Origin of the sequence: Knoellia sp. Soil729, from assembly GCF_001427985.1 — a bacterium.
GTDB lineage: Bacteria > Actinomycetota > Actinomycetes > Actinomycetales > Dermatophilaceae > Knoellia.
The window spans coordinates 114,777-171,427 of the sequence record NZ_LMSA01000003.1 but is presented as its reverse complement, the minus strand read 5'-3'; the positions used below and the strand labels follow the sequence as shown (position 1 = coordinate 171,427).

The window sequence follows — 56,651 nt, the reverse complement described above, 5'->3', positions numbered from 1 at the left end:
GATGGAGGTGACCATGAGCACCGCGGGCACGAAGCTCACGATGACCGGCACGACCAGCGAGGTGTCGTAGCCGCCCGCCTCGGGCTGGTTGAGGGCGAAGATCGTCGCCATGACGACGGCGGCCGCCGCCGGGCTCGGCAGGCCGACGAAGTACCGCTTGTCGGCCGTGGGGTCGATGGTGACGTTGAAGCGCGCCAGCCGGAAGGCCGCGCAGCCCAGCCAGAAGAAGGCTGCCAGCCAGGACAGGATGGGGTAGTCCGGCAGGGCCCACGTGTGCACGAGGATCGCCGGCGCGAAGCCGAAGGCGATGAGGTCGGCGAGCGAGTCCATCTGCAGGCCGAAGGGCGAGGTGGCCCCGACGAGTCGCGCCACCCCGCCGTCGGCGATGTCCATGAGAATCGAGACGGCGATGAGGACCGCGGCGAAGGTGAACTCCCCGCGGAACGCGAGCAGCACGGACGACAGGCCGCTCATCATGTTGACGATGGTGAAGAACGTCGGCGCGGTGACCCGCAGCCGTTCGCGCTTGCTCAGCTGGCGCAGCGACACGACCTCGGCGCCGGTCGGCGAGATGAGCCGCCAGCGGTCGAAGCGTCGCCGACGGCCCACGTCCTCGCTCACGTCGCGTCGCTCTGGGACGGCCATCGTGCGATGACGGTCTCGCCGGCGACCACGCGCTGGCCCGACCGGACGAGGAGGTCGGCCTCCGGCGGGACGAAGACGTCCATGCGCGAGCCGAACTTCATGAGGCCGATGCGCTGACCGGTGGTGAGCTCCTCACCCACGGCGACGCGCGTGACCACGCGGCGCGCCATGAGCCCGACGATCTGGCGGAAGTGGACGACACGGGTGCCGCCGGGCACCTCACGCTCGATCACGAGGTCGGTGCGCTCGTTGAGGTGCGCGCTCTCGTGCTTGTATGCCGCGAGCCACCTGCCGGGCCGGTAGGTCACCTCGCGCAGCCGGCCGCCGTAGGGCGCGCGGTTGATGTGGACGTCAAAGGCCGACAGGAAGATGCTCACCTGCTGCCACTCCCCCTCGGGTGCGACGCCCTCCTGGCCCGGGCCGGCATACATGACCTTGCCGTCGGCAGGTGACACGACGGTGTCGGCGTCGAGCGGGTCGCGGTCCGAGGTGCGGTCGGGGTCGCGGAAGAACAGCGCCACGGCTGCCGGCAGCACAGCGAGGGTCAGGGCCGCTCCCCGCCTGCCGGCGAGGGCCGCCACGAGGGCGGGGACGGCTGCTACGGCGGTGGCCGGGGCAGCCTCGCGGTCGATGGTGACCATGGGACTCCTTGGGTCGAGTGGGGGCCAGCCTAGGATGTGCGCCGTGTCTGCAGTCGAGGTCGTCGGTCTGCGCCGTGATGTCGGCGCCGTGCGGGCCGTCGACGACGCCTCGTGGTCCGCACAGTCTGGCGCAGTGACGGCAGTCCTCGGTCCCAACGGTGCCGGGAAGACGACGACGATGGAGTGCCTCGAGGGGCTGCAACGGCCCACGGCCGGCACCGCCAGGGTTCTCGGCGTCGACCCGTGGCGCGCCCCGGCCGAGCACCGGGCGCGCATCGGCGTGATGCTCCAGGACGGCGGACTGCCCGTCTCCACGACGGCGCGGCGCCTGCTGCGCCACGTCGCCCGCCTCCACCGGTTCCCCGCCGATGTCACCACGCTGATGACCCGACTCGACCTCGAGCGGGTCGGTGACCGCTCGGTCCGTCGGCTGTCCGGCGGAGAACGGCAGCGTGTCGCACTCGCAGCGGCGCTGGTCGGTCGCCCCGAGGTCGCGTTCCTCGACGAGCCGACCGCGGGACTCGACCCGCACGCACGACTCGAGGTGTGGGACCTCGTGCGTGAGACGGCGCAGTCCGCAGCGGTCGTCGTGACGACACACTCCTTCGAGGAGGCCGAGCGCCTCGCCGACCACGTCGTCATCATGAACCTGGGGCGTGTCGTGGCCGAGGGCTCCCTCGCCGAGGTGTGCGACGGCCGCTCCCTCGAGGAGCGCTACTTCTCGCTCACGCGGGGGGTCCGGCGATGAGCACCTCGCCGAGCGAAGTGGCGGCTCCCGCGTCGCGCACGAGCCGGTGGCTCGCCCAGGCCCGGTTCGAGACGGCGACGACCCTGCGGCACGGCGAGCAGCTCCTCGTGGCCATCGTCCTCCCTGCGCTCGCACTGGTGGGGCTCACGCTCTCCGACTCCCCCGAGCTCGGCGCAGGACGCCGCATCGACCTCGCGACCGCCGGCGTCCTGGCCCTCGCCGTGGTGTCGACAGCCTTCACCGGTCAGGCGATCGCCACGGGCTTCGACCGCCGCCACGGCGTGCTGCGCTTCCTCGGCGCCACCCCGCTGGGCCGCGAAGGCCTCATCGCCGGCAAGCTGGGCGCCGTCGCGCTGGTGGTCGGCGTGCAGCTCCTCCTGCTGGGCCTGCTCGCGGCCTGCTTCGGGTGGCACCCGGAGCCCTCGGGTCTGGTGCCCGCGCTGGTGACGGTCGCGCTCGGGGCCGCCGCCTTCCTGTCCCTCGCCATGCTGCTGGCGGGCACGGTGCGGGCCGAAGCCGTCCTCGCGCTGGCCAACCTGGCCTGGGTGCTGCTGCTGGGTCTGGGGATTCTCCTGCCGACCGACCGGCTTCCCGGAGCCCTGGCGAGCATTGCCGGCCTGCTCCCCTCGGGCGCCCTGGGCGATGGCCTGCGCGCTGCCCTGGTCCACGGACAGTGGCCCCTCGCCCAGTGGCTCGTGCTCCTCGTGTGGACCGGAGTGGCCGGCAGCGCCGCCGCCCGGTGGTTCCACTGGTCGGACTGAGCAGAGTCACCAGGCGGCAGGAGCCAGTGGGTGGGCTCGCATGCTGGTCACCTACCCTGCGGGGGTGAGAATGCCGTCCTCCGCGAACTACTCGCGCATCCTGTTGGCGAACCTCGTGGCCCAGGTCGGGATCATCGTCTCGGGCGGCCTCGTCCGCCTCACCGGCAGCGGCCTCGGTTGCCCCACCTGGCCGCAGTGCGTGCCGGGCTCCTACGTCCCGGTCCGGGAGCAGGCCGAGGGGTTCCACAAGATCATCGAGTTCGGCAACCGCACCCTGACCGGTGTCCTCGGAGTCCTTGCCGTTCTCGCCGTCGCCGCGGTCTGGAAGTGGGCCCCCGTGCGGCGCCTCAAGATCGCGGCCGTCGTGGTTCTGGTCGGCGTCCTCGTCCAAGCGCTCCTCGGCGGACTGACCGTTCGCCTGGGTCTGCACCCCGCCACGGTGGCCGCCCACTTCCTCGTCTCCGCCTGCCTCGTCGCGGCCGCGTCCTACCTCTGGTTCGCACGCAACGAGCGAGAAGGGCGCCCCACGCCGCTGGTCCACGACCTGGTCCGCCGGGTGGCCTTCGTGACCTGCGGACTGGGCGCGGTCGTGCTCACCCTCGGCACGGTCGTCACCGGGTCCGGCCCACACTCCGGGGATGCCGACACCCCGGCCCGGTTCGGCTTCGACCCCCGCACGATCTCGTGGCTTCACGCCGACGCGGTGATGCTCTTCGTCGGGCTCGTGGTCGCGGTGTGGCTCGCGACCCGCCTCTCGTCCGCGCCGGCGTCGGTGAGCTCGGCGTGGCGGGTCGTCCTCTACGTGACCCTCGCCCAGGGAGTGATCGGCTACACGCAGTACCTCACCGACCTGCCCGAGGTGCTCGTGCTGACGCACATGCTCGGCGCTGCTGCGCTCGTCGTGGTGCTCACCAACGGCGTCGTCGCACTGAGGAGGATTGCACAAGAGTAGTTGCACAAGCGTTCTTGTGGGTTTATCGTTCCGGACATGACGTCCAGAGAACGGCCCTCGGACGGTGTCCGCACGATCACCGACGCCAAGGCCCTGTCGGCCATGGCGAACCCGTTCCGCTCGCGCATGATGGATGCCCTCACGGTCGACGGGCCCTCCACCGCCTCCGGGCTGGCGGCCCGAACCGGGCAGGCCGTCGGCTCGGCGAGCCACCACCTCAAGGTGCTGAGCGAGGCCGGCCTGGTGCAGGAGGCGCCCGAGCTCGCCAGGGACCGTCGCGAGAGGTGGTGGCGCCTCGTCGACCCCGGCACGCGGTGGTCTCGCGCCGACTTCGCGTCGGACACGGCCGCCGTCACAGCGGCGTATGCCGCGGAGGCGCTCACCGTGCAGCGCCAGTTCGAGCGGGTCCAGGAGTGGAACGCCAACGCTGCGACGGTCCCGGAGTGGGACGATGCAGCCTTCGCCACGCAGAACTGGATGCACCTGTCCCCCACCGAGCTGCGCGAGGTCGCGGACGAGCTGATCGAGATCCTCATGCGGTGGAGCCGGCGTGAGGTCCCGGATGACGGGGTGGAGCGTGAGTCGGTCTTCGTCTTCTCACGTGGCTTTCCCGCCCAGCCATGACCGCGCCCGCGTCGACGGCGCAGGCCATGGCCGCACCTCCTCCGCTGGGACGCAACCGCAATTTCCGGCTCCTCTGGGCCGGCGAGGGCATCAGCGTCCTGGGCTCGATGACGACGACCGTGATCTTCCCGCTTCTGGCGGTGACCCAGTTCCACGCCGGACCGTTCTGGATGGGGCTGCTCACGGGCGCCATCTGGCTTCCCTGGCTGCTCCTCGGCCTCGTCGCCGGAGCGTGGGTCGACCGCTCGGACCCCCGCCGGGTCATGATGCGTGCCGACCTCGTCGCCGCGGCCGCGGTCGCCAGCGTTCCGGTCGCCTGGGTCCTGGATGTGCTCACCCTCCCCCACCTCGTCGCCACCGCGCTGGCACTGGGCTGCTCGTCGGTCTTCTTCCGCACGGCATACGCCGCATTCGTCCCGCGCGTCATCCCCGGTGACGACCTGGAACGCGCCAACTCGCGCATCTACGGCACCGAGTCGGCGATGCAGGTCGGCGGACCGGGCGTGGGTGGCCTTCTCGTGCACGTCTTCTCTGGCGCGTATGCCGTCGCGATCGATGTCGTGAGCTATCTCGCCTCGTGGGTCTGCCTGGCTCGGATGCGGCCCGCGGAGCTCGGGCCGCCGCCGGCTCGAACCGAGAGCCAGCCGTTGCTGGTCCAGGTGCGCGAGGGCGTGGCCATCGTGGCGAGCGACCCCTACCTGCGCTTCATGACCCTGCTCGGCAGCGTCGGGAACTTCGCGCTCACCGGCTATGGCGCGCTGCTCGTGCTCTTCATGGTCCGGTACATCGGCCTGGCGCCGGGCACCGTCGGCTTCGTCATGGCGGGCGGCTCGGTCGGCGGCCTCCTCGGCGCCACCCTGGCCACGCGCACCACGCGATGGCTCGGCACCGCCGGCGCGCTGCGATGGCTCCAGGTCCTCGGCGGACCACCCGCGGTGCTCATCGGTCTCGCCCAGCCGGGCGCCGGGGCCGCCCTGGTCGTCCTCGGCTCGTTCTTCGTGGGCCTGGGCGTCGTGGGCGCGAACGTGGTGCGGGCGTCGTTCCGGGTCCGCTACACGCCGGCCGAGCTCCTGGGGCGCACGATGGCGACGTCGTCCGTGCTCAACTTCGGGACGATGCCGCTGGCCGCCCTGCTCGCCGGTGGGCTCGGGACGTGGATCGGGGTGCGCGAGACCATCATCCTCATGACCGTGGTCCACGCGCTCGGCTCGTTGGCCGTGTTCGTGGGTCCCTATGCGCGCGGGCGCGACCTGCCGGCTCAGCCGATGGTGAAGTGGACCAGCGGGTCGATCGCGACCGCCAGGAAGAGCAGCGTCACGTAGGTGATCGAGAAGTGGAAGAGGCGCATCGGCTTGAGCACCTTGGTGGCGGCACCCGTCCTGGCGAGGTGCAGGAGCCGGTGGGCCTCGCCGATGAAGACGGCACCGCTGACGACAGCGGCCACGAGGTAGATCCACCCCATGTCGGCGACCGGCACCAGGGCCAGCGAGACGGCGACCATGACCCAGCTGTAGGCGACGATCTGGCGGGCGACGGCCTTGGCACCGCGCTCCACCGGAAGCATCGGGACGTGGGCGTTGGCGTAGTCGTCCTTGAACGCCATCGACAACGGCCAGTAGTGCGGCGGGGTCCAGAAGAAGATGACGAGGAAGAGGATGGCGGCCGGCCACTGCACCGTGCCGGTCACCGCCGACCAGCCGATGAGCGTGGGCATGCACCCCGCGACACCCCCCCAGACGATGTTCTGCGGAGTGCGGCGCTTGAGAACCATCGTGTAGAGCACGGCATACAGGGCAATGGCGCCGAGCGACAGCAGGGCGGACGCGACGTTGACGAACGCGACGAACCACGCGGTCGACACGATGGTCAGGGCCGCACCGAAGAGCAGACCGGCCCGTGGGCTGATCTCGCCGGTCACCATCGGGCGGCTGCGTGTGCGATCCATGAGCGCGTCGATGTCGCGGTCGTAGACACAGTTGAAGGTGTTGGCCGCCCCCGCACTGAGGGTGCCCCCGATGAGGGTGGCCACGACGAGCCACAGGTTCGGGACGCCGCGCTCGGCGAGGAACATCACCGGAACCGTTGTCACGAGCAGCAGCTCGATGATGCGCGGCTTGGTCAGAGCGACATAGTTGCCCACCGATCGCTTCCAACCGGTCGTCGGCAGAGCCGTCGAGGTGGTGCTGATCGGGGCGGTGGCCACGGCGTCCTTCGGGGTAGATCACGATGCGGTGGGACGGTGAAGTCACCACGAGTCTAACCGGGCGGGACGGAGTCCCTCCCACCGGTTGGCTGCGGTCTAGGGTGGGTTCAACGGCTTGACCTGCATCACCTTCCGCTCGACGTCAGAGAGGCTCCACGTGACCACCACCCCGACGAAGGCAGGCAGGGCCACCACCCGCCGCCGCACCTCGACCGCGACCCCCGCTCGTTCCACCGCCCTGGCCCGTCCCACGGCGCGACGCGCGAAGTGGAACGACCTCGACGTGAGAGCCGTCGACACGGTGCGCGTCCTCGCCGCCGACGCGGTGCAGAAGGTCGGCAACGGCCACCCCGGTACGGCCATGAGCCTGGCCCCCGCGGCCTACCTGCTCTTCCAGAACGTCATGAGGCACGACCCGTCCGACCCCACGTGGCTGGGTCGTGACCGGTTCGTCCTCTCGTGCGGCCACACCAGCCTGACCCAGTACATCCAGCTCTACCTCTCGGGCTACGGCCTCGAGCTCTCGGACCTCAAGGCGCTGCGCACCTGGGGGTCCCTCACCCCGGGCCACCCGGAGGTGCACCACACCAAGGGCGTCGAGATCACCACCGGGCCGCTGGGCTCCGGCATGGCCTCCGCCGTCGGCATGGCCATGGCCCAGCGGCGCCAGCGTGGCCTGCTCGACCCCGACGCCAAGCCCGGCCAGAGCCCGTTCGACCACCACATCTGGGTCATCGCCTCCGACGGCGACCTCATGGAGGGCGTGTCCTCCGAGGCCAGCTCCCTCGCCGGCCACCAGGAGCTCGGCAACCTCACCGTCATCTACGACGCCAACTCGATCTCCATCGAGGACGACACCGACATCTCCTTCTCGGAGGACGTGGCCAAGCGCTACGAGGCCTACGGCTGGGAGGTCGCGGACGTCGACTGGCGCAAGACCGACGACCCGGCCGGGACCAGCAACTACGTCGAGGACGTGGACGCCCTCCTGGTTGCTCTGGAGAAGAGCAAGAAGTCCTCCAGGCCGACGCTCGTGCGGCTGCACACCGTCATCGCCTGGCCCAGCCCGACCAAGAAGGGCACGGGCAAGTCCCACGGCTCCGCCCTCGGTGAGGAAGAGGTCGCCGACCTCAAGACGCTCCTGGGCTTCGACCCCAAGAAGACCTTCGAGGTCGACAGGGCCGTCCTCGCCCACGCGCGCAAGGTCAAGGCCCGGGGCAAGGCCGCCCACAAGGAGTGGAACAAGGCCTACGCGGTCTGGCGCCGCCAGAACAAGGACGCCGCCACCCTCCTCGACCGGCTCGTGGCCACCCAGCTCCCCGAGGGGCTCGACGCAGCGCTGCCGACGTTCCCGGCGGACGAGAAGGGCATCGCGACCCGGGCCGCTTCCGGCAAGGTCCTCACCGCCCTCGCGCCGATCATGCCCGAGCTGTGGGGTGGCTCCGCAGACCTCGCCGAGTCCAACAACACGACGATGGAGGGTGAGCCCTCGTTCATCCCGAAGTCGAAGCAGACCGACGCGTGGAAGGGTGGCCCATACGGCCGCACCCTGCACTTCGGCATTCGCGAGAACGCGATGGGCATGATCCTCAACGGCATCGCCCTGGAGGGGCTGACCCTTCCCTACGGCGGCACCTTCCTCGTGTTCTCCGACTACATGCGTCCAGCGGTGCGCCTGGCGGCCATCCAGCAGCTCCCCGTGACCTATGTCTGGACCCACGACTCCATCGGTCTGGGCGAGGACGGTCCGACGCACCAGCCGATCGAGCACCTCGCGTCGCTGCGTGCCATGCCAGGGCTCGACGTCGTGCGTCCGGCCGACGCCAACGAGACGGCCGCCGCCTGGTCCGCGATCCTCCACAACCGCTCCACGGCGGCGCTGGCCCTCAGCCGGCAGGCGCTCCCGACGGTCGACCGGTCGACGCACGCCAAGGCGAGCAACGTGGCCAAGGGCGGCTACGTCCTCATCGACGGCGGCGCCGACGGCAAGGGCCGGCCCGACGTCATCCTCGTGGCGACCGGTTCCGAGGTCTCGGTGGCGCTCGACGCGCGACTGGCCCTCGAGAAGTCCGGCGTGAGCACCCGGGTCGTGTCCATGCCCTGCCGGGAGTGGTTCAACGCCCAGACCAAGGCCTACCAGGACAAGGTGCTGCCGCCCGACGTGCGGGCCCGCGTCAGCGTCGAGGCCGGAGTGGCCCAGGGCTGGCGCGAGATCGTCGGCGACGCCGGCCGCTGCATCAGCATCGAGCACTTCGGTGCCTCGGCCGACGCGAAGACCCTCTTCACCGAGTTCGGCTTCACCCCCGAAGCGGTGGTCAAGGCCGCCAAGGACTCGCTCAAGGCGGCCCGCGTGGGCACCGGCGTGGCCCCCGCCACCGTCACCGCACCCCGCAGCCGCAACGACACCGGGACCGACGTCCCCACCACCAAGAAGCCTGCCCGCAAGAGCGCGGCCAAGGCTGGGAAGTGAGTTCGCATGACTGACAACTCCGCACTACAGGCCCTCGCCGACAACGGCGTCTCCATCTGGCTCGACGACCTGAGCCGTGAGCGGCTCACCTCGGGCAACCTCCAGGAGGTCATGGACACCAAGGGCGTCGTCGGCGTGACGACGAACCCGTCGATCTTCCAGGTGGCCCTGTCCGACGGTGAGAGCTACAGCGCCCAGGTGGCCAAGCTCGCCGCGGACAAGACGAGCCTCGAGGACTCCGTCACCGCGATGACGACCCAGGACGTGCGCGACGCCTGCGACGTCATGATGCCGGTCTTCAAGGCCACCAACGGTCTCGACGGCCGGGTCTCGATCGAGGTGGATCCCGGCCACGCCCACGACACCGAGAAGACGGTTGCCCAGGCCAAGGAGCTGCGGGAGCTCGTCGACCGCCCCAACGTCCTCGTGAAGATCCCGGCGACCGTCGACGGCCTGCCGGCGATCACCAAGGTTCTCGCAGAGGGCATCTCGGTCAACGTCACCCTGATCTTCAGCCTCGACCGCTACCGCGCCGTGATGAACTCCTTCCTCACCGGACTCGAGCAGGCACGCGAGGCGGGCAAGGACATCAGCACGTTGCAGTCGGTGGCCTCGTTCTTCGTCTCGCGCGTCGACTCCGAGATCGACAAGCGACTCGACGCCATCGAGGGCGAGCACGCCGCGACCGCGCAGAGCCTCAAGGGCAAGGCGGGAATCGCCAACGCCCGACTGGCGTACCAGGCCTACGAAGAGGTCTTCTCCACTCCGCGCTGGAAGAACCTCGAGGCCGACGGAGCCAAGCCACAGCGTCCGCTGTGGGCGTCCACGGGCGTCAAGGACCCGGCATACCCCGACACCATGTACGTCACCGAGCTGGTCGCCCCGGGGACCGTCAACACGATGCCCGAGAAGACGCTCGACGCGGTGATGGACCACGGCGAGGTCACCGGCAACACGATCGAGGGCACCTACGAGGAGTCGAGCGAGGTGCTCGACGCGCTCGAGCGCCTCGGGATCTCCTACTCCGAGGTCACGGCCCTGCTCGAGAAGGAGGGAGTCGACAAGTTCGACAAGTCCTGGAACGAGCTGCTCGACGGGGTGCGGGCCGAGCTCGACAAGGCCGCTCAGTGAGCAGCCTCGAGGTCACGGCTCGCGGAGCCGCCGCGGACGCCATCTCCGCCCACGTACCAGAGCTGGTCAAGGACCGCGTCGCGAGCAAGATCTTCGCGCAGGACGCGACCCTCTGGGGCGAGGCGGCGCAGGAGGAGGCCAGCAAGCGCCTCTCCTGGGTGAACCTCCCCCGCACCTCCCGTCCGCTGCTCGGCGAGATCGCCGCGCTGCGCGAGGAGCTGCACGGCGACGGTGTGTCACGCATCGTCCTGTGCGGCATGGGCGGCTCCTCCCTCGCGCCGGAGGTCATCTGCGCCACCGCCGGGGTCGACATCGTCGTGCTCGACTCGTCCTCCCCTGACGTGGTGCGGCGTGCCGTCACCACCCACCTCGACAGGACGGCGGTCGTCGTGTCGTCCAAGTCGGGCTCCACGGTCGAGACCGACTCGCAGCGTCGGGCGTTCGAGCAGGCCTTCACCGACGCCGGCATCGACGCCACGCGTCGCATCATCGTGGTCACCGACCCCGGTAGCCCCCTCGACAGCGAGGCCCGCACGGCCGGCTTCCGCGTGATCAACGCCGACCCCGACGTGGGTGGCCGCTACTCCGCGCTCACCGCCTTCGGGCTCGTGCCCTCCGGACTGGCCGGCGCCGACATCGGGGCCCTGCTCGACGACGCCGAGGCCGTGGCCGACCTGCTCGCCGACGACGGTGAGGCCAACCCGGCTCTCCAGCTGGGCGCCGCGATCGGTGGCACCGACCCGCTGCGCGACAAGCTCGTCCTCGTCGACGCCGGCACCGAGAACGTCGGCTTCGGTGCGTGGGCCGAGCAGCTCCTCGCCGAGTCCACCGGCAAGGGAGGCACGGGCATCCTGCCCGTCGTCGCCGATGGCGAGGCCCCCGAGCACACCTACGCCGACGCCAACATCGTGCGGCTCGTGTCCTCCACCGACGAGCACGACAACGAGGCCGACCTCACCGTGGACTCGCACGGCCTGCCCCGGCACCCGGACTCGATCGCCGCCGAGCAGCCAGGACCGGGAGATGACGTCCCGGAGGCCAACCTCGGGGAATCCGGCTCGATCATCACCGTTGCGGGGACGCTCGGTGCACAGATGCTCCTGTGGGAGGTCGCCACCGCGGTCGCGGGTCGACTCCTGGGCATCAACCCCTTCGACCAGCCCGACGTCGAGAGCGCCAAGAAGGCCGCTCGTGGCCTGCTCGACCAGGCCGGCGCAACCGCGGAGGAGCCGGCATTCGTCGACGGCGCCGTCGAGGTGCGTGCGCTCGGGGGCGACTGGCTCGGCGACGCAGCGACCCTGCCCGCCGCGGTGGCGGCCCTGCTCGGTCAGCTCGACGACAAGAGCGGCTACGTCGCCGTCATGGCCTACCTCGACCGTGAGGAGGACGCCGACCTCGAGCACGTCGCACGCACCCTGTTCGACGTCACCGGTCGGCCCGTGACCTTCGGCTGGGGCCCGCGGTTCCTGCACTCCACTGGTCAGTACCACAAGGGTGGACCGGCCAACGGGGTCTTCATCCAGATCACCGCCGACCCCGAGGAGGACCTCGCCGTCCCCGGTCGCGAGTTCACCTTCGGGCAGTTCATCGCGGCGCAGTCCGGCGGTGACGCCCAGGTGCTCGCCGAGCACGGTCGCCCCGTCCTCCGCCTCCACCTCACCCAGCACGGGCGCGGGCTGAGCCAGGTGCGGTCGGCCCTCACCACACCAGGAGCCTGATGAGTCCGGCGCGCATCTCTGCCACCCACAACCCCCTGCGGGACCCACGCGACAAGAGGCTCCCCCGCATCGCCGGACCGTGCAGCCTCGTGCTGTTCGGTGTGACGGGTGACCTGGCCACCAAGAAGCTCATGCCGGCGATCTACGACCTCGCCAACCGCGGCCTGCTCCCCCCGGGCTTCTCGCTCATCGGGTTCGCGCGACGCGACTGGGCCGACCAGGACTTCGGCAAGATCGTGTACGAGTCGGTCAAGCAGCGCTCGCGCACGCCGTTCCGCGAGGACGTCTGGCGCGCGCTGAGCGAGGGGTTCCGGTTCGTCCCGGGCACGTTCGACGACCCCAAGGCCTTCGACCTCCTCGCGGAGACGGTGCGAGACCTCGACGAGCAGCGCGGGACGGGTGGCAACCACGCGTTCTACCTGTCCATCCCACCCTCGTTCTTCGCCACCGTCTGCGAGCAGCTGAAGCGCTCGGGCCTGTCCACGCCGCCGGGCGACGCCTGGCGACGGGTCGTCATCGAGAAGCCGTTCGGGCACGACCTGCAGAGCGCGCGTGAGCTCAACGCGATCGTCGAGGAGGTCTTCCCCCCTGACTCGGTGTTCCGCATCGACCACTACCTGGGCAAGGAGACCGTCCAGAACCTCCTGGCGCTGCGGTTCGCCAACCAGATGTTCGAGCCGGTCTGGAACAGCCACTACGTCGACCACGTCCAGATCACCATGGCCGAGGACATCGGGATCGGCGGGCGGGCCGGCTACTACGACGGCATCGGTGCCGCTCGCGACGTCATCCAGAACCACCTGCTGCAGCTGCTCGCGCTCACCGCGATGGAGGAGCCGGTCTCCTTCGCCGCGGACTACCTGCGCAGCGAGAAGGAGAAGGTCCTCTCCGCCGTCCGCCTGCCCAAGGACCTGGCCAAGGGCACCGCGCGCGGCCAGTACGCCCGCGGCTGGCAGGGCGGTGAGGAGGTCGCCGGCTACCTCGAGGAGGACGGCGTCGCCAACGGTTCCACGACCGAGACGTATGCCGCGGTGAAGCTCGAGATCGACACCCGCCGCTGGGCGGGTGTCCCGTTCTACCTGCGGACGGGCAAGCGTCTCGGCAAGCGCGTCACCGAGATCGCCGTCGTGTTCAAGAAGGCTCCGCACCTGCCCTTCAACGACACCGCGACCGAGGAGCTGGGCCAGAACGCCGTGGTGATCCGCGTGCAGCCGGACGAGGGTGTGACGATGCGCTTCGGCGCCAAGGTCCCCGGTGCGCAGATGGAGGTGCGCGACGTGACGATGGACTTCGGCTACGGACGTGCCTTCACCGAGAGCTCCCCGGAGGCCTACGAACGGCTCATCCTCGACGTGCTCCTCGGTGAGCCGCCGCTCTTCCCGCGGCACGAGGAGGTCGAGCTCTCCTGGGAGATCCTCGACCCCATCGAGGAGTTCTGGTCCAGGACCAACGACGGAATCGACCAGTACACCTCCGGCACCTGGGGTCCCGACAGTGCCGACGAGCTCATGCGCCGTGACGGCCGTGAATGGAGGCTCCCGTGATCGTCGACCTGCCCAGCACGACCACCGCCAACATCTCCAAGAGGCTGGTGCGGCTGCGCTCCGAGACCGGGTCGATGGCCCTGACGCGGGTGCTCACCCTCGTCGTCGTCGTGGACGAGAACGACGCCGACGCAGCCATCGAGACCGCCAACGACGCCAGCCGCCAGCACCCCTGCCGGATCATCGTGGTGGTCATCGCCAACCGCCGCGGCACCGCCCGGCTCGACGGCCAGATCCGCATCGGCGGTGACGCCGGCGCGAGCGAGGTCGTCGTGCTGCGGTTGTTCGGCCCCCTGGCATCGCACGGCCGCGCCGTCGTCACGCCGCTCCTGCTCGCGGACGCGCCCATCGTGGCCTGGTGGCCGGACGAGGCACCCAAGTCCCCTGCGGAGGACCCCATCGGGGAGATGGCCCAGCGCCGGATCACCGACGTCTCCCGTTCGGCCGGTGCGTCGAAGGCGCCCCTGACGCGGCTCGCGGCCCACTACAGCCCGGGTGACACCGACCTCGCGTGGTCGCGCATCACCCTGTGGCGCGCGCTGCTCACCGCAGCATTGGACCAGGCTCCCTTCGAGCCGGTGCACTCCGCGACCGTGACGGCCGCGTCCGACTCGCCGTCGGGCAAGCTGCTCGCCGGCTGGCTCGCGAAGCGGCTGGCGTGCCCGACCACCCTCGTGCCGTCACGGGCCGGCACGGGCGTCATCAGTGTCCGGCTCGAGCGGCCCAGCGGACCGCTCGACCTCGTCCGACCCCAGGACGGCACGACGGCCACGTTGTCGCAGCCGGACCAGCCCGAGCGCACCATCGCCCTGCCACCACGCAGCGACGCGGAGTGCCTGGCGGACGAGCTGCGCCGGCTCGACCCCGACGAGGTCTACGAGGATGCCCTGCGCCTGGGTCTCCCGGACGTGAGGTTCAGTCGACGCACCTCCACGGAGGCGCAGCGCGCCGGCATCACACCGTCCGTGGCCGAGTCCCGCGAGGACGCTGCCAGGCTGCGGCGCGAGGCCAAGGTCAACGCCAGCGACGCCATGGTCGAGGCACCGATGCCCGAGAACGTCGACGACGCGGACCAGGTCAAGAAGGCTTCGGCGCGCAGGCTCGACGAGGTGCGCGCCGAGCGCACGAAGAAGTCATCCTGACAGGAGCACAGCCATGACCGGAGCCAACGACCTCAGCCAGGTGCGCGATGTCGACGTGATCGTGCACCCCGGGAAGCAGCAGCTGAGCGACGCCATCGCCGCCCGGCTCCTCACGGCCATCGCCGACGCCCAGTCGCAGCAGGACGTCGTCCACATCTCGCTGACCGGTGGGTCGCTGGGCTCGGACCTGTGGGCGTCCATGGCCGCGCTCCCGGCCAGGTCGGCCGTGGACTGGTCACGGGTGGAGCTGTGGTGGGGTGACGAGCGCTACCTGCCCGCCGGGGACCAGGACCGCAACGACGTCCAGAACGATGGGGCCGGCCTCGCCTCGCTGCCCCTCGACCAGACGCGGGTCCACCGGGTTCCCGGCCCGGACGAGTCGCAGAGTGCGGAGTCCAGTGCAACGGCATACGGAGAAGCGGTGCGCGCGGCGGACGCGGGTGCCTTCGACGTGATGATCCTCGGTGTGGGCCCGGACGGGCACATCGCCTCGCTGTTCCCCGGGCACCCGGCCCAGCTGAGCACTGGCGCCATCGCGGTGGCCGTGCACGACTCCCCCAAGCCGCCCCCGGACCGGGTCAGCCTGACCTTCGAGGCGCTGCGCCGTTCGCGCGAGGTGTGGTTCATCGTGGCCGGCTCCGACAAGGCCAAGGCCGTGGCCAACGGCGTCGCCGGTGCGGGGCCGCAGGTCAGCTCGGCGGCACAGGTCAAGGGCGAGGAGCGCACGCTCTGGCTGGTCGACGCGGAGGCCGCGGAGCACCTCGAGTCCAGCTTTACTGGATGAGCCCGCGTTCGCGCAGCGAGCCCAGCGCCTCGTCGAGGATCGCCTCGCCGTCCTTGTCGGAACGGCGCTCCTTGACGTAGGCGAGGTGGGTCTTGTAGGGCTCGACCTTGGTCTGGGCCGGGGGGTTGTCCTTGTCCTGTCCGGCAGTGAAGCCGCACCGGGGGCAGTCCCAGGTCTCGGGGACCTCGAGGTCGGCCTCCTGGGAGAAGCTCGGTCGGGTCTCGTGACCGTTGGAGCACCAGAAGGAGACGTGAACCCGGGGGGCCGCGTCGCCGCGCTCGGCCTCTCCCATCGGTCCCGCACCGACACGGCTCCCGCGAATCGCGTTGCCACCAGCCATCGACATCAGCCTTCTCTCGGATCAGGAAACGACAGGAACCTTCAGCTGGCGAAGCGGTCGAGGACGCCGAGCCCGACCACGCACACGAACCACACGATGGCGACCGCGTAGGTGATGCGGTCGAGGTTGCGCTCGGCGACCGAGGAGCCTCCGAGGGAGGTGGACATCCCGCCGCCGAACATGTCGGACAGGCCACCACCCTTGCCCTTGTGCAGCAGGATGAGGAGGGTGAGGAAGAGCCCTCCCAGGACCAAGAGGACCTGGAGGCCGATTTTGACCGCTTCCACGGTGCTCCTTCAGTAGTGACGTTCAGTGGCACCCGATGGGGCGCCGCTACAGGATACCTGCCGGATCAGCTCGTCCTGAGGTGGTCGCGGTAGCGGCAGATCGCGGCGAACTCCGCGGGGTCGATCGAGGCCCCACCGACGAGCGCACCGTCGACGTCGTCCTGCGCCATGATCGCGGCGACGTTGCCGGACTTCACCGACCCTCCGTAGAGGATCCGCACGCGGTCGGCCAGGTCGCCGGAGTAGAGCTCGGCGAGGGCCGTGCGGATGGCGGCGCACACCTCCTGCGCGTCCTCGGGCGTCGCGACCTCGCCGGTGCCGATGGCCCACACGGGCTCGTAGGCGATGACGATGCTCGAGGCCTTGTCGGCCGGCAGGCCCTCGAGGCCGGCGCGCACCTGGGCGAGGACGTGCTCGACGTGGGTGCCCGCCTGACGCACCTCCAGTCCCTCACCGACACAGAAGATCGGCGTGAGGCCGTGCTCGTAGGCCGCGAGGACCTTGGCGTTGACGATCTCGTCGGTCTCACCGTGGTACTCGCGCCGCTCGCTGTGCCCGACCGCGACATAGGTGCAGCCGAGCTTGGCGAGGAAGGCGCCACTGATCTCGCCGGTGTAGGCACCGCTCTTGTGCTGCGACAGGTCCTGCGCGCCGTACTTGAGGTGGAGCCGGTCCCCGTCGACGAGGGTCTGCACGCTGCGCAGGTCCGTGAAGGGCGGAAGCACCGCGACCTCGACGGCTCCGTGGTCGTGCTTGGCGTCCTGCAACGTCCAGTCCAGCTTCTGGACGAGGTGGGTGGCCTGGAGGTGGTCGAGGTTCATCTTCCAATTGCCCGCCATGAGCGGGACGCGCTGGGAGGACGTGGCGGCAGAGGACATGGAAGGGGTCAGCTTTCTTCGAGGACGGTGAGGCCGGGGAGGTCCTTGCCCTCGAGGTACTCGAGGCTGGCACCGCCGCCGGTGGAGATGTGTCCGAACTGGTCGTCGGAGAACCCGAGCTGGCGCACCGCGGCCGCTGAGTCGCCACCACCGACGACGGTGAGGGCACCGTCGGTGGTGATGTCGGCCAGCGCCGTGGCGAGTACCTTGGTGCCCGCGGCGTAGGGCGCCATCTCGAACGCGCCCATGGGTCCGTTCCAGAAGACCGTGCGGCAGTCGGCGAGCCTGTCGGCGAACAGCTCGGCCGACTTCGGCCCGATGTCGAGCCCCATGCGGTCGGCGGGGATGGCGTCGATCCCGACCACCTCGTGGTCGGCCTCGGCCGAGAACTCGGTCGCCGCGACGACGTCCACGGGCAGGACGATCTCGACGCCACGCTCCTTGGCCTGGTCGAGGTACCCCTTGACCACGTCGACCTGGTCGGCCTCGAGCAGGCTCTTGCCGACCTCGTGGCCCTGCGCCTTGAGGAAGGTGAAGACCATCCCGCCCCCGACGAGGAGGCGGTCGGCGGTCTGGATGAGGTTGTCGATGACCGCGAGCTTGTCCGACACCTTCGCGCCGCCCAGCACCACGGCATACGGGCGTTCGGGGTCGGTCGTCAGGCGACGGAGCACGCCGACCTCGGTCTCGACGAGACCACCGACGGCGGATGGGAGGAGGCGGGCGACGTCGAAGACCGACGCCTGCTCGCGGTGCACGACACCAAAGCCGTCCGAGACGAAAACATCTGCGAGAGAGGCGAGCTGGCCTGCGAACCCGGCCCGCGCATCCGCCGACTTCGCGGTCTCCCCCGCGTTGAAGCGCAGGTTCTCGAGCAGCACGACGTCGCCGTCCTGTGCAGCCTCGACTGCGGACTGTGCGCTCTCACCGACGGTGTCGGTGGCGAACGTCACGTCCCTGCCGAGCAGCTCGCCGAGGCGTGCCGCGACCGGTGCCAGCGAGTACTTGTCCTCCGGGGTGCCCTTGGGCCGACCGAGGTGGGCGCACACGATGACGCGTGCGCCCGCCTCGGACAGGGCCTGGATCGTCGGCACCGACGCGCGGATGCGTCCGTCATCGGTGATCGACGAACCCTCGAGCGGCACGTTGAGGTCGGACCGGACGAGGACGCGCTTGCCCTGCAGGTCGCCGAGATCGGCGATCGACTTCATGCCGGCGCTCGTCAGAGGGAGGCGCCGACGAGCGTGACGAGGTCCGCGAGGCGGTTGGAGTAGCCCCACTCGTTGTCGTACCAGCCCACGACCTTGACCTGGTTGCCGATGACCTTGGTCAGGCCGGCGTCGAAGATGCACGAGGCCGGGTCGGTCTCGATGTCCTTGGAGACGATCTGGTCCTCGGTGTAAACGAGGATGCCCTTGAGCGGACCCTCCGCGGCCTTCTTGACCGCCGCGTTGACCTCCTCGACCGTGGTCTCGCGACCCGCCTCGAAGGTGAGGTCGGTGGCCGAGCCGGTGGGGACCGGGACGCGCAGGGCGTAGCCGTCGAGCTTGCCCTTGAGCTCGGGCAGGACGAGGGCCACGGCCTTGGCGGCGCCGGTCGTGGTCGGCACGATGTTGAGGGCGGCGGCGCGGGCGCGACGCAGGTCCTTGTGGGGTCCGTCGTGCAGGTTCTGGTCGCCGGTGTAGGCGTGGATGGTCGTCATGAGGCCCTTGACGATGCCGAACTCGTCGTTGAGGACCTTGGCCATCGGCGCGAGGCAGTTCGTCGTGCACGACGCGTTGGAGATGATGGTGTGCGTCGCGGGGTCGTACTCGCCGTCGTTGACGCCCATGACGATGGTGACGTCCTCGTTCTTGGCCGGGGCCGAGATGATGACCTTCTTGGCGCCGTTGTCGACGTGGACCTTGGCCTGGTTGGCGTCGGTGAAGAAACCGGTGGACTCGATGACGACGTCTGCGCCCAGGTCGCCCCACTTGAGGTTGCCGGGGTCGCGCTCGGCGAAGACCTTGAACGTCTTGCCGTTCGCGGTGATGTCGGTGTCGGTCGAGGTGACGTCACCCTCGAAGCGGCCGAGGATCGAGTCGTACTTGAGCAGGTGGGCGAGCGTGGCGTTGTCGGTGAGGTCGTTGACGGCGACGATCTCGATGTCGGCGCCGGATGCGACCACGGCGCGGTAGAAGTTGCGGCCGATGCGGCCAAAGCCATTGATGCCAACGCGGACAGTCACGAGCGGTCTGCCTTCCGGGAGGGAGGGTGCGTGGGTGTCGCCCACGTCACCGGGGTACGTCCCACAACCCTAGTGCCGCGCCCTGGCCCCGCCTCGGCCCGGTCCGGGGTACGGGCGGGTAACCCGTCAGCCGAGTGGCTTGACCACCGTCAGCAGGACCACGGCGTCCTCCAGTGCGGACAGGGTGTGTCGTGCGGGAGGGATGATCACGTGGTCGCCGGTGCCGCCGTCCCAGAGCTCGGGGCCACTGGTCAGGCGCACCCGTCCGGTGAGCACCTGGAGGGTGGCCTCGCCGGGGCTCTCGTGCTCGGACAGCTCGCGCCCGCTGACCAGGGCGATCACCGTCTCGCGCAGGGCGCGGTCGTGCCCTCCCTGGATGGTCACGGAGGAGCGGCCGCTCGAGGCGCCACGGGCAGCCTCGAGGCCGGCCTCGACGAGCGAGGACAGGGACGTGGACTGCATGGTCACCACTCCTAGGAATCGAGCATGTCGGGCGTGAGGTCTGCTTCAGTGCCGGGGATGCCCATGTCCTCGGCGCGCTTGTCGGCCATGGCGAGCAGTCTGCGGATGCGTCCGGCGACGGCGTCCTTGGTCATGGCCGGCTGGGCCAGCTGACCGAGCTCCTCGAGCGAGGCCTGCTTGTGCTGGAGCCGGAGCTGGCCGGCCTCGCGCAGGTGGTCCGGGATGTCCTCGCCGAGGATCTCAAGGGCACGGCCGACGCGCGAGCCCGCTGCGACTGCCGCCCGGGCCGACCGCCGCAGGTTGGCGTCGTCGAAGTTTGCGAGCCGGTTGGCGGTGGCACGCACCTCGCGGCGCATGCGACGCTCCTCCCACGCCAGGACGGCGTCGTGCGCGCCCAGACGGGTGAGCATGGCGCCGATGGCGTCACCGTCGCGGATGACGACGCGGTCGATGCCACGGACCTCGCGCGCCTTGGCCGAGATGCCGAGCCGCCGTGCGGCGCCGACGAGGGCCAGTGCCGCCTCGGGACCGGGGCAGGTCAGCTCGAGCGCGGAGGACCGGCCCGGCTCGGTGAGCGACCCGTGCGCGATGAAGGCACCGCGCCACGCGGCCTCGGCATCGCACACCGAGCCCGAGACCACCTTCGGAGGCAGACCACGCACCGGGCGGCCCCGACCGTCGATGAGCCCGGTCTGCCGGGCCAGCGCCTCGCCGTCCTGTACGACCCTCACGACATAGCGGCTGCCCTTGCGCAGTCCGCCGGCCGCCAGCACGAGCACCTCGGGCGTCTGCCCGTAGAGCTCGTGGATCTCGCGGCGCAGCCGTCGCGCGGCGTTTGCCGTGTCGAGCTCAGCCTCGACGACGATGCGTCCCCCGATGATGTGCAGTCCCCCCGCGAACCGCAGCGTCGCCGCCACCTCCGACTTGCGGCAGCAGGGCTTGGTCACCTCGTGGCGGCTGAGTTCGTCCTTCACCTTCGCCGTCATAGCCATGCCGGTCATCCTGCCACGCGCCATCAGGGGCGGCGTCCCGAGGCAAGGACGTCCTGCAGGGCAGCGGCCAGGCGCAGCCGGTCGTGGTGCGTCGGAGAGGTCGAGACGGCCACGCGGTGCAGGTGCAGCTGCGCCCCGAGGGCCCGGCAGGCGGCCGCCAGCTCGGCCTCGTCGTCGACGACCGACGGGTCCGCGAGGACGGCGTCGAGCCGCACCCGCGGCGCGTGCGCCGCGAACGACTCGAGGTGGTGGATGGCCCGGAACCCGGCCGTCTCGTTGGTCACCATCTCGAGGTTGAGCACCAGCAGCCTGCGGGCGCGGGTGACCGCGAGGGCATCGGCGAGGTCGGGCACCAGCAGGTGGGGCATGACGGAGGTGAACCAGGAGCCCGGCCCGAGGATCACCCAGTCCGCGGCCCGGATGGCCGCGATGGACTCCGGATAGGCCGGTGGGTCGGCCGGGACGAGCCGCAGGTCGCGGACCTTGCCGCGGGTCGTCGCGACCTGGGCCTGGCCGCGCACGAGCGAGACCTCGTCGGGCTCGGCCGGGTTGGCGCCCACCACGTCGGCCTCGATGTCGAGCGGCACCGCGGCCATGGGCAGGACGCGGCCCCGGGCGTTGAGGAGGCGGCCGACGAGCTCGAGTCCGGCCACCGGGTCCTCGTGCAGCTCCCAGAGGGCGACGATGAGCAGGTTGCCCAGGGCGTGACCGCCGAGCGGACCGGTGCCCTGGAAGCGGTGCTGCAGGACGTCACGCCAGGTGTGCCCCCACTCCGTCTCCTCACAGAGCGCCGAGAGCGCCATGCGCAGGTCACCCGGTGGCAGGACCCCGAACTCACCGCGCAACCGGCCCGACGACCCGCCGTTGTCGGCCACGGTGACGATCGCCGTGATCTCGTCGGTGACGAAGCGCAGCGCCGCGAGCGAGGCAGCGAGCCCGTGCCCACCGCCGAGAGCGGCGACGACGGGGCCGCTCACTCGCGTCCCAGGTCGCGGTGGACGAGGAAGGTCTCGGTGCGGTCGGTGCGCAGCCGCTCGGCGAGCGCCTCGGCCATGGCGACGGACCGGTGCTTGCCGCCGGTGCACCCGATCGCGAGGGTCACGTAGCGCCGCCCCTCCGAGTGGTAGCCCCTGATGACGGGCTGCATGAGGTCGACGACCCGGTCGAGGAACTCCCCCGCCCCGTCCTGCGTGAGCACGAAGCCCGAGACCTCGGGGTCGCGCCCGTCGAGCGGGCGGAGCTCGGGTACCCAGAAGGGGTTGGGCAGGAACCGCATGTCGAAGACGAAGTCCGCGTCCAGGGGCACGCCGTACTTGAAGCCGAAGGAGAGGAGCGCCAGTCGGAGCGACGGGCCGGCGTCGGTGCCGAAGAGTGGGGCGATCTTGCGCGACAGCTGGTGGACGTTGAGCCCGGAGGTGTCGACGACGATCTCGGCCCGCGACCTCAGGTCGCGCAGGATCTCGCGCTCGTGCTGGATCCCGTCGAGCAAGCGACCGTCGCCCTGCAGCGGGTGGGGCCGTCGCACCGACTCGAACCGCCGCACCAGCGCCTCGTCGGTGGCGTCGAGGAAGAGCAGCTGGGGAGTCCAGCCGGTGGCATGCAGGTGCTGGACGGCGCCCTCGAACTCCGTGAAGAAGTGCTGGCTGCGCACGTCGACCACCGCGGCGATCCTGATGTCGCGGCCCTCGCTGCGCGCCTGGTTGCCGAGCTCGGCCATGGACACGAGGAGCTGCGGCGGCAGGTTGTCGACGACGTACCAGCCCTGGTCCTCCATGACGTTGGCCGTGGTCGTGCGGCCGGCACCGCTCATGCCGGTGACGATGACGAAGTCCGCGCCGCTGGGCGTCGAGCTCCGGGGAGCCTCAGGGACGGGACCTTCAGGCATCGCTGCCCCTCTCGTCGTCGATGATCTCGCCGGTCATCAGGTTGACCGTGGGTGCTGCTTCGGCGGCGCCAGTCAGCTCGCGCTGGATGGTGCCTGCCAGCCTAGGGCCGATTCCGCTGACCTCACCCAGTTCGTCGAGGCTCGCGGCCCGGATGCGCTTGACCGACCCGAAGTGCCGCAGCAGCGCCTTGCGCTTGACGTCCCCCAGACCCGGTATGCCGTCCAGTGCGGAGTTCGTCATCGCCTTGCTCCGGCGTTGCCGGTGGAAGGTGATGGCGAAGCGGTGGGCCTCGTCGCGCAGTCGCTGCAGGAGGTAGAGGCCCTCGCTGGTGCGAGGAAGGATGACCGGGAAGTCCTGCCCCGGAACCCACACCTCCTCGAGGCGCTTGGCCAGTCCCACGATGGCCACGTCGACGATGCCGAGGTCCTCGATGGCGCGCGCCGCCGCGTTGACCTGGGGCAGCCCACCGTCGACGACGACGAGCTGCGGCGGGTACGCGAAGCGCGTCGGCCGGCCGGTCTCCTGGTCGAGCCCCTGTGGCTCGTCGCGGTCCTTGAGGTAGCGGCGGAAGCGGCGGGTGAGCACCTCGTGCATCGCAGCCGTGTCGTCGATGGGAGCCGCGGTCCCTCCCTCTTCCTCGTCCTGCTGTCCGCGCACGATGAACCGGCGGTACTCCCCCTTGCGCGCCAGCCCGTCCTCGAAGACGACCATCGAGCCGACGACCTGCGTGCCCTGGACGTGGCTGATGTCGTAGCACTCGATGCGCAGCGGCGACTCGTCGAGCTCGAGGAACTCCTGGAGCTGCTGGAGCGCCTGCGACCGGGCCGTGAGGTCGCCCGCGCGGGCCACCTTGTGGCGCGCCAGGCTCTGCGTGGCGTTGCGCTCGACGGTCTCCATGAGGGTTCTCTTGTCACCGCGCTGCGGAACCCGGAGATCCACCCTGCTGCCCCGGCGCTCCGACAGCCACTCGCCCAGGGTCCCGGCGTCCTCGGGCAGCACGGGGACGAGCACCTCGCGGGGGACGGACTCGCCCTCCTCCCCGCCGTAGAGCTGCTGGAGGAGGTGCCCCACGACCTCGGGAACGGTCTCGAACTCCTTCTCGGCGACCCACCCCCGTTGCCCCCGGATCCGTCCGCCGCGGACGTGGAAGACCTGCACGGCCACCTCGAGCTCGTCGTCGGACAGGGCGAAGACGTCGGCGTCGGTCCCGTCACCGAAGACGACGGCCGACTTCTCCAGGACCCGCTGGAGCGCTCCGATGTCGTCGCGCAGCCGGGCCGCCTGCTCGAACTCGAGCGCGTCCGAGGCGTCGCGCATCTGTCGCTCGAGCCGCTTGACGAACTTCGAGCTCTCCCCCGCCATGAAGTCGCAGAAGTCCTCGGCGATCTGGCGGTGCTCGTCGGCGTCGACCCGCTCCACGCACGGGGCCGAGCACTTGTCGATGTAGCCGAGCAGGCACGGGCGCCCCACCTGGCTCGCCCTCTTGAACACGCCTGCGGAGCAGGTGCGCATGGGGAAGACCCGCAGGGCCTGGTCGAGCGTCTCGCGGATGGCCCACGCGTGGGCGTAGGGCCCGAAGTAGCGCGTCCCCTTGCGCTTGGCACCACGCATCACCTGCGCGCGGGGGAACTCCTCCCCCATCGTCACCGCGAGGTAGGGATAGGACTTGTCGTCGCGGTACTTGACGTTGAAGCGCGGGTCGAACTCCTTGATCCACGAGTACTCGAGCTGGAGCGCCTCGACCTCGGTGGAGACCACGGTCCACTCGACGCTCGCGCCGGACATGACCATCGAGGCCGTGCGCGGGTGGAGCAGCCCCACGTCCTGGAAGTAGGAGGACAGGCGTGGACGCAGCGACTTCGCCTTGCCCACATAGATGACGCGGCCGTCCTTGTCGCGGAACCGGTAGACACCCGGGTCGGTCGGGATCTCTCCCGGCCGGGGACGGTAGGTCGACGGATGAGCCACGGCTCAACCCTAGGCTGCGGCACCGACGGGACTGCACGGCATACGGGCGTATGCCGTCCGCTCAGGTGATGCTGATGCCGTCGGCTCCCACGGTCACGGACTTCGACGGCAGTCCGGAGGTGGCCGGGCCGCTCTTCACGTCACCAGTCGCGATGTCGAACCGGCTGCCGTGGCAGTCGCAGTTGATCGTGCCGTCCTTGACGCTCGACACGAGGCAGCCCTGGTGGGTGCACACGGCGGAGAACGCCTTGAAGTCGCCGGCGGTGGGCTGCGTGACGACGACCTTGGCGGAGTCGAAGATCTTGCCGCCACCGACCGGGATGTCGGCCGCCTTCGCGAGGTCCTTGACGGCACTGACCGCGCCCGACGCCGCCTCCTTGGCCGACTGGCCGGTGTCGCTGCCACAGGCGGTCAGTGCAGCTCCCGCCACCGCGACCAGTCCGACGGCCCGCATCGCGTCACGGCGTCCACAGCAGGTGCGCGGCGACGTCGCGGTGTCCTCGGGGTCGGGCTGCAGGTCTGGGTGCGTGTCCATGCGGCTGATTATGCACATCTGGAATGAGGCTGACCTGAGCGCAATCCCAGAGATTTCTGTGCGAAACAGCCCTTGATAACGACTCGGCACAGAATTGCGGAAGAGCCGCAGGATTCCACCAACCCGTGGCATTGTTCGGGTGCTCGCACACCCGTTGCGAGCTCCTCGGCCGATCGCCGCAGGAGAAATAGTTTCAGGAGGAAACGTGGCTCAGCGTTCCGTCATGACCATGGGTGCATCGCTGCTGGTGGCCTCAATCGCCCTCGCCGGGTGTGGATCCCGCGGCGACAACTCGGGTGACACCAACAGTGGAGACACCGGCGGCAACGCCAAGGTCGCCAAGATCGGCGTCATCGCCCCTCTCTCGGGTGACCTGTCCGCCCTCGGCAAGGGCATCCAGCACTCCGTCGAGCTGGCCGTCAAGCAGGCCAACGACAACAAGACCATCCCGGGCTGGACCCTTGAGGTCGAGGCCGTGGACGACGAGGGCAAGGCCGACGTCGGCAAGAACGGTGCCACCAAGCTCGCGGGCGACGACAAGGTCGTCGGCGTCGTCGGCAACCTCAACTCGAGCGTCAGCCAGCAGACGCAGCCGGTCTTCTCCGCTGCCAACATCGTGCAGATCTCGCCGGCCAACACCGGTCCGTCGCTGACCCGCGGCGCCGACCCGAGCGCGCCCGCGCGTCCCTACAAGACGTACTTCCGCACCTGCACCACCGACATCGCACAGGGCGGGTTCGCGGCCCAGTTCCTCATCGACCAGGGCATCAAGACGGTTGCGACCATCCACGACAAGAAGACCTACGGCCAGGGCCTGGTCAAGTACTTCACCGACGCCTACAAGGCCGCCGGCGGGAAGGTGGTGGCTGCCGAGACGATCAACCCGGACGAGTCCAACTACGCCCCGGTCGTCTCCAAGGTCGCCCCGTCCAAGCCGGGCGCGGTCTACTACGGTGGCGAGTACCCTCAGGGTGGACCTCTCTCCAAGCAGATGAAGGCCGGTGGCCTCAACGTCCCGCTCATGGGCGGTGACGGCATCTTCGACCCCAAGTTCATCGAGCTCGCCGGTTCCACCTCGAACGGCGACCTCGCCACCTCCGTCGGTGAGCCGACCGAGAACAGCGAGGCCGGCAAGAAGTTCCTCGCCGACTACGAGACCGCCAAGTACTCCGAGCCGTCCGCGGCCTACGGCGGCTACTCCTACGACGCGGCGAACGCCATCATCGAGGCCCTCAAGGTCTCACTCAAGGACGCCAAGGACGCCAAGAGCGCCCGTCAGCCCACCGTCGACGCTGTCGGCAAGGTCTCCTTCGACGGTGTCACCGGCAAGGTCTCCTTCGACGAGTACGGCGACACGCTGGTCAAGGTCATCACCGGCTACAAGGTCGAGGGTGGCAAGTGGGTCAGCGTCAAGTCCGCGAACGTGAGCTGAACGGACTGACCTCGACACGCTGATGTCGTTCATTCGAGCAGGGGCGGGCTTGTGCCCGTCCCTGCTTGAATGTGCCAGCCCCCAATACAGGAAGGTGCCGGTTCTGCGATGACCGAGTTCCTGCAACAGATCGTGAACGGCTTGACCCTCGGGTCGCTGTACGCGCTGATCGCCGTCGGCTACACCGTCGTCTACGGCATCGTCCAGCTCATCAACTTCGCCCACGGCGAAGTCTTCATGATCGGGGCCTTCGGAGCCCTGGCCACGTGGAGCGTCCTCTTCAAGGGCCAGACCGGCCTGTGGGTGCTGCCGATCATGGTGATCGGCGCCGTGATCGTCTCGGTCGTCACCGCCGTCGTCATGGAGCGCATCGCCTACCGGCCGCTGCGCAACGCTCCCCGGCTCGCGCCCCTCATCACCGCCATCGGCATCTCGGTCTTCCTCCAGGAGGCCGTGCGCCTCTTCTACCCCGGCGCCAAGAGCAAGCTCAGCTTCCCCGAGATCGACGTCGTCACCGGCGCGGCCCTCAAGATCGGCGGCCTCAACATCCAGCGGGCGGCCGTCTTCACCGTCGGCTCGCTGCTGCTGTCGGCCGTCCTGCTCTGGTTCTTCGTCAACCGGACCCGGATGGGCCAGGGCATGCAGGCGGTGTCCGAGGATCCCGACACCGCGCAGCTCATGGGCATCAACGTCAACCGGATCATCGTCATCGCGTTCGCCCTCGGCGCGGCACTCGCCGCCGTCGGCGGTGTCGCGCAGGGCCTGCTCAACTCCAACATCGACTTCCGCATGGGCTTCCTCGCGGGGCTCAAGGCCTTCACTGCTGCCGTCCTCGGCGGCATCGGCAACATCCAGGGTGCCATCGTCGGCGGCCTGACCCTCGGCATCGCCGAGTCGATGGCCACCCAGTTCATCCCCGGCCAGTTCGGCGGGTCGGCATGGAAGGACGTGTGGGCGTTCGTGCTCCTCATTCTCGTGCTCGTCTTCAGACCACAAGGCCTCCTCGGCGCCCGGGTGGTGGACCGCGCATGAGCACCTCGACTGCTGACCTCGCGCACGACCACTCCCACGACGACGAGCTCGTCAAGGTCTCCCTGCTCGATCGCATGCCCGGTCGCGGCAGCTCCGCGGCCTGGCCGCTCGGGCTCGCCGGCGTCGCGCTCCTCGTGGCCGGCACGTTCCTCTCGTGGAGCTACACCGGCGACGTCCTCGGCGACCTCTCGATCAACTTCTACCCGGGCGGCGTCCAGATCTGCATGATCGCCCTGGGCCTGGTGGCGCTGTTGTTCCTGCTCGCCCACCGTGGCCCGCTGCACCGCCTCGGTGAGTGGCTCGACACTGCGGGCGCCGTGCGGGCTCTCGGGCTCGGCGCCGTCATCTACATGGTGATCGTCGTCGCCGTCATCTCGGTCCAGTCCGGCGGGCTGATCAACGTCAACCCCGGCGGCTGGATCTCGCTGCTCGGAGCGCTCGTCCTGGCCGCGTCGGGGCTCATGCTCGTCTCCCGCCAGCACCGCGACCCGCTCTTCGCCAAGACCTCGTCGTGGCTCGAGATCCTCACGATCATCGTGCTCATGGCCCTGCTCCTCTTCGGCGCGGCCTACGCCCTCGGCATCGGAGACGGTCCCAGCTTCTCGCTGTTCCTGATCTTCGTGGCCACGGTGGCGCTGGGCCTGACGAGGGCCGGAGTGTTCACGTGGGTCGGGCTCATCGCCCAGAAGAACCGGCCGGTGCTCATGCTCGGCGCCTTCACCGTTGCGTTCCTCTTCCCATTCACCCAGGGCGGGTCGGACGAGAACATGTCGATCGCGACCCAGGTGCTGATCTTCGCGGCGACCGCCCTCGGCCTCAACATCGTCGTCGGCCTGGCGGGCCTGCTCGACCTGGGCTACATCGCCTTCCTCGGCGCCGGCGCCTATGTCGGCGCGACGCTGTCGACGTCGGCGTTCGCCACGATCGGCTGGAAGCCGCCGTTCATCATCGTCGTCGTCGTCGGAGCCCTGTTCTCGGCCTGTCTCGGTCTCATCATCGGTTCGCCGACGCTGCGGGTCTCGGGTGACTACCTCGCCATCGTGACGTTGGCCTTCGGTGAGATCTTCCGGTTCACCATGGGCAACCTCGACGGCAACAACGGGCCCGACCTCACCAACGGCCCCAACGGCATACCGGCCATCCCCGACCTCGCGATCGGCTCGTTCGACTTCGGTCAACCGCACACCATCCTCGGAATCACCCTCGGCAGGTTCGCGAACTACTACTTCCTCCTGCTGGTCCTCGCGGCGTTCATCATCCTCGTGTTCAGCCGCCTCAACGACAGCCGCATCGGCCGTGGTTGGGTCGCCATCCGTGAGGACGAGAAGGCTGCGGAGGCCATGGGCGTCAACGTCTTCGGCCTCAAGCTGTTCGCCTTCGCCGGTGGTGCCTTCCTGGCCGGCATGGCGGGCACGGTCAAGGCTCACCACGACGTCTCGGTCACGCCCGACCAGTACATCTTCCTCGAGTCGGCCTTCCTCCTCGCAGCCATCGTCCTCGGCGGCATGGGCACCGTTGCCGGTGTCCTCGTCGGGGCGACGATCCTCAAGCTGCTTCCGGAGAAGCTGCGCTTCATCGCGGACTACCGCCTCATGATCTTCGGGCTCGTGCTCGTCCTGATGATGCGCTACCGCCCGGAGGGCATCATCGCGAGCCAGCGTCGCAAGCTCGAGTTCCACGAGGAAGACGAGGGTCTCGCAGAACGACTGGAAGAAGTCCACCTCGAGGAAGCGGAGGCCAAGGCATGACGGTCACGGAGACTCCCCCAGCACGCCAGCCCCACACCGTCGGCGCACCGATCCTCGAGGCGCGTGGTGTGACGATGCGCTTCGGCGGTCTCACGGCCGTCAAGGACGTCGACATGACGGTCAACGAGGGCGAGATCGTCGGCCTCATCGGCCCAAACGGGGCCGGCAAGACGACGTTCTTCAACTGCCTCACCGGTCTCTACAAGCCGACCGAGGGCCAAGTGACCCTGAGCGGTCAGGTGATCCCCCCGAAGCCTCGGGCTGTGGTCATCGCGGGCATGGCGCGCACGTTCCAGAACATCCGGCTCTTCGCCAACATGACGGCGCTGGAGAACGTCATGGTGGGGCGTTACTGCCGCACCAGCTCGCTGGCATTGACGTCGATCCTGCGCGGCCCGAAGTTCCGTCGCGAGGAGGAAGCCACTCGTGCACGTGCCCAGGAGCTGCTCGACTTCGTCGGGCTCGGTGACTCCGCCGAGAGCCTTGCGCGCAACATGCCCTACGGCGACCAGCGCCGGCTCGAGATCGCCCGCGCTCTCGCGACCGACCCCAAGCTCATCCTCCTGGACGAGCCGACGGCCGGCATGAACCCGCAGGAGACCAAGCAGGCAAGTGACCTGATCTTCCGCATCCGCGACAGCGGGCTCGCGGTCGTGGTCATCGAGCACGACATGCGGTTCATCTTCAACCTGTGCGACCGCGTGCTCTGCCTCGTGCGGGGCGAGGTGCTCGTGCAGGGCACTCCCGGTGAGGTCCAGTCCGACCCTCGCGTCATCGAGGCCTACATCGGTGGCGACGACGACGATGACGACGACGACGTTGTCGCTGGTGGTGCCACCGAGGTCCGGACGCCGCCCGCCGACACGGTGACGGACCCGACGGAGGAGAAGCAGTGAGCCCCATGCTCGAGGTCAAGGATCTCGTCGTCGCCTACGGCAAGATCAAGGCCGTCAAGGGCATCAGCTTCAGCGTCGACGAGGGTGAGGTCGTGACCCTCATCGGCACCAACGGTGCCGGCAAGACGACCACGCTGCGGACCATCTCGGGCCTGCTGCGAGCCGCGAGCGGGTCCATCCGCTTCCAGGGCAAGCGCATCGACGAGACCCCGGCTCACGAGATCGTGACGCTGGGGCTGGCGCACTCGCCCGAAGGCCGGCGGATCTTCCCGCGGCTGTCGGTGGAGCAGAACCTCCTGCTCGGCGCCTTCTCTCGACGCGACCACGAGGTCAAGAAGGACCTGCAGGCGGCCTACGACCTCTTCCCGATCCTCGGCGAACGCAGGGCGCAGGCAGCTGGGACCTTCTCCGGCGGGGAGCAGCAGATGCTGGCCATGGGCCGCGCGATGATGAGCCGGCCCAAGCTGCTCATGCTCGACGAGCCCTCGATGGGTCTGTCACCGCTCATGATGAAGACGGTCATGTCGACCGTGACCACGCTGCAGGAACAGGGCACGACGATCCTGCTGGTCGAGCAGAACGCCCAGGCGGCTCTGAAGCGGGCCACGAAGGGCTACGTGCTCGAGGTCGGTAGGATCGTGCTCTCGGGCACGGGGTCCGAGCTCCTCACCAGCGACGACGTGCGCAAGGCCTACCTCGGCGAGGACTGAGGCACCCGCGTCCCGCGCTGTCCGCGGGACCTGGCTGATGGTCCGTTGCCCCTCGGGCAGCGGACCATCAGCGTTCTCGGCGGGCGTCCAGCCTCACGCAGCGGCCCAGTAGTGGCCCTCGTGGGCGTGGTCGAGCCAGTCGCCGAACTGTTCGGCGAACCGCTCCTGCTCCTGCGTGAGCCCGAGGCCATAGCCGATGTCGGCGTCGCTTCCGGGCGCGGGTTCGTCGCACCGAGCCGGCTCGGACCAGCCCTCACCCAGGATCGGTGGTGCGGTCGAGTCGTGGCTGCGCCCGGTCGGGCTCTGGAGTCGTATGCCGTGTGCACCGGTGCCGTCGAGGCCGGTGGACTGCACCCGCACGTGCCACCCGTCGAGCTCCTTGATGAGGTTGTGTCGTTGGCACAGCCCTTGCCCGTTGCTGGCGTCCGTGGCGCCGCCCTCGGCGTGGGAGCGGGTGTGGTCGGACTGTGTCGCGGGGGCGTCACACCACGGCACGCGGCAGGTCGGGTCACGCAGCTCGAGGAAGCGCCGTAACCCACCCTCGAACCGGCGACGCACCGAGTCCAGGGCCACGAGGTTGCGCCCGGACGGGTCGGTGAACAGGCGCCGCAACCACACGAACGCCGCTGCGTCGCTGGCGCCGTCAGCGTCGCGGCCGCTGCCATTGTCAGCGGCGGCATCACTGGCGCGGTCCCCGGCGCGATCCAAAAGCGCGGCGATGTGGGCACGGGCCTCGGCACCGGGGATGACACCCCAGCCGGGGATGACCGCGACGTCATCGGCCGGCGCCTTGCCACCGAACGCGGCCGGAAGGAGCACCCGGTCGGTCATCCCCAGGTTCACTTCCACCGGTTGCGGTTGGTCCTTCGCCCTGCCGCTGAGCAGCTCCAAGGCCCGGTCCGCGAGCCACGCACCCTTGCTCCGGGTGTCGGCCCGCGCCGCCGCGGCGGCCGCCTCCCACTCCTTGGCGGGGAGGTCGGGGTCGAGGACGTGGCGGCGCTTCTCCTCCGCTGTGAGGGCGACGTGGGCTCCGATGATGTTCTTGACCGGGCCCAGGATCGACAACCACGCCATCCCATCCGCCGCCGGACGCACACTCATCCGCCGGCTTGCCACTGCTCGTCGGTTGCGCTCGGCAAGGCTTTCGGCGTCCAGTGCGGCACCGGCTCGCCGTGCCGCCCCGGCTAGCGCCTTGTCGCCCATCATCGCCAGCTTCGACGCCAGGCGCCGGTCCACCTCACCCCGGTGCTCCCGGCTCAGGCACGCGGTCTCCCGCACCAGGATCATCGCCCGACGCTCACTGATCTCCCCCCGCGTGAGCGCGCCCATCGTCTCCGGCATCTCCGACACCAGCGCCTTCGCCACCCCTACGTGCTGGTCGGCCACCGTCGGGGAGCACCGCCGCGCGAGAGCCACTTCCGCGCGCACGCTGCGCGAGTCCTCCCCCAAAGCCTTACGGTCCACCACCGCAGCCGCCGTCAACCGGGCCTGCGCAGCCGCAGCAGCACCCTTGAGTGCTNAGCACCCGCACGCCGTGCCGCCCCCGCCAACGCCTTGTCACCCATCATCGCCAGCTTCGACGCCAACCGTCGGTCCACCTCGCGCCGGTGCTCCACACTCAGGCACGCGGTCTCSCGCACCAGGATCATCGCCCGACGCTCACTGATCTCCCCMCGCGTGAGCGCGCCCATCGTCTGCGGCATCTCCGACACCAGCGTCTTCGCCACCCCCACGTGCTGGTCGGCCACCGTCGGGGAGCACCGCCGCGCCAGCGCGACCTCCGCGCGCACGCTGCGCGAGTCCTCCCCCAAAGCCTTACGGTCCACCACCGCAGCCGCCGTCAACCGGGCCTGCGCAGCCGCAGCAGCACCCTTGAGTGCCTCCAACGCCGCCACCGCCTCCAAACGCTGCCGCTCGCTCACACCCTCGGGTTCCACCGACGCCAACCACGACACCAAGGAGGCCACCTGCGCTGCAGGTACCCCGTCCCGGATCGCGATCTCGTCCATACCCTCAACCTATCGGCGACCACTGACAACGAGCCGTCGCAGCAAGCCGAACCCGTTGAGGCACAGGACATCTGCGGCCGAGGGGGCGTCACCGGACTCTGGGGATCGCGACGCACGGGAGGCCGCCTGCGCTGCAGGTACCCCATCCCGGATCGCGATCTCGTCCATACCCATCAACCTACCGACGACCACTGACAACGGGTCCCCGGCATGGCCCAGAACCGCTGCGACACAGGGCATCTGGGGCCGACGGGGCAGCGCAGCTCGCGGCCTCCCGCGAGCTGCGCTGTACCACGACCGTCAGGCTGTTTTGCGGGGAGTCGCCTTGGCCTTGGAGGCACCGAGCGCGGAGGACGTCGCCCTGCCCTTGCCTGCACCCTTTGCGGACGCCTTCGTGACAGACGAGGTCGTCCTGGCCGTGGCCGACGTGGCTGAGCTCGTCGCCGATCGGGCCGCAGCCGTGCGCTTGGCCGTCGCCTTCGAGGGCTTGGCTGACTTCGTCGCCGCGGTCGTCGTCGCCTTGGCCTTCACAGGCTTGGCGGCAGCGGAGGTCGTGGCGGCGGCTGACGTCTTCACGCCAGACTTCGGGCTCTTGCCCCTCGTCGGTGTGCGAGCCGTCTTGGCCAGGACCGGCGCGAGGAAGCGGCCCGTGTGGCTCTCGGGGTGGGTCGCGACCTCCTCGGGCGTGCCCGTCACCACGACGGACCCACCCTTGTTGCCGCCCTCGGGTCCGAGGTCGACGATGTAGTCCGCACTCTTGATGACGTCGAGGTTGTGCTCGATGACGATGACCGTGTTGCCCTTGTCGACGAGCCCCTGAAGCACACCGAGCAGCTTGCGGATGTCCTCGAAGTGCAGCCCGGTGGTGGGCTCGTCGAGGACGTAGACCGTCCGCCCGGTCGACCGCTTCTGGAGCTCGGTTGCCAGCTTGACGCGCTGCGCCTCACCACCTGAGAGCGTCGGCGCCGGCTGCCCGAGGCGGACGTAGCCGAGCCCCACCTCGGTGAGCGTGTTCATGTGACGGGCGATCGCCGGGACGGCGGCGAAGAACTCCGCAGCCTCCTCGATCGGCATGTCGAGCACGTCGGCGATGGTCTTGCCCTTGAAGTGCACCTCGAGCGTCTCGCGGTTGTAGCGGGCCCCGTGGCAGACCTCGCACGGGACGTAGACGTCCGGCAGGAAGTTCATCTCGATCTTGATGGTGCCGTCGCCCGAGCAGGCGTCACAGCGACCGCCCTTGACGTTGAACGAGAACCGCCCCGGCTGGTAGCCGCGGATCTTGGCCTCGGTCGTGGTGGCGAACAGCTTGCGGATCGCATCGAAGACCCCGGTGTAGGTCGCTGGGTTCGAGCGCGGAGTCCGGCCGATCGGGCCCTGGTCGACGTGGACGACCTTGTCGAGGTGCTCGAGTCCGGTGACCGACTTGTGCCGACCCGGGACGTGCCTGGCGCCGTTGAGCTTGTTGGCGAGCACGTGGTAGAGGATGTCGTTGACGAGGGTGGACTTGCCCGAGCCCGACACTCCGGTGACCGCGACGAGGTTGCCGAGCGGGAAGCTCGCCGTCACGTCGTGCAGGTTGTGCTCGCGCGCGCCGATGACCGTGAGCTCACGCCCACGCTCCTGGGGACGACGCACCTCGGGCAGCGGGATCTCGGCCCGCCCCGACAGGTACTTGCCGGTGATCGACGTCTCGTGGGTCAGCAGGTCCGCCACAGTGCCCGAGTGGACGACGTCTCCGCCGTGCTCGCCGGCGCCCGGTCCGATGTCGACGACCCAGTCGGCCATGGCGATGGTGTCCTCGTCGTGCTCGACGACGATGAGGGTGTTGCCGAGGTCGCGCAGCCGGGTCAGCGTCTCGATGAGCCGGTGGTTGTCGCGCTGGTGCAGCCCGATGCTCGGCTCGTCGAGGACGTAGAGGACGCCGACGAGGCCGGACCCGATCTGGGTGGCGAGGCGGATCCGCTGCGCCTCACCACCGGACAGGGTGCCTGCCGGCCGGTCGAGGCTGAGGTAGTCGAGGCCGACGTCGAGCAGGAACCCGAGCCGGGCGTTGATCTCCTTGATGACGCGCTCGGCGATCTGTGCCTCACGCACCGTGAAGTCGACCTGCTCGAGGAAGTCGGCGGAGTCCGAGATCGGCAGGGCGCAGACATCGGCGATGCTCTTGCCGCCGATGAGCACGGCGAGGGACTCGGGCTTGAGCCGGCTCCCGCGACAGGCCGGGCAGGGCACCTCGCGCATGTAGCCCTCATAGCGCTCACGGCTCCACTCGGAGTCGGTCTCGGCGTGGCGGCGCTTGACGAACGGGATCGCACCCTCGAAGCCGGTGGTGTAGGACCGCTCGCGTCCGAACCGGTTGCGGTACTTGACGTGGACCTTGTGGTTGCGACCGTGCAGCAGGGCCTGCCTGGCCCGCTCGGGAAGGGCTCGCCAAGGCACGTCGGTGCTGAACTTCAGCTCCTCGGCGAGAGCGCCCAGGACGCGCTGGAAGTACTCGGACGCCCCACTGCCCGAGGCCCAGGGAGCAATCGCGCCCTCGGCCAGCGACAGGTCGTCGTTGGGCACGACGAGCTCAGGGTCGACCTCGAGCTCGGTGCCGATGCCGGTGCAGACGGGGCAGGCACCGAACGGTGAGTTGAACGAGAAGGACCGCGGCTCGACCTCGTCGATGGCCAGCGGGTGGTTGTTGGGGCAGGCCATCTTCTCGGAGTAGCGCCGCTCGCGCGGCATGCCCTCGCCCGGCTCCGCGTCCTCGGGCACGTCGACGAACTCGATGAGCACGACGCCACCGGCGAGGCCGAGCGCCGTCTCGACCGAGTCCGTGAGGCGGCGCTTCGAGGAGGAGTCCCCACCCTTGGCGACGAGCCGGTCGACGACGACGTCGATCGTGTGCTTGACCTGCTTCTCGAGGACCGGGGGCTCGGTGAGCGACACGACGGCACCGTCCACCCGAGCACGCGCGAAGCCCTTGGACTGCAGCTCGGCGAACAGGTCGACGTACTCACCCTTGCGTGCGCGCACGACCGGAGCGAGCACCTGGAAGCGGGTCCCCTCGGGCAGCTGGAGGAGCTGGTCGACGATCTGCTGGGGGCTCTGCCGGGTGATGGGCTCGCCACACGTCGGGCAGTGCGGACGCCCCGCCCGTGCGAAGAGCAGGCGGAGGTAGTCGTAGACCTCGGTGATGGTGCCCACGGTCGAGCGCGGGTTGCGGTTCGTCGACTTCTGGTCGATCGAGACCGCCGGGGACAGGCCCTCGATGAAGTCGACGTCGGGCTTGTCCATCTGCCCGAGGAACTGCCGGGCGTAGGCAGACAGTGACTCGACGTAGCGACGCTGGCCCTCCGCGAAGATCGTGTCGAACGCCAGGGACGACTTGCCCGAGCCGGACAGGCCCGTGAAGACGACGAGGGAGTCGCGCGGCAGCTCGACCGAGACGTCCTTGAGGTTGTGCTCGCGCGCGCCACGCACGATGAGGTGGTCGTGGGTGGCGCTCCCGGAGCGGCGGGCGGGCGTTGGGGTCACAGCAGAAGTCACGTCCACCATGCTAGGTGCCACCACCGACAGCCCCCATTTCGTGAGGGTCCTGGGGCCTAGAGTGACGGATGTGAGCGTCCGGCCGCGCTTCCTCGTCCTCCTCCTGGCGTCCGCCCTGCTCGCGGCTGCCTGCACGACGCCCGTCCGCCCCGTCGCGCCCGCCGCCACGCTGGAGCTCGCCTGGCAGGAAGTCACCCTCCCTGGAGGCATCACCCCGGTCACCCTGGCCACCGACGGCTCCCGCCTCCTCGTCGGCGCCCACGGCCCGGGCCGACCCCACGCACGCCTGCTGTCGGTCGGCCCCTCCGGGACGCTCACCGACGTGCCACTCACCCCACGATCGCCCTACGCCTTCGAGGGCCTGTGGTTCCAGGTCGTCACCCGCGACGGCAGGGTCGACGCCATCGCCGGGGCCCGCGGTGGTGCCCACGGCAACTACCGATGGACCACCTGGAGCGGGACCGAGGACGGTGTCGCCGAGCAGGAGCAGCCCTTCGGGGTGTTCGGCAGCTATGGGGCGGGAGACCTCGCAGGCATGGCGTATGCCGGTGCGTCACCGGTCATTCTGGGCGCCTGGCAGAGCCAGCGCACCGGTCTCGACATCGCCGTGTGGACCCGCAGCGCCGAGCGCTGGACGCGCCACAGGTCGACGGACACTCCCTTGGGCAGCACGGCGCAGGAGGTCGTCAGCGCGACGTCCATCGCCTCACGGGGTCAAGGCGTCGTCCTGTCCGGCTCGGTCACCCACCTCGAGCCGGGCTCCGTGCGGGTCGAGCCCGCGATCTGGACCTCCCCGGGGCAGAACGGTCCCTGGACACGGACCGGACTGCCCTACGGGACGGCCACCAACGACACCGCCCCCGCCGAGGCACAGGGCGCCACCTGCGCAGGGCAGCGGTGCCTCGTCTCCGGAACGGCAGGAGGCAGGTTCAGCCTGTGGGTGGCTGACAAGGACACCGTCAGCCAGCCGGCCGGCATACCCGAGATCGTCCTGCCCGAGAACACAGCGGCACTGCCGCCCGTCCTCGTCGGCGAGGACGTCGTCGTGGTGGTCCCCTCAGGCGGGGGCAGCACCATCGTCAGGCGCAGCGGCTCGAGCTGGTCGGTCGGTGACGGACCACAGGGCACACCTGTCTCGGCGCTCCGGCACGGCGACGAGCTCTGGGTGGTCACCACGAGCGCCGACGGTTCCGGCTCGTTGGTCCGCTCGCGTCTCCACTGAGCCGCCGCGCCCGGCATACAGTGTCGTCATGGTCACTCCCATAGAGGACTACGCGGTCATCGGCGACACGGAGACGGCTGCACTGGTCAGCCGGGACGGGTCGATCGACTGGCTGTGTCTCCCCCGGTTCGACTCCCCCAGCTGCTTCGCCGCGCTGCTCGGCACGCCGGACAACGGCCGATGGCTGCTGCGCCCGAGCGGGAAGTCACGCACGACGAGGTCCTACCACGGCCACTCGTTCGTGCTCGAGACGATCCACGAGACCGACACCGGGACGGTCAAGGTCATCGACCTCCTGCCCCTCGGCGACGGGAGGGCAGACATCCTGCGCCGGGTCGAGGGTGTCTCGGGGACCGTGGAGATGGAGCACGAGTGGGTCGTGCGCTTCGGCTATGGCTCGATCGTGCCGTGGGTGTCGCACTCCACGGACGACAGCGACGAGGGCGAGCTCATCAGTGCCATCGCCGGTCCGGACCTGCTCGTCCTGCGAGGCACGCGGCTCCCCAAGCCCGAGGAGAGCCGCCACCGTGACGTGTTCGAGGTCAAGGAGGGTGAGCACTACGACTTCTCGATGACGTGGTTCCCCTCCTGGCAGAAGGTCCCCGACGCCCTCGACATCACCGGTCGCATCCAGTCGACCATCGAGACCTCCGAGGAGTGGGTCAGCGGGTGCACCTACGAGGGTCCGCACCGCGAGGCCGTCGTGCGCTCCCTGCTCGTGCTGCGCCTACTCACGGACACCAAGCGCGGTGGCATCGTCGCCGCGGCCACCACGAGCCTTCCCGAGGACCTCGGCGGGGAGCGCAACTGGGACTACCGCTACTGCTGGCTGCGCGACGCGTCCCTCACCCTGGAGTCCCTCATCCGTTCCGGCTTCGTCGGTGCGGCCGAGCCGTGGCGGGACTGGCTGGTGCGTGCCGTCGCCGGCGACCCGGAGGACCTGCAGATCATGTATGCCGTGGACGGCGGCCGCGACCTGCCCGAGCGAGAGCTGGACCACCTTCCCGGCTACGCCGACTCCCGGCCCGTCCGCATCGGCAACGGAGCGGTGGACCAGAGGCAGACGGACGTCCTCGGGGAGGTCATGATCGCCTTGCACGAGGCTCGCGAGGCCGGGCTGAAGGGCTCGAAGCAGGCATGGCGGGTGCAGGCGGCCCTCGTCAACAACCTCGCCAAGCACTGGGACGAGCCCGACCACGGCCTGTGGGAGATACGCGGGCCGATGCGTCACTTCACCCACTCGCGGGTCATGGTCTGGGCCGCCTTCGACCGGGCGATCAAGGCGGTCGAGCAGCATGGCGTCGACGGGCCCGTCGACCGGTGGCGCGAGCTGCGGCAGATGGTCCACGACGAGGTGTGCGCCAAGGGCTTTGACAGCGACAGGAACACGTTCACCCAGCACTACGAGACCGACGAGGTCGACGCCTCGCTCCTGCTCATCCCGCTCGTCGGCTTCCTCCCGCCCGACGACCCGCGCGTGCAGGGGACCATCGCGGCGATCGAGAAGGACCTGCTGCGCGACGGCTTCCTCATGCGCTACCGCACCCAGACGGGAGTGGACGGCCTCTCCGGCGACGAGCACCCGTTCCTCGCCTGCTCCTGGTGGCTCGTGAGTGCGTATGCCGTGACGGGCCAGCTCGACAAGGGGAACGAGCTCATGGAGCGCCTTGTGGGCCTGCTCAACGACGTCGGCCTCATCGCCGAGGAGTACGACCCCCACGCGAAGCGCCAGATGGGGAACTTCCCCCAGGCGTTCTCCCACCTCACGCTCATCGGCGCGGCCCACGCGCTGGCCGCTGCTGCCGAGGGTTCGACGAACCCCGGCCAGCAGGGTGAGTCCTCGGCGATAGCGTGACCGGATGACCGACCTCCTCACCGCCATCGACCACCACACGACCCGGCTCGTCGCCGACGCCCGGACGTGCGAGGACCTCGACGCTCCCAGCCTGTGCGAAGGGTGGACCCGGGACCACGTGCTCAACCACGTCGCGCGCAACGCTGAGGCGCTGTGCCGGCTGGTTGCCGCGGCCGTCGACGGCACCGGGGAGACCATGTATGCCACGCCCGAGCGTCGCAACGCCGAGATCGACGAGGGAGTCGGCCGAGCACCCGCCGAGGTCGTCGCCGACATCGCGGAGACCGCTGTGGCATTGGCGCCCGAGCTGGGTCGGCTCACCGCCGAGCACCGGGACATCGTCCTCGAGCGAACCCCCGGCGGGCCGACGTTCAAGGGCGGCATGCTCCCGTTCATGCGGCTGCGAGAGGTCGTCTACCACCACGTCGACCTGGACACCGGCTTCGACTTCGACGACCTCGAGGGCGACCTCCAGGTCCTCTTCATCGAGAACGAGCTCAAGCGCCAGCAGGGCGCGCCGACACCCCCGTCGATGACGATCCGCAGCGACGAGGGCGACGTCTGGTCGATCGGAGAGGGTGACTCCGACGTCACCGGCTCGCGCGCCGGCATCCTGCGCTGGTTGGCCCGCCAGGACCAGAGCGGTGTGCGGGGCGAGACCATCCCCGAGCTCACGGCGGGGCTGTGACGATGGGCGGCTACACCGGCGACGTCTCCCCCGGCGGCCCCACCCAGGTGCGCGAGCTGGAGCACCTCGTCATCCGCAAGGCTGCCGTGTCCGAGATGTCCAACAACACCTACCTCCTCACGTGCCGGGGCACCGGCGAGCAGCTCCTCATCGACGCCGCCGACGACTCCCCACGGCTGCGCGAGCTCGTGGCCGAGGGGACGGGAAGCCTCGAGCACCTCGTCACCACGCACCAGCACTGGGACCACGTGCGCGCCCTGCCCGACCTGGTCGAAGCGTTCCAGCCCCGGACCTACGCCGGGGCCGACGATGCCGACGCCCTGCCGACGCGCCCCGAGGTGCGCCTGGCCCAAGGCGACACCATCACCGTCGGCCGGTGCCGGCTCGACGTGCTCCACCTGCGCGGTCACACGCCGGGCTCCGTGGCGCTGGCCTATGCCGACCCGGCTGGCCACACCCACCTCTTCACCGGCGACTCGCTCTTCCCGGGTGGGGTTGGCAACACCAAGAACCCGGGCCAGAGCTTCGACGACCTCATCGAGGACGTCACCACCCGCGTCTTCGACGAGTTCGACGACGAGACGTGGGTCTACCCGGGCCACGGCGGCGACACGACCCTCGGCGCCGAGCGACCTCATCTCACGGAGTGGCGCGAGCGCGGCTGGTAGCAGCCCCGCTCAGCTGCTGCTCACGCGGGTGACCGTGGCTGTTCCGGCGTCGGGGTTGCTCGTCACTGTGACGGTTCCGGTGAGGAGCACGAGGTCTGCCTCGGGCACGACGACCACCGGAGTCGCGATGGCGTACAGCTCGTCGGCGACGATGGCGCCCAACGCGATGATCGGATCCGGGTGCGCGAGCACGATGGCACACGGCCCCTGCCCGGTGCGCAGGAGCTCGGCGATCACTGAGGACGAGCTGCTCGACCCGCGTCCGCTCACCATGGCGAGCACCCTGCCACTGAGTGAACGGCCCCGCAGTGGGTGGTGGGCGTCCACGACGACCCCGTCTGTTCCGACCCCTCCCCAGAACGAGATCGGGACCGCCGAGCGAAGGACCTCACCGGTCACCCGCCCGCGCGTCAGCGCCGTCGCGGCGAGCACGAGCTCACCCATCGAGGACGACCCTCCCCGCCACCGCCGAGGTCACGCACTCCCCCACCGTGCCGAGGACGACGTCGACACCGATGTTGCCCGGCGCGTAGTGCGCCCACTTGCCCGAGGTCGTCATGGCGACACGGACCGTCGGGGCCAGCACCGGGGTGACGTAGGTGCACGTGTCGACGACGAACCGGAACCCGCCGGCCTCGACAGTGGCGGCGAGCCCTGCCTCCCGCGCGAGGGCGAGGACGCCCCGGGACGTGGAGACCACCGCGTCGACGCCCGGGTGGACTGCCCCACCGGCTGACGCGAGGACCGCGGCCAGCCGCTGGATCTCGCCCAGCGACGCGTGTGGCGTGCCGAGGCTCACCGCCTCGAGGCGGGTGCCCTGCGCCGTGGTGAGCCGTCGCCGCACCACGTCCAGGTCGGCGTCGGTGACGACGGTCACCGGGGAGCCGGCACGACTGCACGAGGCCAGGTCCGGCGCCTCGGGCGTACGCCCCACGACATGGAACATCCCCACCGAGCCCGACGATGCCGCGGCGGCACCGAGCGCCTTGAGTGCGTCCTCCCCGGCGTTCTCACCCGCCCCGACGAGGACCGGGACACCGCCCGCGGCGACCTCACCGACGAGATGTCCGAGGACGCCCCACCACATCTCCTCGTGGAGCCGGGTCGGGGACACGGCCGACAGGTCGATGACCACGCTGCCCAGCCGTTCGGCGTCGAGGTGCAGTCCCGCCAGCGGTGCCCGGCCGGTGACGGCAGCACTGATGTCGAGGAAGTCGCCGTAGCGGTCCGTGCGCGCCCCGAGCACCGAGTTCGCGAAGACGATGGCGTTCGACTCGGCCCAGGCCACGTGCTCGCCCAGTCCCGGCCGCGCGCCCACCTGGTAGGGCGCACACGTCCACGTGGCACGGGCCCCGAGGGCGGCATACACGTCCATGAGCTCGCGGCCCCCGGTGAGGACACCCGGGTGCGACGCGTCCTCGTGCACGGTGCCGGGATGCAGGAGGTCGAGCGAGCCGACGTTGAGCGTCGTCGGAACCCGCACCGCCGCGCCGAGGTCGAGCAGCCGTCGGGCAAAGTCGAGCCCGGCGCGGCCGTGGTAGAGGCAGGAGTCGACGTGCGCGCCGGAGACCTCGACGAGACGGTCGGCGCCCCTCACTCGGGCGAGGGCCGTGACGACGCGCATCGCCATGGCCACGCCTTGGCCGGCACCCCCCGTGAGCAGGTCCTGTTCCTCGTCGGTGAGGACGAGCGGCGGCATCAGTGCTCTGTCCGTCCGGCCCAGACCGAACGGACATGACCGATGTGCCTGGCGACGACGGCGCGCATCCGGTCGCCGTCACCCGTGAGTGCCGCATCGACCATGTCCTGGTGCTCGTCGCACAGCGTCAGCATGAGGCCGGTGCCCGCGAGCTCCTCGAGCCCGTAGAGGCGCGAGCGCGAGCGGAGGTAGCGGACGACCTGGACGACGTGGTCGTTGCCGTGCAGCCCGAGGAAGCGCAGGTGGAACTCCGTGTCGGCCTCGATGTAGCGGACGAGGTCGCCCTCGGCCGCCGCCACGCGGATGGTCTCCGCCAACGGTCGTAGGGTCTCGACCTCGGGAGCGAGCCGGCTGTCGCACGCCTCGGCGACAAGCCCCATGACCGGAACCTCGATGAGGAGGCGCAGCTCGGCCATCGAGTCGAGCTCGGCGTCGGACAGCTCGGTCACGCGGAACCCCTTGTTGCGCACCACCTCGACCATGCCCTCGGAGACGAGGTCGAGCATCGCCTCACGCACCGGGGTCGCGGACACGCCGAACTGCGCGGCGAGCTTCGGCGCGGAGTAGACGACACCGGGACGCATCCGTCCCGACACGAGCTGGGCCCGCAGCGCGTCCCCCACCTGGGCACGCAGGCTGGACTGGTCCTCATAGCTCGGCAGGTCGAGGTGGGCGAGGTCGGATGAGGACCGGCCAGGTCCAGGTGCCGCCGCCATGGGGTCGTCCTCTCGTTCCGGCATGCTCAGCGAAGCACGAAGCCGGGGGTCATCGGGTCACGGACGTCGACGGTGAACTCGCTCGCACCGGTGCGGTATGCCGTCCCCGTCACCTCCGCCATGACGGCGGCCCGCCCCTTGTCGACACCATGATCGACCACACGGGCCAGAAAGACCGAACCCACGACGGACTCGTGTCGCAGCACCTGCCCGTCGGCGAGCTTCCCGGAGGCGGCCAGGAGCGCGACCCGGGCCGCCGTCCCCGACCCGCACGGCGACCGGTCCACCTCACCGTCGGCGAAGACGGTGCAGTTGCGCTGGTGGAGTGGGTCGCCCGAGTCGCCCGGCCCGGTGAAGATCGTGCCGTAGACACCGGAGAGTCGTTCGTCATCCGGGTGCTGGGCAGCCCCGGCGGCGTTGAGCGCGTCACGGATCTCGCGACCGACGGCGATGAGGCCGGTGACGTCCTGTGGACGGACCTCGAGCCCGACGTCGGAAGCCGCCAGGACGGCATACATCGCACCGCCGAAGGCGATGTCGACGGTGACCGGCCCGCGTGAGGTGACGACGTCCACACCGCGGGCATGCACCCATGACGGCACGCTGACGAAGGTGACGTCTGCCACCTCACCGGCCTGGAAGCGCACCCGGGCGCGCACTCGCCCGGACGGGACGTCGATGACGACGTCGGTCTCGCCGTCCTCGAGCCGTTCGACGAGACCTGTGTCGACCGCCCAGACACCGAGCGCGATCGTCCCGTGTCCGCACGCGGTGGAGAACCCGTCCTTGTGCCAGAAGAGCACCCCGAGGTCGGCGCCGTCGTCGTCCGGAGGGGTGATGAACCCGCCGTACATGTCGGCATGGCCGCGGGGCTCGCTGCACAGGATCGCCCGGATCCGCTGGCTCTGCGCGTCGTCGATGGCGAACGCCCTGCGGTCGGCGACCGTGTCTCCCGTCAGCGGCGGCAGCCCGTCCGCGACGATGCGGAAGGGCTCGCCACCGGTGTGGTAGTCGACCGTGCGGTAGGTCTCGATGTCGGCGGTGCTCATTTGCCGAGGTAGGCCTCGACGACCTGCGGGTCACGGGCCAGCTCGGCTGCAGTGCCGGTCAGGGTGACCCGTCCGGAGTCGAGGACGTAGCCGCGGTGGGCGACCTTGAGGGCCGCGCGTGCGTTCTGCTCGATGAGCAGCACGGAGGCGCCGGCGCTGTTGATCGCGGCGATGGTCTCCATGACCTGGGCCACGACGAGCGGAGCCAGGCCCATCGTCGGCTCGTCGAGCATGATGAGGCGGGGCCCGGCGATCATCGCCCGCCCGATCGCGAGCATCTGCTGCTCGCCACCGGAGAGGGTGCCACCCTGCTGCGCTCGTCGGTCGGCCAGGCGCGGCAGGAGGTCGTAGACCTCACGCACCCGGGACTCGATGAGGGAGTTGTCCTTGATCGTGTAGCCACCGAGGAGGAGGTTCTCGTGGACGGTGAGTCGCGAGAAGATCCGGCGCCCCTCGGGCACGTGGATGAGCCCTTGCTCGACGATGGACCACGGCGTCGCCCGGGTGATGTCGCGCCCGAAGGCCGTCACCGTCCCCTGCTGCGGACGCACGAGGCCTGAGATCGTCGACACCGTCGTCGACTTGCCCGCGCCGTTGTTGCCCAGGAGCGAGACGACCTCGCCCTCACCGACGGTGAGGCTCACCCCGGTGAGCGCCTGGACCTTGCCGTAGGCGACGTCGACGGCGTCCACCTCGAGGACGTTGGTCATCGTCCCTCCTCCTGTGCGCTGGAGCGTGCCCGGTTCTCGTGGGCGCGCAGCTCTTCGGCCTGCTCCGCCGCGATCTGCTCGGCCTCGCTGCGGGCTTCCGCGTCCTCGGCGCCGAGATAGGCCTCGATGACGGCGGGGTCGGTGCGGATCTGCGCCGGTGTGCCCTCGGCGATGGCCTTGCCGTAGCTGATGACGACGATCCGCTGGGACACCTCCATGACGAGGCCCATGTCGTGCTCGATGAGGACGACGGCGGTCCCGAGGTCGCTGATCCGGCGCAGAAGCGCGAGCAGCTCCTCCTTCTCGCCGTGGTTGAGGCCGGCGGCCGGCTCGTCGAGGAGCAGCATCTGCGGCTCGCGGGCGAGCGCCCGCGCGATCTCCACCCGGCGCTGCTCGCCGTAGGGCAGGTTGCGCACCTGCGTCGTCCGGTCGGACCGGACGCCGACGAAGTCGAGCCAGCGGTGCGACTCGTCGGTCGCGACCTGCTCCGAGCGGCGGTAGCGCGGCGTGCGGAGGATGGCGTCGAAGGCGTTCTGTCGCAACCGGACGTGCATCCCGGCGCGCACGTTGTCGAGGACGGTGAGGTCCCCGAAGAGCCGGAGGTTCTGGAACGTCCGGGCGATCCCGGCGGCGGCGATGTTCGCGGGCCGACCGCCGGTGATGTCTGCACCCCGGAACGAGACCGAGCCGGATGTCGGCTTGTAGAAGCCGGTGATGCAGTTGAACGCGCTCGTCTTGCCGGCACCGTTGGGCCCGATGACGGAGAGCACCTCGCCCTCGTGCACGTCGAAGCTCAGCCCGTCGACGGCACGCACGCCTCCGAAGGCGACGGCGAGGTCACGGCACTCGAGGACGGCGTTCACGCGGTCACCTCCGGTTGGGGGTCGGGCTCGCGGCGGGCGGCGCTCGCCGGTTCGGACGGTGTGTGCGGCCAGATGCCTTGAGGGCGGAAGATCATGACCACGATGAGCAGGACACCGAAGACGAGGTAGCGCCAGTTCTCGGCACCACGCAGCAGCTCGGGCAGCAGCGAGATGACGAGGGCGCCGACGACGACTCCTGGCGTCGAGCCCATCCCGCCGAGGACGACCGCCATGAGAATGAGCGCGGACCAGAGGAAGTTGAAGCTCGGTGGTGAGATCGCGGTCTGGTGGACGGCGAAGAGAACTCCTGCCAGCCCACCGAAGATCGCACCCGTGACGTATGCCGCGAACTTCACCTTGTACGTGTGGATACCCATGGCCTCGGCTGCGTCCTCGTCCTCGCGGACGAAGCGCCAGGCGCGGCCGAGCCGGCCGCGGCCGAGGCGTGAGGAGGCGATGACGGCCAGCGAGACGACGACTGCGGTGAACCAGTAGATCGTCACGTCGCTGCGGTAGCCGAAGTCACCGAAGTCCGGGATCCCGAAGAGCCCGTTGGGTCCGCCGGTGATGTCGAGGTTGTTGGCGGTGATCCGGATGATCTCACCGAAGCCGAGGGTGACGATGGCGAGGTAGTCGCTGCGGAGCCGCAGCGTCGGGGCGCCGATGACGAGGCCACCGACGACCGCCATGACCACGACCGCGGGAATCGTGGCGATGATCGGCCAGCCGAACGTCGTCGAGAGCAGGCCCGCGGTGTAGGCACCGATGGCGAAGAACGCGGCATACCCGAGGTCGAGCAGCCCGCAGTAGCCGACGACGACGTTGAGACCGACGGCGAGCATGACGAAGATCAACGCATCCGTCGCGATCCGCAGCGTGTAGGCACCCGAGTCGATGAAGGGCAACGCGATCGCGAGCACGACGATGGCCACGGCGAACCAGGGGCTCGACACCACGCGGGAGGCGGAGGTGGGGCCGTGCCCCTTCGCCGCGGGCGTCAGGCCCGTGCCGGCCGGAGCGACGTTGGCCGGCTGCTTCGTCTCCACGGCTCGGACGTAGGCGCTGCTCTCCTCCGGGGGCAGCTGGGTTCCCGCGGGGTCACGCGGCAGGGAGGGATCGGTCATCACACACGCTCCGTGACACGCTCGCCGAGGAGACCTGTGGGCCTGACGGTGAGGAAGAGGATGAGGAAGGCGAAGGCGAAGACGTCGCGCCACTGGCTGCCCAGCCACGCCGTCCCGAAGGACTCGAGCAGGCCGAGGACGATGGCGCCGAGCACCGCTCCCCGGATGTTGCCGATGCCGCCGATGACGGCCGCGGTGAACGCCTTGAGGCCGATGATGAAGCCCATGAGGAAGTCGATCTTCCCGTAGTACGCACCCGCCATGACCCCGGCGGCGCCGGCGAGGGCCGAGCCGATGAAGAACGTTCGGGAGATGACCTGGTCGACGTTGACGCCCATGAGCAGGCAGGCGCGGGGGTCCTGGGAGATCGCCCGCATGGCGCGCCCCGACCGGGTCCGGCGCACGAGGGTGTCGAGACCGAACATCAGGATGACGGCGATGGCCATCATCACGAGCTGGGCATACGTGATCCGTGCACCGAGGAGGTGGACGGCGCCGCCGCCCACGGTGACCGGGTAGGCGCGTGGGTTGGGGCCGTAGCCGACCGCGACGCCGTACTCGAGCGCGAAGCTGGCGCCGACGGCGGTGATGAGGACCGACAGTCGCGGGGCGCTGCGCAGCGGGCGGTAGGCCACGCGCTCGAGGACGAGGCCGACGAGCCCGGTCGCGACCATGGCCAAGGCCATGACGACCACGAGGGCGATGATGCCGCCGCCGCCGGCGAGGGCGCCAGATCCCACGGTGAGGAGGGTGAACCCGACGAAGCCCCCGAGCATGTAGATGTCGCCATGGGCGAAGTTGAGCAGCTTGATGATGCCGTAGACCATCGAGTAGCCGAGGGCGACAAGTGCATAGAACGTTCCGACGAACAGCCCGTTGAGGATGAGCTGCAGCACGTAGTCCATCTCGCTCCTTCCGTCGAGGGTGGGTCAGGGGGCGGGGCGGCGGCGCCTCGTCACGAGGACGCGGCGCCGCCGTCCCTGCGCTCGGGACCGAGCGCGGAGGAGAACAGCCTCAGGAGTTGAGCGCGAAATCGTCGCCCTTGACGACGAGGATGTCGAAGCCACCCTCGCTCAGCGTGTGCTCGGGCGTGAACTTCAGCTTGCCGGAGAAGATCTGGAAGCCGTCGATGCCCTCGAGCGCGGTGATGAGGTCCTCACCCTTGGTCGAGCCCTTGGCCTCCTTGACCGCCTCGGCGGCGATGCGGACGGCGTCATAGGCCTGCGGCGAGTACGGACCGGGGTCGCTGCCGAAGGCCTTCTTGTACTTCGCGATCCACGCGTCGCCACCGGGGATCGTTGCCGGCGTCTGCGTCATCGTGGCGTACGTGCCCTGGGCGTTGGCCTGACCAGCGATCTCGACCAGCTTCTTGTCGACGGCTCCGTCGGCGACCATGATGTCGCCCTTGTAGCCGGCGCTGCGGAGCTGCTTGATGAGCAGGCCGCCCTCCTGGTAGTAGCCGGTCCAGTAGACGAAGTCGGCCTTCGCGCGCATCACCGCGGTGACCGCGCCCGAGTAGTCGGACTCGCCGGCCGTGACCGACTGCTTGTTGGCGACCGCGACGCCGGCGTTCTTGAGGTTGTCGGCGGTGCGGGTGGTGATGTCCTTGGAGTAGGACGTGTTGTCGTCGAGGAGCGCGACGGCCTTCGAGCCCTTGCTCTTGATGAAGTCGCTCGCCGCCTGGGACTGCTGGATCCCGGTGCCGTTGACGAGGAAGACGTTCTTGAGCTTCGACTTCAGGAGGTCGGCGGAGTTCGCCGCCGGGATGAGCATGGGGATGTCGGCCTTGCCGAAGATGCTCAGTGTCGGCAGGGTGGCCGAGGAGCAGTAGCCCCCGACGGAGACGTTGATCCCGGCGGTGACGAGCTTGGCGGCACCTGCCGCGGCCGTCTTCGGGTCACAGGCCTCGTCCTCGACGGTCAGCGCCAGCTTGCGCCCGTCGACACCACCCGCGGCGTTGATCTCGTCGACCGCGAGCTGGGCGCCGTTCTTCATGTAGGGCCCGATCGCGGCCGAGCTGCCGCTCAGCGGCGTGAGCATGCCGAGCTTGATGTCGCCCTTGGCGTCCTCGCCGGAGTCGTTCGAGGACGAGCCCTCCTTGAGGCCGCCGCCGCAGGCACCGAGGGCCAGGGCGAGAGAGAGTGCGGCGGCGCCGACGGCCGCACGGCGGTGTGGTGTGCTCATGGTGTACGTCCCGCTTCCTGGCCGGTGACCGGCCGTCGTGTCGGCCCGGACTGCTGTCCGGACCGGTCGTGCCGCCGCGCCGTGTCATCCACGGAAGTCCCACGACGCTGTGTGACAGTTCCCAACCTGGGTTGAGGGCTTGGGCCGGTTGCGTCAGACGACGAACCCGGCGGGGTAGGGATCGGTGGGGTCGAGGAGGTACTGCGCCGTGCCCGTGATCCAGGCCCGGCCGGTCACCTCCGGAAGGATGCCCGGGAGGTCGCCGACCGTGGTGTCGCCGAGGATACGGCCGACGAAGCGGGATCCGATGAAGGACTCGTTGACGAAGTCCTCGCCGGCTGCGAGCAGCCCTCGCGCGTGGAGCTGGGCCATCCGGGCGCTCGTGCCGGTCCCGCACGGGGACCGGTCGAACCAGCCGGGGTGGATGGCCATCGCGTGCCTCGAGTGCTGCGCCGTCGAGCCCGGCGCCTCGAGGTAGACGTGGTGGCACACGTTGATCGCCGGGTTCTCGGGGTGAGCCACCGGGTTCTGCTCGTTGATGGCGTCCATGACGGCGAGGCCGGCATCGAGCATCCGCTGGCCCTGCGCCCGCTCGAACGGGATCCCGAGGTCGTCGAGGGAGACGAAGGCGTAGAAGTTCCCGCCGTAGGCGATGTCGTAGCGCACCTCACCGAAGCCGGGTACGTCGACGACCTGATCGAGTGCGTGAGAGTAGGACGGGACGTTCTCGAGGCTGACCGACTCGGCGTGCCCGTCGCGCACCGCGACCCGGGCGGTGACGAGCCCGGCGGGGGTGTCGAGCCGGATCACCGTCTCCGGCTCGGTCACCTCCACCATGCCGGTCTCGACGAGCACCGTCGCGACGCCCATGGTGCCGTGGCCACACATCGGCAGGCAGCCCGAGACCTCGATGTAGAGGACACCGACGTCGGCGTCGGGTCGGGTCGGCGGCTGGAGGATCGCCCCGCTCATCGCGGAGTGGCCGCGCGGCTCGCGCATGAGCAGGGTCCGGACGTGGTCCCGCTCGGCGACGAACCGCTCCCGGCGCTCGAACATCGTCGCGCCCGGCAGGACCCCGACCCCTCCGGTGATCACCCGGGTGGGCATCCCCTCGGTGTGGGAGTCGACAGCGTGGTAGACGACGCTCGAACGCATCGGCTCACTTCACTCCGGCGTCGATGAGCGCCTGCGTCGCCTCGCGGACCGTGGCCTCCTGCTCGGCCGTGAGCGGCTGCCGCGGGGGACGGCATCCGCCGCCGTTGCGGCCGATCATGTCCTGGCCGAGCTTGATCGCCTGGATGAACTCGGTCTTGGAGTCCCAGCGCAGCACCGAGTGGAGCTGGCGGTAGAGCGGCACGGCGGTCGCGAGGTCCCCGGCGAGCGCGGCCTCGTAGAGCGCGAGAGTCGCCTGCGGGAAGACCTGCGGGTAGCCCGCGACCCAGCCCTTGGCTCCGGCGATCGCGACCTCGAGCACCGTGTCGTCGGTGCCGATCATGAGGTCGAGGCCCGGTGCGAGCTCGGAGATCTCGTAGCAGCGGCGGACGTCACCGCTGAACTCCTTGACGCCCACGACGAAGCCCTCCGAGTGCAGCTTTGCGAGGATCTGCGGCGTGAGGTCGGTCTTGGTGTCGATCGGGTTGTTGTATGCCGTCACGGGCAGTCCGACGGAGGCGATGAGCTCGAAGTGCTCGAGGATCGCCCGCTCGTCGGTGCGGTAGGCGTTCGGCGGGAGTGCCATGACCGCCTGGCACCCGGCGTCCTTGGCGAACTGGGCGTGGCGACGGGACTCACGGCCGCCGTAGGCACCGACACCCGGCATGACCGTGAAGCCCTCGGGCGCGTTGGCCACGGCCGTCTCGACGACCTTGTCGCGCTCCTCGACCGTGAGCGTCTGGTACTCCCCCAGCGACCCGTTCGGAGCCACGCCGTGCAGGCCCTGCTCGGCGAGCCACGCGACGTTCTCGCCGTAGGCCGCGTAGTCGATCTCGAGGTCGTCGGTGAACTGCAGGCTCGTCGCGACGAGCACTCCGTGCCAGGGCTTGCGGGACTCGGGCTGGGACATGAGGGCCTCCTCGGCCGGATGAACGTCGTTGTTGTCCGGGATGACGGTAGAGCGCATCGGCGACTCAGTGCAATATTACATTGCACTGCATCTCACATGGTGGTCATTCGACCTCATGACTCGGGAGACGGGCCAGTGCGCCCAGGGTCAGCGGGGCAGCGACGAGCCGTTCGCTGGCAGGGGCGGGCGCGGCCACCCCCGGTACCTCGCCACGGGCCAGGCACTCGACGGCGAAGCCGCAGATCCGCCCCTGGCACCAGCCCATGCCGGTCCGGGTCAGCTGCTTGACCTGCCGCCCGTCGCTCGCGCCCGACGCCACGGCCTCGCGCACGACGCGGTGACGAACCTCCTCGCAGCGGCAGATCGTCGTCTCGTCGTCGAGCCACGCGGGCCAGCCCGCGGGGACGGGGTGGGCCTCACGCATCGCCCGCGAGAAGGCGCGCTGGCGCGCCACAGCTCGGCGGACCGGCCGCAGGCGCACCGACGGCGCGCCGCAGCCCACCTCGCGCAGCAGTCCTTCAGCGGCAAGCCGGCCCTCGAGCCCGGCGAGCAGCGCCCCACCGATCCCGGTGGTCTCGCCCGCCGCGAGGACACCCGGCACGGAGGTGCGCTGCCAGGCATCTACGTCGACGACCGCGTTGCCGTCCTCGGAGCCGATCAGCTCACAGCCGAGGGACACGGCGAGTTCCAGCTGGGGCGTGAAGCCCCAGCCGACACCGACCGCGTCGACGGCGATGCGCTGCTGTGTCCCCTCGATCAGCCTGCCGTCGCGGTCGAGCCGGGCGACGGTGACGGCCTCCACCCGTTCGCGGCCGTGCGCTGCGACCACGGTCGACCGCACCCGGACCGGGATGCGGTGGCGCAGCAGGGCCGCGGCATACTCCACCCCCTCGACGGCCTTGCCGGGCAGGGCGGCCACCGCCCTGGCGTGGCGGAGCCAGCGCCGGGGGTCGTTCGCCTCGTGGACGCCGACGACCCGCACCCCGGCGTCGGCCAGGCCGACAGCGACAGGCAGCAGGAACGGGCCGGTGCCGGCGACAAGGACGCGGCGGCCGGCGGCGACACCACCGCCCTTGAGCAGAGCCTGGAGGGCACCCGCGGTGTAGACCCCGGGCAGGTCCCAGCCCGGGAACGGCAGCTGCCGGTCGTACGCGCCGGAGGCGACGAGCAGCCGGCGGCCCCTGAGGACGACCGCGCGGTCCGCACCGGGACGGCGCCGGTCGACGACGTGGAGCTCGATCCCGTCCTCGTCCCGGCGCACCGTCCACGCGTGGTGCCCCAGACGCAGGTCGACCAGCCCGGTTTCAGCGTGTCCCGAGATCGTGTCGACCAGCGAGCGGTATGCCGTGAGGTCATGGTGGAATCCGTCGGTTCCGCTCATCTGCGCACCAGCCGGGGGATGGCGCCAGTACTGCCCACCCAGGGCGTGCCCGGAGTCGACGAGGACGACCGAGAGGCCGCCCGAAGCGGCGGTCGCCGCGGCGGTGAGCCCAGCGGGGCCGCCCCCGGCGACGAGGAGGTCCGCGCGGGTGTGCGCGCGGGTGTGCGCGCGACGGTCCTCAGCGGTCATGTCCGCTCCCCTCCTGGGTGCTCACCTGCTGGCCGGCCTCGGCGAGGACGAGGCAGGCGCGCTCGTTGGGGAAGCCGTCGACGGTGACCAGACAGTCGAAGCAGACGCCGATCCCGCAGAACAGACCGCGGGGTGAGCCTTCGTGTCGGGTGGTCCGCCACGACGGCCGGCCGGCCGCGACCAGGGCGGCGCCGACGCTCTGTCCCGGGACGAACGCGATGTCGGTCCCGTCGAACCTGAAGGTGCTCGTGCTCACGAAGTCTCCTCGGGGATGCGCAGCAGGCGCTCGGGCAGGAAGGGTGCCGGGTCGACGCCCGCGACGAGCATCGGGTCGAGACCGGTGAGGTGCGCGGCGACGAGGTCTCCCGTCGCCGGCGCCAAGCCGATGCCCGCTCCCTCGTGCCCGCACGCGTGAAACAGGCCCGCGACGCGCGGGTCGGGGCCGATGACAGGAAGGTGGTCGGGGCAGTAGGGCCGGAAGCCGCGATAGACCCGCAGAAGCTGGACACCGGCGAGGAACGGGAAGAGCGCCACCGCCTGGGCGGCAAGGCGCTGCACGGTCAGGGGGCTCATCGAGCGGTCGAAGCCGACCCGTTCGCGGCTCGCCCCGATGAGGATGGTCCCGCCTCTCGTGCCCTCGACCACGCAGGACGTCTCGAGGCCCTCGGTGGACGCCGCGACGTTGGCGACGTAGTCCGCGGAGTAGACCTTGTGCCGCACAGACGGAGGCAGCGGCTCGGTGACGAGGACGAAGCCCTTGCGTGGGAGCACCGGCACCTCGCCGCCGAGGCGGCGACCCACCACGCCACCCCAGGTCCCGGCGCAGTTCACCACGGCGTCTGCCGCGATGACCTCGCCGGAGGTCGTCACGACGCCCCTGAGGCGGCCGTCCTGTCCGGTTCGGGCGGCCGCGACCTCCGTCCCCGGGCGGTACTGCACTCCCCGGCGGCGGGCGTCGGCGAGCACGGCGGCTGCGGCGAGAACCGGTTGCACCTGGGCGTCCTGCGGGTACCACTGGGCGCCGGCTGCCTCTGGCGTGAGGAACGGCTCCACGTGCGTGGGGTCAGTGACGGCCTCCACCTCGACGCCCACCTCGCGCTGGGCTGCGGCCAGGCGGGACAGCGGCTCGAGCGCGGCCTGGGAGGTGGCGACGACGAGTCCCCCCTTGGACTCGAGCTCCAGGGCATCGCGTCCGAGCTCGTCGCCGAGGTCCTGCCAGCGACGACGGCTCGCGAGGGCGAGGTCGAGCTCTGGCCCCGGCGGCTTGTCGGAGACGAGGACGTTGCCCTCGCCCCGGCTCGTCGTGCCTGAGCCCACCTGGTCGCGATCGAGCACGACCACCTCGCAGCCGGCGACGACGGCGGCCCGGGCCACGCAGGCCCCGATGATGCCGGCTCCGACGACGACGACCCTCATCGGTCCGCTCCACGCATAGTGCAATGTTACATGGCACTGTTAGCATCATGGCGTTCTCGGACCTCGCGACCCCATGGAGCCTGTCATGAATGTCACCGGAGCGACCCTCATCCGCGGCCAGTGGAGCCCCGGCACCGGCCCGGCCCTGCACGCCGTGAACCCGGCCACGGGGCAGTCCCTGCCCGGGGACTTCCACGAGTCCGGTCCGGAGCAGGTCGAGGTGGCCTGCCGGGCCGCCGCCGAGGCGGCACCGGCCTACCGCGCCGTCCCCCGCGAGCAGCGCGCGAGCTTCCTCGAGGCGATCGCGGACGAGATCGACGCCCTCGGCGACGTGCTCACCGAGCGTGTGGTTGCCGAGACCGCACTGCCGCAGGGACGCGCGGCCGGGGAGCGCGGCCGCACGGTGAACCAGCTCCGGCTCTTCGCCAGCGTCGTGCGCGACGGCGACTACCTCGGCCGCCGCCACGACACCGCCCTTCCCGACCGCCAGCCGCTGCCGCGTCCGGACCTACGCCTCACCCACGTGCCCGTCGGCCCGGTGGCTGTGTTCGGCGCGAGCAACTTCCCCCTGGCCTTCTCGGTCGCCGGCGGCGACACCGCATCCGCGCTGGCGGCCGGCTGCCCGGTCGTCGTCAAGGCCCACCCCGCGCACCCCGGCGTCTCCGAGCTCGTCGCCGGCGCGGTCCAGCGCGCCGCCGAGCGCACCGGCATGCCGGAGGGTGTCTTCTCGATGCTCCACGGCGGCGCCGAGGTCGGCCAGGCACTCGTCGTGGACCCGCGGATCCGCGCGGTCGGCTTCACCGGCTCCCGCGGGGGCGGCCTCGCACTCGTCGAGGCCGGTCAGCGCCGCGAGGTGCCCATTCCCGTCTATGCCGAGATGTCGTCGGTCAACCCGGTCGTCGTCCTACCCGGTGCGCTCGCCGACCCGGGCGCGCTCGCCCGGGAGTTCGCCGGCTCGCTCGTCAAGGAGGCCGGCCAGTACTGCACGAACCCCGGCCTCGTCTTCGTCCCGACAGGGGATGACGGCGACGCCTTCGTCGACGCCTCGGCCGCCGAGCTCGCGCAGTCCCCGGCCCAGGTCATGCTCACCCCTGCCATCGCGCAGGCCTGCGCGCAGGGAGTCCAGGCCTGGCGAGCCGTCGAGGGCGTCGAGGTCGTGGCGGCCGGAGAGGTCACCGACGCCACGGCGACCCCGACCCTCGTCACGACCGACCTCGACGTCTTCCGCCGCGAGCAGGGCCTGTCCGCGGAGGTCTTCGGACCGGCGGGGCTCGTCGTGCGCTACCCCTCAGTCGAGGAGCTCGTCGACGTCCTGGCCGGCATCGAGGGCCAGCTCACGGCAACGGTCCACGGGACCGTCCAGGACCACGACGCTGCCCAGCGCGTGCTCCCGGTCCTCGAGGACCGGGCCGGCCGCGTCCTCTGGGGCGGGTGGCCCACCGGGGTCGAGGTGGCGACCGCGATGGTCCACGGCGGCCCGTTCCCAGCGACCTCAGCCCCGGCGACGACCTCTGTCGGCACTCTCGCCATCGCTCGGTTCCTCCGTCCGGTGAGCTACCAGAACCTGCCCGAGGAGCTCCTGCCCGTCGAGCTACGCTGACGCGCGTGCCCCGAGCCTCGACTGTCCCGGCCCCGCTCCTCGTCCTCGGCGGCATCGTCTCGGTCCAGTTCGGAGCCACTCTCGCCGCCCTGCTCATCCCCCGGATCGGAGCCGGCGGGTCCGTGCTGCTGCGACTGCTCTTCGCTGCCGCCGTCATGCTCGTCGTCGCCCGCCCCACCCTGCGCGGGCACTCACGGGCCGCGGTGCGCACCGTGCTGACCTTCGGACTCATCCTCGGCGCGATGAACTTCTTCTTCTACAGCTCGCTGGCCCACCTGCCGATCGGCGTGGCCGTCACCGTCGAGTTCATCGGTCCGCTCACCCTCGCGGCCGTCCTCTCCCGCAGGCCGCGTGATGCCATCGCCGTGCTCTGCGCCGGCGCCGGGGTCGTCCTCGTGTCCCGGGCGTTCGAGGTGCCGTTCGCCGAGCTGGAGTGGCGTGGGCTGGGTCTTGGGCTCCTCACCGGAGCGTGCTGGGCGGCATACATCGTGTTCTCCCGACGCACGGGTGCGGCCTTTCCCCAGCTGCAGGGACTTGCCATCGCCCTGTGCGTCGCGTCGCTCGTCGTCCTCCCCCTCGGAGCCGGCTCGGCGCCGGAGTGGGACCGGACCGTCCTCCTCGAGGGGCTCGGCATCGCGGTCCTCTCCTCGGTCCTCCCCTACTCCTTGGAGCTCGTCGCCCTGCGCACCCTCGCGGCGAAGGTGTTCGGGATCCTGCTCTCGCTCGAGCCGGCGGTTGCCGCGCTTGCCGGTTTCCTCGTGCTGCGCCAGAGCCTGAGCACCCTGCAGCTCGTCGGTATGGCCCTCGTCGTGCTCGCCTCCGCGATCGTGCTCGGGGTGAGCGCACGCCAGGACCCCGCCGAGGCGACCGGGTCCTAGGCGGTGTCGAGCTGGGAGTGAGTAGCCTCAGAAGACGGCGAAGACCGA

The 56,651-nt window shown here is 70.3% G+C and carries 52 protein-coding genes and 2 pseudogenes (2 of these 54 cut by a window edge); 22 read left to right on the top strand and 32 right to left on the bottom strand.

What is annotated here, in order from left to right; translation table 11 throughout:
• Positions 1 to 621 carry the 5' portion of a CDP-diacylglycerol--serine O-phosphatidyltransferase gene (pssA, locus tag ASG74_RS12530; protein ID WP_235498939.1) on the bottom strand. 282 nt of this gene lie to the left of the window's left edge, so 621 of the gene's 903 nt are visible here — the first part of the coding sequence; its start codon is at positions 619 to 621; its stop codon lies off the left edge, out of view.
• A complete protein-coding gene (locus ASG74_RS12525; RefSeq protein ID WP_056143968.1) occupies positions 618 to 1,286 on the bottom strand; it encodes a phosphatidylserine decarboxylase in 669 nt (222 codons plus the stop codon). Before ASG74_RS12525 ends, pssA begins: the two co-directional genes overlap by 4 nt.
• A 34-nt stretch (positions 1,287 to 1,320) precedes the next feature.
• Between ASG74_RS12525 and ASG74_RS12520 the strand changes: the two genes are divergently transcribed.
• The 5 genes from ASG74_RS12520 (at position 1,321) to ASG74_RS12500 (ending at position 5,693) form a co-directional block, all read left to right on the top strand.
• Entirely contained in the window at positions 1,321 to 2,034 is a 714-nt protein-coding gene (locus ASG74_RS12520) for an ABC transporter ATP-binding protein (protein WP_056143965.1), read from the top strand.
• Positions 2,031 to 2,795 (top strand): ABC transporter permease, encoded by a 765-nt coding sequence (locus ASG74_RS12515; protein ID WP_056143962.1) that lies wholly within the window; start codon positions 2,031 to 2,033, stop codon positions 2,793 to 2,795. The genes ASG74_RS12520 and ASG74_RS12515 overlap by 4 nt, the downstream gene beginning before the upstream one ends.
• 70 nt (positions 2,796 to 2,865) lie before the next feature.
• The gene (locus ASG74_RS12510; protein WP_056144746.1) at positions 2,866 to 3,747 is read left to right on the top strand and encodes a COX15/CtaA family protein; all 882 of its coding nucleotides are present in this window, start codon (positions 2,866 to 2,868) and stop codon (positions 3,745 to 3,747) included.
• Positions 3,748 to 3,783: 36 nt separating this feature from the next.
• Positions 3,784 to 4,371, top strand: a complete 588-nt coding sequence (locus ASG74_RS12505) for an ArsR/SmtB family transcription factor (protein WP_056143953.1) — start codon at positions 3,784 to 3,786, stop codon at positions 4,369 to 4,371.
• A complete protein-coding gene (locus ASG74_RS12500) occupies positions 4,368 to 5,693 on the top strand; it encodes an MFS transporter (protein ID WP_056143950.1) in 1,326 nt (441 codons plus the stop codon). Before ASG74_RS12505 ends, ASG74_RS12500 begins: the two co-directional genes overlap by 4 nt.
• Here ASG74_RS12500 and ASG74_RS12495 read toward each other — a convergent pair.
• Positions 5,630 to 6,574: a heme o synthase gene (locus ASG74_RS12495; RefSeq protein WP_056143949.1), complete on the bottom strand. Its 945-nt coding sequence runs from the start codon at positions 6,572 to 6,574 to the stop codon at positions 5,630 to 5,632. The two genes, ASG74_RS12500 and ASG74_RS12495, sit on opposite strands and share 64 nt — an antisense overlap.
• A gap of 157 nt (positions 6,575 to 6,731) precedes the next feature.
• Between ASG74_RS12495 and tkt the strand changes: the two genes are divergently transcribed.
• The 6 genes from tkt to pgl are packed head-to-tail and all read left to right on the top strand — an operon-like array spanning position 6,732 to position 15,363.
• Complete coding sequence (tkt, locus tag ASG74_RS12490) at positions 6,732 to 9,044, top strand: transketolase (protein ID WP_056144742.1); 2,313 nt, start codon at positions 6,732 to 6,734, stop codon at positions 9,042 to 9,044.
• 6 nt (positions 9,045 to 9,050) lie between these two features.
• Positions 9,051 to 10,175, top strand: coding sequence for a transaldolase (gene tal / locus ASG74_RS12485; RefSeq protein WP_056143945.1), 1,125 nt, complete (start codon positions 9,051 to 9,053; stop codon positions 10,173 to 10,175).
• Entirely contained in the window at positions 10,172 to 11,893 is a 1,722-nt protein-coding gene (locus ASG74_RS12480; protein WP_056143943.1) for a glucose-6-phosphate isomerase, read from the top strand. Before tal ends, ASG74_RS12480 begins: the two co-directional genes overlap by 4 nt.
• Entirely contained in the window at positions 11,893 to 13,437 is a 1,545-nt protein-coding gene (gene zwf / locus ASG74_RS12475; protein WP_056143940.1) for a glucose-6-phosphate dehydrogenase, read from the top strand. The genes ASG74_RS12480 and zwf overlap by 1 nt, the downstream gene beginning before the upstream one ends.
• Complete coding sequence (locus ASG74_RS12470) at positions 13,434 to 14,579, top strand: glucose-6-phosphate dehydrogenase assembly protein OpcA (RefSeq protein WP_056144741.1); 1,146 nt, start codon at positions 13,434 to 13,436, stop codon at positions 14,577 to 14,579. The genes zwf and ASG74_RS12470 overlap by 4 nt, the downstream gene beginning before the upstream one ends.
• Positions 14,580 to 14,592: 13 nt before the next feature.
• A complete protein-coding gene (gene pgl / locus ASG74_RS12465; RefSeq protein ID WP_056143938.1) occupies positions 14,593 to 15,363 on the top strand; it encodes a 6-phosphogluconolactonase in 771 nt (256 codons plus the stop codon).
• Here pgl and ASG74_RS12460 read toward each other — a convergent pair.
• The 11 genes from ASG74_RS12460 to ASG74_RS12410 form a co-directional block, all read right to left on the bottom strand.
• Positions 15,353 to 15,703, bottom strand: a complete 351-nt coding sequence (locus ASG74_RS12460; RefSeq protein WP_056144738.1) for an RNA polymerase-binding protein RbpA — start codon at positions 15,701 to 15,703, stop codon at positions 15,353 to 15,355. The genes pgl and ASG74_RS12460 overlap by 11 nt on opposite strands.
• Before the next feature lie 41 nt (positions 15,704 to 15,744).
• On the bottom strand, positions 15,745 to 15,990 hold the full coding sequence (gene secG, locus ASG74_RS12455; RefSeq protein WP_056143935.1) for a preprotein translocase subunit SecG: 246 nt from the start codon (positions 15,988 to 15,990) through the stop codon (positions 15,745 to 15,747).
• Between the two features lie 65 nt (positions 15,991 to 16,055).
• Entirely contained in the window at positions 16,056 to 16,868 is an 813-nt protein-coding gene (gene tpiA / locus ASG74_RS12450; protein WP_056143933.1) for a triose-phosphate isomerase, read from the bottom strand.
• 8 nt (positions 16,869 to 16,876) lie between these two features.
• Positions 16,877 to 18,079, bottom strand: a complete 1,203-nt coding sequence (locus tag ASG74_RS12445) for a phosphoglycerate kinase (protein ID WP_056143929.1) — start codon at positions 18,077 to 18,079, stop codon at positions 16,877 to 16,879.
• An 11-nt stretch (positions 18,080 to 18,090) separates the two neighbouring features.
• Entirely contained in the window at positions 18,091 to 19,095 is a 1,005-nt protein-coding gene (gap, locus tag ASG74_RS12440) for a type I glyceraldehyde-3-phosphate dehydrogenase (RefSeq protein WP_056144735.1), read from the bottom strand.
• A gap of 126 nt (positions 19,096 to 19,221) precedes the next feature.
• Positions 19,222 to 19,557 (bottom strand): cupin domain-containing protein, encoded by a 336-nt coding sequence (locus tag ASG74_RS12435; RefSeq protein WP_056144731.1) that lies wholly within the window; start codon positions 19,555 to 19,557, stop codon positions 19,222 to 19,224.
• Between the two features lie 11 nt (positions 19,558 to 19,568).
• Positions 19,569 to 20,549: a DNA-binding protein WhiA gene (whiA, locus tag ASG74_RS12430; protein WP_056144729.1), complete on the bottom strand. Its 981-nt coding sequence runs from the start codon at positions 20,547 to 20,549 to the stop codon at positions 19,569 to 19,571.
• A 23-nt stretch (positions 20,550 to 20,572) separates the two neighbouring features.
• Positions 20,573 to 21,526 carry a gluconeogenesis factor YvcK family protein gene (locus ASG74_RS12425; RefSeq protein ID WP_056143926.1) on the bottom strand — a complete coding sequence of 318 codons (954 nt, stop codon included), beginning with the start codon at positions 21,524 to 21,526 and terminating at the stop codon, positions 20,573 to 20,575.
• Positions 21,523 to 22,434: an RNase adapter RapZ gene (gene rapZ / locus ASG74_RS12420; protein ID WP_056143923.1), complete on the bottom strand. Its 912-nt coding sequence runs from the start codon at positions 22,432 to 22,434 to the stop codon at positions 21,523 to 21,525. Before rapZ ends, ASG74_RS12425 begins: the two co-directional genes overlap by 4 nt.
• Positions 22,427 to 24,403 carry an excinuclease ABC subunit UvrC gene (uvrC, locus tag ASG74_RS12415; protein ID WP_056143920.1) on the bottom strand — a complete coding sequence of 659 codons (1,977 nt, stop codon included), beginning with the start codon at positions 24,401 to 24,403 and terminating at the stop codon, positions 22,427 to 22,429. Before uvrC ends, rapZ begins: the two co-directional genes overlap by 8 nt.
• 61 nt (positions 24,404 to 24,464) lie before the next feature.
• A complete protein-coding gene (locus ASG74_RS12410) occupies positions 24,465 to 24,938 on the bottom strand; it encodes a Rieske (2Fe-2S) protein (RefSeq protein WP_082569724.1) in 474 nt (157 codons plus the stop codon).
• Positions 24,939 to 25,161: 223 nt separating this feature from the next.
• Here ASG74_RS12410 and ASG74_RS12405 point away from each other — a divergent pair, with 223 nt between their 5' ends.
• The 5 genes from ASG74_RS12405 to ASG74_RS12385 all read left to right on the top strand — a co-directional run bounded on the left by ASG74_RS12405 (position 25,162) and on the right by ASG74_RS12385 (position 30,756).
• A complete protein-coding gene (locus tag ASG74_RS12405) occupies positions 25,162 to 26,370 on the top strand; it encodes a branched-chain amino acid ABC transporter substrate-binding protein (protein WP_056144723.1) in 1,209 nt (402 codons plus the stop codon).
• 108 nt (positions 26,371 to 26,478) lie between these two features.
• On the top strand, positions 26,479 to 27,402 hold the full coding sequence (locus ASG74_RS12400; RefSeq protein ID WP_056143917.1) for a branched-chain amino acid ABC transporter permease: 924 nt from the start codon (positions 26,479 to 26,481) through the stop codon (positions 27,400 to 27,402).
• Complete coding sequence (locus tag ASG74_RS12395; RefSeq protein ID WP_056143916.1) at positions 27,399 to 29,150, top strand: branched-chain amino acid ABC transporter permease; 1,752 nt, start codon at positions 27,399 to 27,401, stop codon at positions 29,148 to 29,150. Before ASG74_RS12400 ends, ASG74_RS12395 begins: the two co-directional genes overlap by 4 nt.
• Positions 29,147 to 30,046, top strand: coding sequence for an ABC transporter ATP-binding protein (locus ASG74_RS12390; RefSeq protein WP_056143912.1), 900 nt, complete (start codon positions 29,147 to 29,149; stop codon positions 30,044 to 30,046). Before ASG74_RS12395 ends, ASG74_RS12390 begins: the two co-directional genes overlap by 4 nt.
• A gap of 5 nt (positions 30,047 to 30,051) precedes the next feature.
• Entirely contained in the window at positions 30,052 to 30,756 is a 705-nt protein-coding gene (locus ASG74_RS12385) for an ABC transporter ATP-binding protein (RefSeq protein WP_268766035.1), read from the top strand.
• 93 nt (positions 30,757 to 30,849) lie between these two features.
• On the opposite strand, the pseudogene ASG74_RS12380 reads toward ASG74_RS12385, so the two are convergent.
• From ASG74_RS12380 to uvrA, 3 genes and pseudogenes are all read right to left on the bottom strand, one after another.
• Positions 30,850 to 32,275 (bottom strand): annotated as a pseudogene (locus ASG74_RS12380) (DUF222 domain-containing protein); the annotation flags it as partial.
• Position 32,276: 1 nt separating this feature from the next.
• Positions 32,277 to 32,765, bottom strand: a pseudogene (locus ASG74_RS17835) (DUF222 domain-containing protein); the annotation flags it as partial.
• Positions 32,766 to 33,065: 300 nt separating this feature from the next.
• Positions 33,066 to 36,308, bottom strand: coding sequence for an excinuclease ABC subunit UvrA (gene uvrA / locus ASG74_RS12370; protein ID WP_056143899.1), 3,243 nt, complete (start codon positions 36,306 to 36,308; stop codon positions 33,066 to 33,068).
• A gap of 61 nt (positions 36,309 to 36,369) precedes the next feature.
• Here uvrA and ASG74_RS12365 point away from each other — a divergent pair, with 61 nt between their 5' ends.
• From ASG74_RS12365 to ASG74_RS12350, 4 genes are read left to right on the top strand one after another with little or no spacing between them, the layout of a single operon-like run.
• A complete protein-coding gene (locus tag ASG74_RS12365) occupies positions 36,370 to 37,521 on the top strand; it encodes a hypothetical protein (RefSeq protein WP_056143896.1) in 1,152 nt (383 codons plus the stop codon).
• A 28-nt stretch (positions 37,522 to 37,549) separates the two neighbouring features.
• A complete protein-coding gene (locus ASG74_RS12360) occupies positions 37,550 to 39,376 on the top strand; it encodes a glycoside hydrolase family 15 protein (protein ID WP_056143893.1) in 1,827 nt (608 codons plus the stop codon).
• Positions 39,377 to 39,380: 4 nt separating this feature from the next.
• Positions 39,381 to 40,064, top strand: coding sequence for a maleylpyruvate isomerase family mycothiol-dependent enzyme (locus tag ASG74_RS12355; RefSeq protein WP_056143890.1), 684 nt, complete (start codon positions 39,381 to 39,383; stop codon positions 40,062 to 40,064).
• Between the two features lie 2 nt (positions 40,065 to 40,066).
• Entirely contained in the window at positions 40,067 to 40,732 is a 666-nt protein-coding gene (locus ASG74_RS12350; protein ID WP_056143888.1) for an MBL fold metallo-hydrolase, read from the top strand.
• A gap of 9 nt (positions 40,733 to 40,741) precedes the next feature.
• On the opposite strand, the gene ASG74_RS12345 is transcribed toward ASG74_RS12350, so the two are convergent.
• From ASG74_RS12345 to ASG74_RS12280, 14 genes are all read right to left on the bottom strand, one after another.
• Positions 40,742 to 41,176 (bottom strand): aconitase X swivel domain-containing protein, encoded by a 435-nt coding sequence (locus ASG74_RS12345; protein ID WP_056143885.1) that lies wholly within the window; start codon positions 41,174 to 41,176, stop codon positions 40,742 to 40,744.
• A complete protein-coding gene (locus tag ASG74_RS12340) occupies positions 41,169 to 42,431 on the bottom strand; it encodes an aconitase X (protein ID WP_056143883.1) in 1,263 nt (420 codons plus the stop codon). The genes ASG74_RS12345 and ASG74_RS12340 overlap by 8 nt, the downstream gene beginning before the upstream one ends.
• Positions 42,431 to 43,147, bottom strand: coding sequence for a GntR family transcriptional regulator (locus ASG74_RS12335; RefSeq protein ID WP_056143878.1), 717 nt, complete (start codon positions 43,145 to 43,147; stop codon positions 42,431 to 42,433). Before ASG74_RS12335 ends, ASG74_RS12340 begins: the two co-directional genes overlap by 1 nt.
• A 26-nt stretch (positions 43,148 to 43,173) precedes the next feature.
• A complete protein-coding gene (locus ASG74_RS12330; RefSeq protein WP_056143875.1) occupies positions 43,174 to 44,196 on the bottom strand; it encodes a proline racemase family protein in 1,023 nt (340 codons plus the stop codon).
• Positions 44,193 to 44,906 (bottom strand): ABC transporter ATP-binding protein, encoded by a 714-nt coding sequence (locus tag ASG74_RS12325; RefSeq protein WP_056143871.1) that lies wholly within the window; start codon positions 44,904 to 44,906, stop codon positions 44,193 to 44,195. The genes ASG74_RS12330 and ASG74_RS12325 overlap by 4 nt, the downstream gene beginning before the upstream one ends.
• Positions 44,903 to 45,769, bottom strand: coding sequence for an ABC transporter ATP-binding protein (locus ASG74_RS12320; RefSeq protein ID WP_056143869.1), 867 nt, complete (start codon positions 45,767 to 45,769; stop codon positions 44,903 to 44,905). The genes ASG74_RS12325 and ASG74_RS12320 overlap by 4 nt, the downstream gene beginning before the upstream one ends.
• Positions 45,766 to 46,893, bottom strand: coding sequence for a branched-chain amino acid ABC transporter permease (locus ASG74_RS12315; RefSeq protein WP_056143866.1), 1,128 nt, complete (start codon positions 46,891 to 46,893; stop codon positions 45,766 to 45,768). Before ASG74_RS12315 ends, ASG74_RS12320 begins: the two co-directional genes overlap by 4 nt.
• Positions 46,893 to 47,798, bottom strand: a complete 906-nt coding sequence (locus ASG74_RS12310; RefSeq protein ID WP_200942605.1) for a branched-chain amino acid ABC transporter permease — start codon at positions 47,796 to 47,798, stop codon at positions 46,893 to 46,895. Before ASG74_RS12310 ends, ASG74_RS12315 begins: the two co-directional genes overlap by 1 nt.
• 109 nt (positions 47,799 to 47,907) lie before the next feature.
• Positions 47,908 to 49,077 carry a branched-chain amino acid ABC transporter substrate-binding protein gene (locus tag ASG74_RS12305; RefSeq protein ID WP_056143862.1) on the bottom strand — a complete coding sequence of 390 codons (1,170 nt, stop codon included), beginning with the start codon at positions 49,075 to 49,077 and terminating at the stop codon, positions 47,908 to 47,910.
• A 153-nt stretch (positions 49,078 to 49,230) separates the two neighbouring features.
• Positions 49,231 to 50,232 (bottom strand): proline racemase family protein, encoded by a 1,002-nt coding sequence (locus ASG74_RS12300; protein WP_056143859.1) that lies wholly within the window; start codon positions 50,230 to 50,232, stop codon positions 49,231 to 49,233.
• Between the two features lie 4 nt (positions 50,233 to 50,236).
• Positions 50,237 to 51,196 (bottom strand): dihydrodipicolinate synthase family protein, encoded by a 960-nt coding sequence (locus ASG74_RS12295; RefSeq protein WP_327035076.1) that lies wholly within the window; start codon positions 51,194 to 51,196, stop codon positions 50,237 to 50,239.
• 46 nt (positions 51,197 to 51,242) lie between these two features.
• Complete coding sequence (locus tag ASG74_RS12290) at positions 51,243 to 52,709, bottom strand: FAD-dependent oxidoreductase (protein WP_056143856.1); 1,467 nt, start codon at positions 52,707 to 52,709, stop codon at positions 51,243 to 51,245.
• Positions 52,699 to 52,965 (bottom strand): (2Fe-2S)-binding protein, encoded by a 267-nt coding sequence (locus tag ASG74_RS12285; protein WP_056143853.1) that lies wholly within the window; start codon positions 52,963 to 52,965, stop codon positions 52,699 to 52,701. Before ASG74_RS12285 ends, ASG74_RS12290 begins: the two co-directional genes overlap by 11 nt.
• Positions 52,962 to 54,125, bottom strand: coding sequence for an NAD(P)/FAD-dependent oxidoreductase (locus ASG74_RS12280; protein ID WP_056143850.1), 1,164 nt, complete (start codon positions 54,123 to 54,125; stop codon positions 52,962 to 52,964). The genes ASG74_RS12285 and ASG74_RS12280 overlap by 4 nt, the downstream gene beginning before the upstream one ends.
• Before the next feature lie 85 nt (positions 54,126 to 54,210).
• Between ASG74_RS12280 and ASG74_RS12275 the strand changes: the two genes are divergently transcribed.
• Positions 54,211 to 55,725 carry an aldehyde dehydrogenase (NADP(+)) gene (locus ASG74_RS12275; protein ID WP_082569723.1) on the top strand — a complete coding sequence of 505 codons (1,515 nt, stop codon included), beginning with the start codon at positions 54,211 to 54,213 and terminating at the stop codon, positions 55,723 to 55,725.
• Between the two features lie 5 nt (positions 55,726 to 55,730).
• Positions 55,731 to 56,603, top strand: a complete 873-nt coding sequence (locus ASG74_RS12270; RefSeq protein WP_056143843.1) for an EamA family transporter — start codon at positions 55,731 to 55,733, stop codon at positions 56,601 to 56,603.
• Between the two features lie 27 nt (positions 56,604 to 56,630).
• Here the strand turns inward: ASG74_RS12270 and ASG74_RS12265 are convergent, their stop codons facing one another.
• Positions 56,631 to 56,651, bottom strand: partial view of a DUF6636 domain-containing protein gene (locus ASG74_RS12265; protein WP_156465394.1) — the final stretch only. 426 nt of this gene lie beyond the right edge of the window; only the last 21 of its 447 coding nucleotides appear in the window; the start codon falls outside the window, past its right edge — the gene reads right to left on this strand; it ends in the stop codon at positions 56,631 to 56,633.

Bases quoted from the DNA above. Each gene is read 5' to 3' on its own strand.
- ASG74_RS12525 (WP_056143968.1), bottom strand. From the start codon at position 1,286: ATGGTCACCATCGACCGCGAGGCTGCCCCGGCCACCGCCGTAGCAGCC.
- ASG74_RS12520 (WP_056143965.1), top strand. From the start codon at position 1,321: ATGTGCGCCGTGTCTGCAGTCGAGGTCGTCGGTCTGCGCCGTGATGTC.
- ASG74_RS12515 (WP_056143962.1), top strand. From the start codon at position 2,031: ATGAGCACCTCGCCGAGCGAAGTGGCGGCTCCCGCGTCGCGCACGAGC.
- ASG74_RS12510 (WP_056144746.1), top strand. From the start codon at position 2,866: ATGCCGTCCTCCGCGAACTACTCGCGCATCCTGTTGGCGAACCTCGTG.
- ASG74_RS12505 (WP_056143953.1), top strand. From the start codon at position 3,784: ATGACGTCCAGAGAACGGCCCTCGGACGGTGTCCGCACGATCACCGAC.
- ASG74_RS12500 (WP_056143950.1), top strand. From the start codon at position 4,368: ATGACCGCGCCCGCGTCGACGGCGCAGGCCATGGCCGCACCTCCTCCG.
- tal (WP_056143945.1), top strand. From the start codon at position 9,051: ATGACTGACAACTCCGCACTACAGGCCCTCGCCGACAACGGCGTCTCC.
- zwf (WP_056143940.1), top strand. From the start codon at position 11,893: ATGAGTCCGGCGCGCATCTCTGCCACCCACAACCCCCTGCGGGACCCA.
- pgl (WP_056143938.1), top strand. From the start codon at position 14,593: ATGACCGGAGCCAACGACCTCAGCCAGGTGCGCGATGTCGACGTGATC.
- ASG74_RS12460 (WP_056144738.1), bottom strand. From the start codon at position 15,703: ATGGCTGGTGGCAACGCGATTCGCGGGAGCCGTGTCGGTGCGGGACCG.
- tpiA (WP_056143933.1), bottom strand. From the start codon at position 16,868: ATGTCCTCTGCCGCCACGTCCTCCCAGCGCGTCCCGCTCATGGCGGGC.
- ASG74_RS12445 (WP_056143929.1), bottom strand. From the start codon at position 18,079: ATGAAGTCGATCGCCGATCTCGGCGACCTGCAGGGCAAGCGCGTCCTC.
- ASG74_RS12435 (WP_056144731.1), bottom strand. From the start codon at position 19,557: ATGCAGTCCACGTCCCTGTCCTCGCTCGTCGAGGCCGGCCTCGAGGCT.
- whiA (WP_056144729.1), bottom strand. From the start codon at position 20,549: ATGGCTATGACGGCGAAGGTGAAGGACGAACTCAGCCGCCACGAGGTG.
- rapZ (WP_056143923.1), bottom strand. From the start codon at position 22,434: ATGCCTGAAGGTCCCGTCCCTGAGGCTCCCCGGAGCTCGACGCCCAGC.
- ASG74_RS12410 (WP_082569724.1), bottom strand. From the start codon at position 24,938: ATGGACACGCACCCAGACCTGCAGCCCGACCCCGAGGACACCGCGACG.
- ASG74_RS12405 (WP_056144723.1), top strand. From the start codon at position 25,162: ATGACCATGGGTGCATCGCTGCTGGTGGCCTCAATCGCCCTCGCCGGG.
- ASG74_RS12400 (WP_056143917.1), top strand. From the start codon at position 26,479: ATGACCGAGTTCCTGCAACAGATCGTGAACGGCTTGACCCTCGGGTCG.
- ASG74_RS12395 (WP_056143916.1), top strand. From the start codon at position 27,399: ATGAGCACCTCGACTGCTGACCTCGCGCACGACCACTCCCACGACGAC.
- ASG74_RS12390 (WP_056143912.1), top strand. From the start codon at position 29,147: ATGACGGTCACGGAGACTCCCCCAGCACGCCAGCCCCACACCGTCGGC.
- ASG74_RS12385 (WP_268766035.1), top strand. From the start codon at position 30,052: ATGCTCGAGGTCAAGGATCTCGTCGTCGCCTACGGCAAGATCAAGGCC.
- uvrA (WP_056143899.1), bottom strand. From the start codon at position 36,308: ATGGTGGACGTGACTTCTGCTGTGACCCCAACGCCCGCCCGCCGCTCC.
- ASG74_RS12360 (WP_056143893.1), top strand. From the start codon at position 37,550: ATGGTCACTCCCATAGAGGACTACGCGGTCATCGGCGACACGGAGACG.
- ASG74_RS12355 (WP_056143890.1), top strand. From the start codon at position 39,381: ATGACCGACCTCCTCACCGCCATCGACCACCACACGACCCGGCTCGTC.
- ASG74_RS12350 (WP_056143888.1), top strand. From the start codon at position 40,067: ATGGGCGGCTACACCGGCGACGTCTCCCCCGGCGGCCCCACCCAGGTG.
- ASG74_RS12345 (WP_056143885.1), bottom strand. From the start codon at position 41,176: ATGGGTGAGCTCGTGCTCGCCGCGACGGCGCTGACGCGCGGGCGGGTG.
- ASG74_RS12340 (WP_056143883.1), bottom strand. From the start codon at position 42,431: ATGCCGCCGCTCGTCCTCACCGACGAGGAACAGGACCTGCTCACGGGG.
- ASG74_RS12335 (WP_056143878.1), bottom strand. From the start codon at position 43,147: ATGGCGGCGGCACCTGGACCTGGCCGGTCCTCATCCGACCTCGCCCAC.
- ASG74_RS12330 (WP_056143875.1), bottom strand. From the start codon at position 44,196: ATGAGCACCGCCGACATCGAGACCTACCGCACGGTCGACTACCACACC.
- ASG74_RS12325 (WP_056143871.1), bottom strand. From the start codon at position 44,906: ATGACCAACGTCCTCGAGGTGGACGCCGTCGACGTCGCCTACGGCAAG.
- ASG74_RS12315 (WP_056143866.1), bottom strand. From the start codon at position 46,893: ATGACCGATCCCTCCCTGCCGCGTGACCCCGCGGGAACCCAGCTGCCC.
- ASG74_RS12310 (WP_200942605.1), bottom strand. From the start codon at position 47,798: ATGGACTACGTGCTGCAGCTCATCCTCAACGGGCTGTTCGTCGGAACG.
- ASG74_RS12305 (WP_056143862.1), bottom strand. From the start codon at position 49,077: ATGAGCACACCACACCGCCGTGCGGCCGTCGGCGCCGCCGCACTCTCT.
- ASG74_RS12300 (WP_056143859.1), bottom strand. From the start codon at position 50,232: ATGCGTTCGAGCGTCGTCTACCACGCTGTCGACTCCCACACCGAGGGG.
- ASG74_RS12295 (WP_327035076.1), bottom strand. From the start codon at position 51,196: ATGCGCTCTACCGTCATCCCGGACAACAACGACGTTCATCCGGCCGAG.
- ASG74_RS12290 (WP_056143856.1), bottom strand. From the start codon at position 52,709: ATGACCGCTGAGGACCGTCGCGCGCACACCCGCGCGCACACCCGCGCG.
- ASG74_RS12280 (WP_056143850.1), bottom strand. From the start codon at position 54,125: ATGAGGGTCGTCGTCGTCGGAGCCGGCATCATCGGGGCCTGCGTGGCC.
- ASG74_RS12275 (WP_082569723.1), top strand. From the start codon at position 54,211: ATGAATGTCACCGGAGCGACCCTCATCCGCGGCCAGTGGAGCCCCGGC.